Source organism: Indolivaga alginatilytica, from assembly GCF_003201355.1.
Taxonomy (GTDB): domain Bacteria; phylum Bacteroidota; class Bacteroidia; order Bacteroidales; family Dysgonomonadaceae; genus Dysgonomonas_A; species Dysgonomonas_A alginatilytica.
In genome coordinates this window covers 115344-173014 of record NZ_QICL01000004.1, presented here as the reverse complement: position 1 = coordinate 173014, position 57671 = coordinate 115344, and the positions used below count along the sequence as shown (strand labels likewise).

Here is a 57671-nt window from a genome sequence, read left to right as displayed (position 1 = left end):
AGTATTGTGTCATAAGATGAATTGTAGAGTCAGTTCATATTTGTAAAAATATTTAATATAAATGAGCGTTTAGCTCTGATTGCAACATTTAAAAGTCCAAAGATTTAATCACGTAACAAAATCAGAATAAACGTCTTTCTGCAAATAGCGGAGGGCGTTGATATATTCTTTTGCGTGGGGAATTGGACTTCCGAATGTTGCAAGGATAGTTAATGTTCCTCCGCTTTTTATTATTAACATTATTATTAACAACCTAGAATAGAGGATAAACAGGTCTAATTACTATTTGTATGGAAACAGGTAAACTTTCCGAAGGCACAATAAAAAAAGATGTTATTTTAAATAAACTACTAGAAATTAGAGTTTTAATTTTGCCAAAAATCTTAAAAGTTCCCGATTGTATTGGGCTGACTTTGGATGTAGTAATTGGCATATACCAAAATTACAGGTGCATTAGGACAGATAAAGATAACGAATATAAAGAATTGGAAATACCTTTATCTGAATCTACCCTGACATGTCGTTTTAAGAATAATATATGTACCGAGTCCTACCTATTTATGGACGGAAATTAATTATAGTTAAACAACCAATTCTCACTTATTTTAAATCTAATATTTTATCAGGAACACAACCAATTATTTATCAATCAATTGCTCTAAACCAGAGGTCTTTTACAGTTTACAATGTCTAAGCGATAACCTAAAGCAGAAATTGCTGTAAACAAGACCAGTTAGGGTGTCCTCTCTAACACTACGGAGGACACTCTTTCTAAAAAACCAACAAAATTAAATAAACTGTGATGGAGGAGAGGATTCTCCGGTAAGTTAACAATCAGAATTAATAATGAAAAGATTAAGCATTAAAACCTCGATTTTTCTCTATTTATTGCTCCAAATGCACTAAAACCATTCCCTAGAGAAAGTAAGAGGAAAAAAACACCTTACGGCTATATTCTCACATTATATTATTGTTAACCCATATACGGAGAGCGAGATAAGGGCAGCTTTAACGAGTCTGCCCTTCTCTTTTTTTATGTCCAGTTCAATGTAGAAACCACCATAAAATTGAAATCCCCGTCGTTCGGTGTCGAGTCGTCACCTGTGTACACCTCAAAATAAGTCGTCGTCTTGGCGGTCACATTCGCAAAACGCCCCATATATGAAGTTGTTTCACACGTTAAGAAAACTATATAATTATTTGCACTGGAGAATGGGGTCTGGAAAGTCAACTTATACCTACCTTCCGACACACGGGTAATACTCGAAATCGGGTCAGGAGTCGTCTGTTTGATTATCGTACCGCTTCTTACCATACCGATATTATACAGTTTCAGTCCGAACCCAGACTGATTATAGGAGTTCGTATTGAACCTATTCAAAATTATCCATCCGTAAAAGTTATTCCCTTCACCATAGCCGATCATATCCACCCCTTCGTATTTCTGTATAGTTAGTTCCGTTTTTTTGACCCCGTTCTCAAAAAAATACATACCATTCGGAGCAGATGCCGATATATTCCCAACAGGTGTTTTGCTCTCGAACTTTTCATTAATGATCGTTGCACGAAAACCATTATATTCCTTTGTAAATGGCACAACAAAAGCAATCGTCCAACCCAGTGTATCACCTGTTATCACTACATTGTTGTTGTCCTGCAAACCGTATGTCGAAAAAGTCGCACCACCGCCTGAATTTAGCCTGTATGTCCCGTTTTTAAACGGAGTCAGCAAACCACCTCTCAAAAATGCAGTTCCGTTTTTTCCGTCAAGGAACAAGTTAGGCACATTGTCTGTCTTGGCTATCGACTCGAACCTGTCCCCACTAACCGTAAAGCCCCCGAATTGTGCAGTCTGTGCTTTAATAGCTTCTGTAATAGCTGTACCTTTCATTATGATAGAACTACTTGCAAGTATTATTTTATTATCGGATATACTAAGTGCCGACCCCGCTATATGAGGTATATCTTCGGGTGCTGGCGACCATGCCGACGATTTTGTTCCTTCCTCGTATTGCAAGTTTGCCAGATAAAAAGTACCCGCCCCGCCCGAATAGAAACATACGCTGCCGCCACTCGTCCACGTACCCTGCGTTTCGAAACGCTGCCAAGCGGTAGTTACCGCAAAAGCCTTCGATCCTGTACCCCCTTCATGCGAAAAAGACACATTCATATTGGCTGCCGCTTTCATATACCCCGAAATAACATAGTTCTTGCCCGAAGTCCGCCTTGTAGCCGGATTTTGATATATCCCCTGACTACCCCCCGTAGCCACTATTTTCGTCACTTTCCCGAAAGTTGCATCGGCTTCGATAGTCCTAGTACCCCCATTTGTTCCCCAGCTTGTAAAGTCCGGGGAAACAACGAAATTCGAATTTAAAAGTAAATTCCTTCCCCCGATCTGTACCTTTCCCACTTCAAGGGTAATATTGTCTGCTGTCTGGTTTATCTTCGAAATCAGAGTCTCGCCCGTACCCAGTGAATTGATACCCGTTTTTGTAACAAGGTTCGTGATCGAGGTATCTGTTATTGTCTGTTGGGCTTTCGACACATATTCGTTGATAACCGCCCATGCCGAGCCGTTCCACCTGTAAGTAGTATAGCAACCGTTTGTCAGGCTGATTTTATACCACAAATCGCCTTCCTTATGCCCCACTTCGGGAACTGCGGGTGTGGCATCAGAGTAATAGGTGCGGTTTCTCAGTCCCGAAACAGCGTTATTATCATAGTCCCTTACATAATACGTCCTGCCAGCCGTCGATTCTTTATATGTCCCCTCGATTGCCGAGTCAAACAACGGAAACCAGTTTATGCCATCGGCAGAGGCTTCGGTTTTTGTTTTATAGTATGTCCTGCTGTCTAGGTTATAGTGCCATACTTTCACTTTCGATATTTCAGATACCGCACCTAAATCTACGACAACATATCTCAGCCCTTCTGCTACTGACACATAAGAAGCTGAGTCAGTACTACCGTTGGTTATGCGTGTATTGGTCGAATCCCCCGATACGGTCTTATTCAGTGCAACATTTGTTCCCGCCGTATTTAGAGCCATAATCTGCACCCAATGGTTGCCCGTGTTGGCGGTACTGCCGTTCAGCCAGTCCCGGATATAACGTATTTTCTTTACGGCTGTGTTTTGTGCGTTGGTGGCTGCCGTATCGTCTGTATATTTTGTGGTTGCTATCCAATCCGAATCAGTAAAAGACCCTGTAAGCCGTGTCACCGTGCTTTGCTTTATTTCACCCGTATATGTTATCCAAAGGTCATTCTTTGCGTAAGGTATAACGGGTCTGTCCGTCGTACCCGATGTCAGCGACTTATAAACAGCGTTCTTTCCGTCTACTTTTGTAACGGTCGATTCAATTTTAGTTCCCTGTTGTACGATGGTCGATTCAGCCGAAGTAACCCTGCCTTGTAAGGCTGTAAAATCCGTTTGGTTCGCTTTTGTAATAATCTTATCGTCCAGCACCTTGAATGAAGTATCGACAACCGAAGCGGTCTGAACCTGTAACAGATCATTAATACTCGGTTCTGTCCCATCGAGCCGATGCACCATCGGATTGAAAAAATATTGCAAATCCGTCGCATCGCTCGAATAGAACAAATACGACCTGAACCTTACCGCTTGGTTAGAAGCGTTGAATTTATAATCAGTTCCACTTGAAAACAAACGCCCTGCCATATCGTAAACTCCGCCTATTCCGCTATTAGTAGTTACAGCATACGGATGAATGATACCCACCATTAAAAACCATTCATTCGTTCTCAGAGTAGTACCAGACCAGAAGTAAGGATTCGTATTTGCCGTGCCGTTAAGGTTCACTACTTCATAACATCCGTGATAGGTAGTTCCTGATTTCACTTTTTTGACGAATACCGAGTAACGGTAAGCATATTTTGTATCCAGCAGAATGGGATTTGTAACCCAACCGCCGGCAGCGTTCCCGTCCAAATTGGGAATACATTTCCAGAGCATAGATTGTAAACCGAATGGATTTTTACCCATTTCACGAATGTTTTCATCGGTTGTACCGTTGTTTCCCCATCCTGCAATTGCTGAATTGCCGACAGTCCATGAATCTTTCCATTCAATATAATTGAGTGTCCCCGCATCGCCCTGATTACCCTTGTCGCCGCTAATCCTGACGGGTAACGTCCAGCTTGTAGGTGTAGTGGCTGGAGGTATAACCAAACCTGTTCGCATCCAAAGGTATTCGCCCGCCACTAAGGTAGGAGGACTCGAAGCCCACCCACTCGCAGGGGCTACCGCATCCGATGTGCTTTTCGCATATTGGTTTACCGTATATTGCCCGTCCTTTGCTGCTCTTTTAATCGTAAATTGTCCCTGTGCTATAAGAGCCATAGTATTATTTGTGTCAAGGTTATTTGTAAGTAATTAAAGCCCCCTCTCTTTTGGAGAGGGCTGGGGTGAGGTGGTTGGGAGAGGTGTTTATCCATTGAGTTCTACCCCGAAAACCGTCTGATAAGTAGAAAGCAGATCAGCTTCTGTTAAAGTAATTGAACGTCCCGTTTTATATCCACTCGTACCCCAAGTCGTATCAAGGACTCCACTTGCATTGTTACGGAAAAATCGGCATGTCTTACCTGTAAAGAAAGTATCAGCCATTTTAGTTGCCCCCTGATACACGTCTATTTTAGCGGTTATAGAAGCCCCTGTCGAAATACCGTTTCCAAGTGGAAAATCCATACGAATATCATACGGGTCACTCATATCTATAAATGAAATCGTGTCCGTTACTTCCTTGTTATAGGTCGAGCTTCCCGTGTCAGTGTCCTTTATTGTGCATTTGAATGTCGCATAATTTAGTACTGCACTATTGGGAATTGTGATCTTTCGTGTCGTGTAGCCTGCAACGTTATATGTAGCTGCGTTTGCCGAAGTTAATTCCACATAAGCCCCCGAAGTCTTGATAAACCAGCGATAAGTTACGTTTGTACTGTCGATCTCAGCACCCCGCCACATATCGCACTCAGCCGATAGCGAAGTGATGCTGCTGTTTTTGAAAATCACACCGTCAGCCGCCGTACATACGGCTATAATACTTGCCCCTGTGTTGGCAACTTTTGTAAAGGTCATAGTCGCCGAAACAGGCATTTCTGCCAAAGAAACGGGCTGAACGTAAATAGCGTTACACTCGATTACCAACTGATTCACTGAATCCATATTTTTATTGATCGTCAGGGCGTAGGGTGCGGTAGTCGCTGCGGTAGCCCCGAAAGTTGTAAGCGTAGTACTTCCGTTTATCTTCCATGTCGGGGCGGCTTTTAAACGTGCGATCTGTGTTCCTGTTTCCCCTGAAACTAAAAGGTCAGGTGTAATTTTTAAGTTCGTTGTCGCCCAATTGGGCGTATAAGTCGCTGGATCGGGCGTGTAGATTTGAGTAAGTGCCTGATTGGATTGTAACAGAAAGTTTAGTGTTTTCCCGTCAATCAATCGCCTGATAGTAAATTGTTGTTGTGCTAATACTGCCATGTGAGTTAGAATTTTGCTGTTAGTGTTTTGTTTTGTATTAAGTCAAGAAACGTGCATACGAATGTCGTGTCGCCGGATAAGTCCTGTTCTGTCAGGGTTACAGTATTCCCCGCATTCACATGAAGTTCGTTCCAAGTCGGGTCGTTCAACGTATTCTCAGAAATACGTTCCCATTTGAATTGGTGAATATCCATGTCAGGTGTTATATCCTCGTCCGATTCGAATACACGGACACTGATTGTTGCGTTATATGGTTGGCTCGGTCTGTAAAACTCGTAGCTCGGTGTAGCGAATTTCTCCAGACGCAGCGATTTGCCTTCTGCTACTTGCTTCTGCCAATACGCAGAACTAAGGGAAGGTATTTCAGTAGTCGTTTGTCCGTCGGGAACAATACAGAGCCATAATGCCCCGTTATACGATACACGGTCGTAGTAATAGCAGACCATTCCGTTAGACCATGTTCCCCGATCTGCTGGTACTCTTATGCTTTGGTTGCCGCTTTTTACCTCGAAAGTACCTGTAAACTTATTCCCCGAAGGTGTAATTGCAGTGACTTCTTTTCCTGTCAGATCGTAGCTGTTAATCCCTGCATACTGCTTGAAGCTCGGTGCATCGAAGCCGTAAGCCGAAATCAGGATAGCCGACTGCCTGTTTGCGTCGGTACGGTTTCCGAACTGTATCATTTCGTCGCCTTTTGTGGGTACACCAGATCCGTCAGCATCCGTTTTCGATAGTTTTAAATAGTCTGTTCCGATAGCCGTGACCCTTCGCCAGTAGTATTTAATATTCTGTCCGTTGAATCGTCGGCAGATTACTTGGTCGTTAAGGGCAAACTGATTAATAATAGTTCCTTCTGCTGTATCGAAATAGCATACAAAACCATCAGCCTGTGTTATCACATCCGAACATAACATATTTGCGAGAGATAACAATATCTGACCGCCGACGCTTTTTATATCTGCAATTGTCAGCCTGTTGAAAATTGTATCACGGCGTACCATTAAATTATCAATCTCGCCGTATGACTGCCCGTTGTTCGGGTTCTGCCACACACGAAAGCCGGAGCCGAATTGTCCCGAAGTAAAGGTTGAGTTCCCGAACTGATTGGAAACGACATCTTTTTTTGCCGTGACCGTATCGAATACCGTTAATTCCTTTTCCACCGATACGTTTTGAACAAATGTAATATTCCCTTCTGCTGTATCGTCAAATACACGGCTTAGGAAATACTTAGTGCCATAGGACGCAATCAGCGATTTTACTTGGTCTATTGTTATCCCTGTATTGTTCGAAGCCAGTTGAGAGATAGCGTTCTGCATTTTTTCGATTGCCCCTGTTACTCGTTCGTTGCTTAATGTCACTTCGTAAGTGGGAACTAACTTCGCACCCACTTCTATTTTTAAGGTCTGAATAATGACCGAAGCATCAATCTCTAGGTCGGTATCGTCAAAATTGAGTATATCGCCCTCTTTGATGCTCTCCCCGATAGCGGGGTTATTTGCCATAAAGATTTCGTCGATCTTCGGGGTATAAGTATATTTCGTTTCATCGTGTAGGGGCAGATAGTCTTTTGCTGCCATCTGTAATCGCTGAGCTGCCGCCTTTACATAGACATCAGGCATTTCAATACCGAGAATGACAAACTTATCCCCTGCGTTTACTTTATATAAGTTGTTCGGAAAAGCCGTTCCCCCTGCTATGGTGTCGTCCGTAAAACGTTTACAGGTTATTTTATAACGAGTAAACCCCTGAACCGTATCTTTGACTATGCCGTTATCCATCACATCGAATATACGTCCGGCACACATACCGCTTGTCATGCTTATCTGCATCGTGTCCGAAGTAGCAAATTTATATTGCTTGTTATTGTCTTTTTCGGACAGGTCGAAACCCAAATCTTTCAGGTAAATGGTAAACTCGGCGGGTATCTCTCCGCTTCCTTCTTCGGGCAGTTCGCCGCTATCGGTGGGATTATCGGCACTCAGGCACTCGTCTATATTTCCGTTATCCCCATTTTGGAGAGAGACATATATTCCTGCATCCGAAAGTTGCTGCTTTGTCATGCCCTCCAGTGACGGAAAGATGTCGGGCAGATCGTCCGAGCCATCGAAGTGAACAGAGCCTTCCCGCAAGCCGTATTCTGCCATTTTCGGGGAGTCGATAAATACCTTCGCAGGGTCAGCAATGGTATAAGGGAAAGAAGGCAGCATCAGATTAGGGATATATACCCCGTCAGAAATATAGGGCTGACCGTTCGCTTTTTTGATCTTGTTATAATATCGGTTGGGGATATTTCGGGTGTTTCCATAGGCTCTCAGGCGTGTAATAATCAGTGCATCCTCATTCGTTGTTTGCTGTATATCATACAACCCTTTCCCTTTTCCGTAGCCGAATACCTTACCCACCGCCATACCAGCCGTACCGATGGTGATAGTTCGGTTTCTGACAATAAAGTTTACCCCGAACTCCGAGCTTGCCAGTGCCACTGCATCCCAACAGTTTATTTTGCTGACATTGATAACCTTGTCTTTGGTAATAATATCATTTGATACGATCACGACCCATTGTTCCGCACCGCTATATACTCGGTTCAAATTTGCTTGTATGCGGTCTGCCAAGTCTTTTACATTGTTTGCATAGAAAGAAAAGTCGGGCAGACTTGTATAATGGATGCCGTTGTCCTGCAATACAACGTCCAGAAATTCAACCCGTGTCAGTTCGTCGGCAAGCGAGTTAAATTTGATATTGTCGTAAACGAAGGCAGAGCCGTATGTTCCTTTTCGGGCTTGTTTCTGTTTGGCTGGGATATAGTTCAGTGTAAACCTTTCTCCCCGATAGTCAAAATAATCTCCGATCTCGAAATAAACAGGGTACTCCGTTTCTATTTTAGCCGAAACGAAGCACTCGCCTAAGAAAGTCCCCTGATAGGTAAACTTATGTATCTCGGCTTTCTGTATTTTTCCGTCTTTCGAGTATAAGTGTAGCATTTTGTATTAAGGTTGTGTTTTAATCGCTTTGCGTCTTTCTTCCCCTCCTTTGGAGGGGTTAGGGGAGGCTTATGTCCGTAATAGGGTCGTTTACTTTCAACTTCACAGAGAACATAACTACATCGTCCTGCCCTTCACGGCGGTAAAACACATCTTCCGAGTAGCTGACATAGCGTACATCGGTACGCCCTATTTTTGTATAAGTGTCGTACATCCTGAATTTGCCACCCTCTGCCAGATAGCTCAGAAAGGCTTTGATTTTGGTATTGGCTGTTCCGTTCGTCCCGATAAAGACAAACTGACAATCAATCTCGTATGCTTTGTAGTAGGGGGTATTAGATAAATATTCATCGTCCCCGTGTTCATCCATCCAGTCACGGGAAGGCGGTTCTTTGATGTCGGGGAATACTTTAAAGGGGACACTTTTTATATAAATACCCCATTCCATACTGTCCCTTACAGGTGTATTACCCGCTATTTTCTGAAACAGACAAGGTTTATAGTTTTGTGCCATCGTTTGTGTGTAAATGCAAAAAGCCCGAAAAGGATTTCTCCAATTCGGGCTATGTGCCTCTGTATCGTTTACACAAATATAGCTATTTTTTAGGATGTGCCAAAATTGGGAATACCTTCATATTTCATCCCGATAGAATGCTTCGGATGGAATGAACAATTCCCACCCGATAAATCAATTTTTATATATTTTAGCAAAAAAATGGCATTTTTTTAGAAATTAACCCATCATATTTTACTGTTTTAACAAGACGGCTCTAAAAAAATCCGCATGTCGTTTTTTTAATTTCTTAACAATGTTTATATTAACGTTTTTAAAAGCTGTAAAATCTGTATGGGGCAAACAAACCTATAATTATAGTGTTTTATCATACTGTCATTGATACGAATCATTTTTACATATTTTAGCAAAAGGAACGCCATTTTTTTTAGAAATTAACCCATCATATTTTACTGTTTTTAATAAGACGGCTCTAAAAAAAATCTGTATGATAAGTATACTTACTATCTGGTATATATCTTAATATAAGTTATTTAGATTGCTATGGCTTTAACAAAAATCTATATAGGGCAGTAAAAGTATTGTTTTTTGCGTTATAGCGTGCTAGATTTGCAGGATTAAGAACTAAACTAAACCTAGCGTCCAAATTAATCTATTATTCCCACATTCAAAAATTGTATTATGAAAATTAAATGCTTTACCTTTTTCAGTTTACTATGTTCCATTGTATTTGTTTTTTCTTCCTGTTCCAATGCCGAAATAGAAGATATGGGTCTGGGCAATACAGGCGGTAGCGGTGATCCCAAAATAGAGTCATTGAAAAACGCAAATCAAGTAGTTAAAAACAGTAGCGACACACTAATTTCTAACCCGCAACCACAAGTGTTTTCTGCCGGTCTGGGAAATACGGGAGGAAGTGGCGACCCCAAAAGTCAATTTGTTGATACACCCAAAGAAAGTATAGCTACCGATCAGGATAGCGACAGTATCAAATAATCTGAATAGTAACAGTCTCTAAGGAGATATACCAACACCAATTTCTAAGCCTGTTTAATAACGGGTTTAGGGATTCCTGAGCATTAGAACCAAATTCTCACTTCTATGACAATATCATTACAAAAAAGCACCTTATTCCCAATCGTACTACTTTTTTTGTTTTCATGTACAGATAACCGTTCAGTGGACTTGCTAAAACAGGCTCAAAATGAGGCAGCAAACAATCCATCAAATGCCATTATTCTGCTCGATTCAATTAAAAGCCCCGAAAAAATGGGAAAAGGCAACTACATGCAATATGTAGTAACCCGTGTACAAGCAAGATACAATAACGATGAAGATATAACTGGCGACACTCTTGTATTTGAAGCTCAGAAATATTACAATGACATAAGTAATTTTGACAAAGCCGCAGTTGCTAACTTTTATGCGGGGACAGTATATCGTTCACAACACGTACCCGAAAAAGCTCTTAACTCATTTTTGCTCGCAACAGCGTATTCCCGTAAAGCCAAAAATACGATGCTGGCAGCCAAAAGCCTTCATTTCTTAGGAAATATATACTTGGAACAAGGCATTACCGATAGCTCCATTGTACATTTACACGATGCACTGAATCTATATAACAACGAATCCGAAACAGGTATAAGGCGATTACAGGTTATGTCAGCGTTAGGGCGTTCGTATGATCTGGCGAACAAGTTAGACAGTGCATATTACTTTTTCAACAAATCATTGGATTTGGCAAATGAAACGGACAATGCCGAGCATAAAGCCATACAAGCCTATAACTTAGGATATATCACTATGAGGATGAAGCAGTATGATAAATCAACCGTTTATCTGAGTAAGGCTTTAGAGCAAACAGCTAATACCAAAGATTCGCTCAAAATATATCTGAACCTCTCCTTATTGTATAACGAAAAAAGCAAACCCGATTCAGCTAAATATTATACAGACTTAATTAAAAACCAAGTCTCTGCAATTAAAGATAACTATTTACTTGAAAGTATTTACGGTTCATTATCCGATTATAACTCACAAATAGGCGATGTCAGCCAAGCCCTTTATTATAAAGGATTACAAATGGAAGCTAACCAAAAGATATTGGAGGAAAGAAGTACCGAAAAACTGTTCAACGCTGAAAACAAATATCAGTTGCAGATTCAGGAACAAGAACATAAAGCAGAAAGAAAATTCTTTGTATTACTGCAAGTCACAGTTTTTATCTTGATGCTGTTGGCAATTATGTTTTGCCGTAAAAGGAAATACAAAAAACTAAAAAAACTGGAAGAAAAAGTACATTCCTTAACGCAAGACCGATTATTCGAACACAGCATAGCAAGTAAAAGCTACCTTGAAAATGTGTATGAACACTTCATCATCGGGTGGTCTGACATAGAAACCAAAGTCAACCAAATATTATTGACAGGAAGGGAAGAAATAGACATAGAAATCTATATCGAAATCAAGGCAATGGTTGACGCATTGAAAAAGCAAACCAACGAACAATTATTGATCGTGGCTAAAGACTATCTTTCAAGTGACCTCTATCTCGGTAAAAAACTTTCGGGAGCGTTAACCGACACCGATCTTATAATATTGATGTTATGTCACCTTCAATATTCCGAAGAAGCCATTGCATTTATAATAGATAGCAAAGGAAATACATTTAATCTTACTGACATCAAATGGAATATTGAGCGAAAATTACATCAGGCGGGAATGAATGAATTTAATATAAAAGCTCTGTTATATCCTGAATAGATTTTTAAATTATTCTATTTAGATAGAATAATTTAAAAAAAAGTTTAATTCACAACCATATCTTTATATATTTGTTTGTGGAGTGTTTTTATATACTTCACAAACAATTTCTTCTAACACAATTAATAAAACACACTATGGCATTTAAAGCAATACTGAAAGTAGAAGGTGAAGAACGCACCTTATTAACTTATCACAATTACCTTTTTGACATGTGGGGTGTCGACTTTTCAAAAGTCACTAAAACATATCCAACACTATACGATTATATGGCGGTCGCCAAAGCCTCGCCCTATGCTTTCAGACGTTACGGCGAACCATTGGGCGGACTTTTCGACTTCACAATGGAATCGACCGACGACGACGATTTTTTCTATCACTGGTTCAAATCAAATCTAAAAGAGGGGCGTACATACCTAAATCATGGTGTGATAGAACTATACGACCACAAAGACGAATATATGCCTATGCGACGTATCGAGTTTTGGGATGCGTGGATAACTGAAATTTCGGAACATCATAGTGCATATTCTAACATACCTATGATACTAGCCTTCACAATCTCGCCTGCGACTATACGTGTCAATAAACAACTCGTGTTCCAAAAGAACTGGAAGCAGACCGATATAAACCAACAAGGAGGACAACCGCAGGAAAAAGCCGAACCCGCTATAAAGCGTATTTATTGGAAAGGACGGGAAAGAGGTATTGAGCGTAAAGATATAATGCTGAATCATTCGACTGATTTAGAAATTGAATTTAGCAAATTTACCGAAGGTGACAATGTAGAGTTTACCGTAAAACAAAACAAAGGCAGACGAATAAAAGGGCAAGCCAAAGAATTTACAATCAACGGTACGATTGAGGAAAACGGCACAATGACAATCCCGTACTTTAAAGTAGAATGTGACTTTAAAGCAGATAATCAGAATTTTGGTAATATCGAATTTTACTATAACGATAATAAAGTCGGAGAACTAAAAGAGAATTTCGGATGGACGTGGATTAAAGATGGTGGATTATTAAAAATATTCGCCAATATTGAATCTAAAGTAAACTATTTGGCAATGGGCTGTACCGAAGGTGATTACAAGGAAGCAGTAAACAACCAATTCAAACGAACACTTGAATTGTCTTCGGACGGGCTGGTAACAGGTAAGCTGTTCTTTGACGGGACATATACCAAAGAACCACCGCAAGTTGTCCCCAAACTTGACATTATCGAAGAAGCCAAAAAGGTAGAAGGATTTTTCACATTAGGAACTCAAACGACTGACGTTCATGCCAAAGTCGAATCAATGCCTATCGACGATTCCTTTTTAACCACAGACTTAGGAGAAAGCGGAGTACACGAATTACTCCATACATTACGTTTGCACCACCCTTTTGCCTTGACACAAGCGGAAGATACCAAACTGATTAATATAGGATGGGAACGCCTTATTACGGTTCAGGGAACAGACCCAAATATCGCCTACAATATTATGAATTATGATGTTAAAATAATTGATGGGAAGAAACTAAGCGATCTTTGGAAATTAAAACGTCCCGAATACATCACTAAAGGACAATTACAGTTTATATTCAATGAAATTGACAGGCAGCAAAAAGGAAAAGGGACAGTCCAAGACGTAGCCGAAGCCTCACACATCAGATCGGAATGGGACACATATTGGGATGAAGCAAATTTCCCCGGTAAAGAATTAGAGGAACAAATTAGACCTAAATGAATAAACCAAATGAAAAAACTTATATTGCTTCTATTTATAATAAACCTGTCATATTATGTCGGTTTCGCACAGAACAACTATTCCGAAAACAACGATAATGTAAAATGTTCTTGTTGCAAAGATTCATTATTAAATGAACCTGTGTTCCTGCAATCTGATACACCGCCCCGATTGCCCGATAATCAGGCTATCACTGACATAGTAATAAGGGATTTGAAAATTCCCCTAAGCCTAGTTGACGAAAACGGCGATTCTATTTATGTAAGACCTTTGACAATATATGCAATTATAGATTCCAAAGGGAATGTTGTTTGTTATGGAAAAGAAGAAAGGAGGAAAAAATCTAAGAATATCAATAAATGCGATGGCTATGTCAAATTGGTTCTGGCATCATTCTCGAAAGTTCAGCAATGGATTCCTGCCTCCCAAGACGGTATAAATATAGCCTACAAATTATACATTCCGTTTAACCCAAGATTTCGCAGATAAATTATTAAAATAAATTGAGAAACACTTTGTTATTTAAACAAATATTAATATATTTCGTGCGTATTACTCGTATAAAAAACACATAACAATCAGAGCATTATGAAAAAATTGTTATTTACCTTAATCTTTACGTTAATTCCCATTTATATTTTTTGTCAAACGGTGAATCCGTTTCAAAAATTAGGCTATGATCTATTGGTCGCCACTTCATCCAAAGGCGAATTTGAAGAATTTCACGACCAGACGGATATGGTTGAAATCGGTTCTGTATTGTTCGACACCAAGACGAAACAGATCGTAAAAGTTCTCGATGAAGGACAAACAACTATTGACATCCCTGCGGCTACGGCTGCGATGTCTATTGATCCTCATTGCGAGAGATATTACTGGATTTCACCCTATGCTTATGCCGCAAATAATCCAATTAAATTTATCGACCCAGACGGACGGGATATTTACCGTTTTGATGATAAGTCGGGACAATTTACTCTTGCTGTGCAAAATAACGATAAAACAGATCAGATTGGAAAATTCAAATATGATAAGAAAACCGACACTTATACCTTGCAAACAAATAAAAAGGGAGAAGCAAAAACCCGAATGGATGGTATTGAGAAAGGAATTTTGAAGGATGGCATTAATTTTAAAACTGAAAATAACCTCGTAGCAGTCGGTGGAGAAAATCAGGCTACATTGAGTGGTGTTCAAGATTTTATTATGAATTTTTCTGAAATGGTTGGTGTTGAGATAAGCGGATATGATCTTGCAAATAAAGGAACTGAAAACATTAGCAATGTTCATATCGGTAAATATGAAAACAATAAATATGATAAAGCATACAAAAATTATAATGGGCAAAGGGACTATCCTTCTGTAATGGGTAATCTTTATGAACATACTGATTGGCATACACACCCCTCACGAGCAGCCGTTAGCGATAAAACAAGACCTTCCGAACAGGACTTAAATGGTAAAAGCAATACTCAAAAGTATCATAAACAGGTGAAGAAGTTTACAATTCTTACACTAGGCTATTCACCAATAGAATATTAATTATGAATATTTTAAACTTAAAATTGATTTTTGGGTTGGCTATCCTTTTTATTTGCTGTGCTGCTATGCAAAATAGAGTTTATAATGACGATTTGCGTAATGAGGCAATTAGAATAGCTGTAAACGATTTTCTGGATAAATGCAGTTTGCAGAAAACAGACAGCGTTTTTTCAGTAAATATCTATATTGATAATGATGATATATTGGGAGTCAGTATTTCAAGCGTACATGAAAATAAAATCTATCCAAGTACGAAAGATAAAATTGGAGCAGAAACGAATATTTTTCCATCACATTATATAGAACGGAATAATAAATTAATATATTGGGGGGATTCCACTCAGATATTATCGAACGAAATAGTTAATGTACTGTCTAAATACAATCAAATAGATTCAACTTTTATAAATGATGAAAAGGCTTATCCTGAATTTGTCATAAATGAAAAAATTAGAGGGGCACATTATTATTTCTGTAAAAAAGACTTATCCCAATTTAAAAGAGTAGTTACCAATAAGGGAATGAACTCTTATGACCCTCCAAAATTGAAATGTAACAGCAAATAAATATGAAATATGTTACAACGAATTATACTTGTATTGATTATCAGCTTACTTGTAACTAATATCAATGCACAGCAGACCTATTATAAAGAAGCATTTACAGGAATTAACACCATGCTTTTCGATAATAGTCCACTTGATTTTCAAAAAGCAGTTTTCCTGACTGAAAATGCTTATTATGAAGGGGAACTGGATGAAAAGAAGTTTAAGGATAATATTCAATTATACACTTCTATCTGCAAAAGTTTAATGACTAATGGCAGTCTTGAATATACAGAGAGGGATAAAGAGGTCGCTATGGCTCAATGTGCCGTATTTCTTTTTATGACAGATACAGTTCGTATTTCGGTAGGTACTGATATTGTCGGTAGCATACCATTTTCTTATAACTATGAAGATTACGCAGGGCAAAAAGAATGGTCTAATATGTTTGTCTCTACGCTTTTTGATACTAATAAAGGCAATTGCCATTCATTACCCTATTTATATAAAATGATAATGGACAAACTAGGACAGGAATGCCACTTAGCCCTCGCCCCCAATCATATTTATATAAAAGCACAAAACAAAAAAGTAGGCTGGTACAATATAGAACTTACTTGCTCCGACTTTCCTACTGATGCGTGGTTAATGGCATCAGGCTATATCCATATAGACGCTATCAGGAACAAAGTTTATATGAAGGCTCTGACTGACAAAGAAGCCGTAGCCATGACCCTCTTGGATTTGGCACAAGGCTATCAGGCAAAATGCGGAATCGGTGACGGCAGCTTTATTATTAAATGCTGCGATACAGCCTTAGAACATTTCCCCAACTATATCAATGCCATGTTGCTTAAAGGAGAAATACTTACCGCACTCTATAAGCAAACGCCAGACAATAGTAGAATGGAAGAAATGAACACCCTATATGCTACCATACATCAACTCGGTTACAGAAAGATGCCGTCTAAAATGTATCAAAACTGGCTCGGCTCACTCAGTGCCGATAAATCCGACCAACGCATGAGATCGGTAGTTATAAAAAGATAAAGTGTAACAATTATGGTAAAAAAGAGAATCAGTATAGCCTATATCCTGTCTTTCTTTGTGCTACATCTTCTGGCACAAAGTTCTCCCGTTGTTATCCCTAGTCTGCCTGTTATTAAGCCCAATATACCTACAACACCTAACAACAACATATATAACCTATACCCGAACAGTCAAACAATCACACCTCAAAACTATCAACAGGATGCAGCCACAATTACAAACGTCCAACAAAGAAATGCAGCCATACAGCGTGAAGTATCAGAACACCAGCAAATGTTAGGCGAAATCCAACGGCAGACAGATATTCAAATGCTACTCAAAGGCGGTTTCCCCTCGCTGGCTCACAACGAAGGCACAGCAAACTATTACAATGCCTTTGACGAAATAAATAGTATGCTGAAAGGCGATACCCCGTTAAATATCGGACGAGCCATATTCCTGATCGAGAACGCCTACTACGACAATGCCATAGATTACAATGAATACCGAAGCTCTATAAAAAGCAGTGTCGATTTCTGTAATCAAATAATGGAAGATGAAAAACTGGACAAAAACGACAACCTTACCAAAAACATGATGTTATTCCGCTATATGTCCGATACATTGGAAACAAGAGATAAAACGACCAAAAAGAAACTATTCCATTACCCCGTAAAATACAACTTAGATGATTATGATTCACATATAAGTTTCGACAGCCATTTTGTAACCACCCTTATGCGTACAGGAAAAGGGCAATGTGAGTCCATGCCTTTATATTACTTAACCCTAGCCGAAGAAATGGGAGCAGAAGCCTATTGGTCTTTTTCCCCCAGACACTCTTTTGTCAAAATACAGGACGACAAGAATAATTGGTACAATGTAGAACTTACCTGTCAGGGAATACTTAGCGACACTCATTATATGAATAACGGTTTTATCAAAGCCGAAGCCATCCAGAACGGGTTATACCTTGAACCGATGGAAAAAAAGAAAGCCATCGCCGAACTTCTAACCCATCTGATGAGAGGCTATTATCAAAAATACGGCTATGATGATTTTATACTCAAATGTGCCGATATAGTGATGCAATACTCGCCTAACAGCGTCAGAGCATTGATGTTCAAAGCGGACTACGAAACACAGCTAACTCTTACACTGGCTCATTTACTGCAAGCTCCCAAGCCCGATATAATGAAAGAAATGTTGCCCGAAGCCTATACCCATTTCGAGCAAATGCAAGCCTTATATAAGCAGATGGATGATTTAGGTTACGAAGAACTACCGAATGACCTGTACGCCCGTTGGCTCGATCATATAGCTAAGGAGAAAGCTAAAGCGGATAAATTACCTTCGATATTTCTGAAAATCAGGAAGGAATAGCTTGTAATCAATCATATCAATGTAATAGTAAACTTAATATTTTAAGTATAAGCTAAAACTGCAATTTATAGCTAAAAGTTAAATGTATCATTAGTCTATTTGTTTATTATATATATTATGTTGAAAATTAAGATATTTCTTTCAATTTTAGGCGTTTTTATCAGTATTATTCCTGCTTTTATAAAAGAAGATAGCATTGTTAGAATAGTATTATTCACTTCGGGAATAATACTATGTATTCTTTCTGTCATTAGTATAATAAGGGAAGAATTTATTCAAAGAAAAAAAGAGATTGAGGATGAGAAATATAAAAACATGATTTTATTAAATGACCTCCATTTTGAACTTTACCTAGAAACTCCTACAACTTCGGGATATATTAATAAATATTTTGATCGTGAAAAAAATACGCTGTATTACGAAAAAAAAGAAAATCCACATTATGCGGAAACAAAAACATTTCCCAGCCAGATTTGGAGTATTCTGGAAATTTCAAACGGCAGTATCTTCATTCTATTTGAAAAAATTGGAGATCAATTTCTACATTTAAATATTACAGAAGAAGGATATACTAGATATAAGCTATCTGTAAATTATGAGCAGGTAAAAATCAGTTATACCAGAGGATATAAAGTAGCATCAATTCAAAATATTGAGGATTTAAAAAAGGCTTGGTTAAGAATCCCGCTTAATTTACCCTGTAATCTAGTGCATTGGAAATTAGTAAGTATTCTAAGAATAAAAGATAAATTATATGACGGAGAAGTAAAAGAGATTATAAACCAACAAAATAGAAATTTTGACATTCATTTCAAAATTTAACGAGTCGTTTTGTTGTAATGTTATAATTATCTATTTGTAGCTATTCCCTCACCAGCACATTACCGCTAATCGTAGCCATACCACCCTTTTTATATACAAAGCAACGTGAAGCCGATTCATTTTCCACAATGGCGTGTGCGTTATCGTAAACCCTTATAAATGCTTTGGCAAAATCCCTGACTATAATCTTTACTTTACTATTATGCCTCACATGAATATCACGGGACACGAAACCTGTAAGTATAATCGTACCCGAACACTCACCGTTTAGTATCGCAGTAGGAGGGTTAAGAACATCGACCTTCATATCGGTATAGACACCCTTTTGTATGGCGATCTCGCCGAAGTGTTGTTTTATAAACTCGTTTGAAGGGTAATTGTGCAGTATGCAAAAATCCAATCCTTTTATATACATTTCAACCAATTGTTCTTTGGTCGGGCTGCCCCATTCGTCAGTCCATCCGACACAAAGCCCAAATTTCATAGCTTCCTCTTTCAGCATTTCAGATACATTCATAATGTTTTGATTCGTAAATTTTCAATTAGCAGATGAGCAAATTAAAATTCATTTTCTAATTTGCTTATTTTCTCATTCAACCACATTCCAAGCCCTTCTCCACCATAATTAATACAGAGGGTAAAAAATTAAGAGAAAAATACTCGGACGGTCGTTTTCAGTCCGTTTTCAGGCGTTATAAGTCGCTGTTTCTCAGAATTTTCAGAGTTTTGGCACATACAGTCTCCACGCTGACCTTACTTTTTCGCTTTCGCTTCATGGTGTTGCCTGTTGTCGGCTTGTCTGACAGAGCAGGGCATTTAGTAAGGGTGTTGTCACTCGGTTTTGCCGCTAATTGAAGTAACGGCTCGTTCTAATTATCTCCCCAGAACTGATATAAGAGGGTGTCGTTTTGGAACTTTACAGTAAAAGCAGCCCTCACAGTTTCCCGATCAGGCTGCCTGAATCACATCAACAAAAACAAAATGTAAAGTCCCTCGACAAATATATAAATACACAAATCGGTACGGAATTTATCAACCTCATACTCTTGCACAATTCCCCGATTGTGGAAAACTAATTGATGTTGAACTTTACTCCGCTTCCGCTAGTACTTGCCCGACGCAAAAGAGAATTGGTATCTTCCGAAATTTCAACAAGTCGGTTTGTATTGGTAGCAATAGCGAGTGTGTTTATCTGAATACGCATAATATCGGCTTGCATCAGAGCGAAAGTGTCATTATTCCTTTCCGCATAAAGCATTATTCTTTCAACCATCGACTTTTGAAGTGACAAATCGGCTCGCATCGCATTGATGTAGGATGCCAACAGGTTCGCTGTATCTTCCGTGACAGCTTGAATCCCTTTCGACAAGGTATCACTGTCACTTACCTTTTCCTCTAAGTCAATCCCTGCTTGCTTGGCTGCTTCACAGAGATAATCCCAAGCACTTTGCCAATTACTCAGATTACCTTTGAGTTTAGTTAGTTCCTGAACCAAGCCGTTCATATCACTTTTACTCAGGTCGCCATCACCCAGAATACCCCCTTTACCGTCCGTACCGAACATATAAGTCCTTAACTGTTGCATCATCGGTTCAACATACTGTAACTGCAATACGTTTTTAAACACGTTCCGCATAATGTCGGCAACGGTATCGTCAAAGGCTTTTGCTGCATCCTCGCCCTTAGACCAAGCCTCAACAAGTGCGTCCGAAATATTCTTCGCCCAATCCTTTATCTTAATGCCAAACTGTTCCCCTGCCAAATCTTCATAGAAGTAACGGATCTGGTCTTTGATTTCGCTAATTTGGTTTTCGTAGTCTGCAACCGTGTTCCAGTCGGTTTTCTTCTTGTCTATCTCGTTTTGGCGTTGGCTTTGCAGTTCCTTTTTCTGCTTTTCAAGGTTTTGGACTTGCTGTTTTGCCTGACTGCTGCTTATCGCTCCAAGTTGGCGTTCCACCACACGTTGTAATTCGGAGTACTCATTTTTGAGGTACTTAACCTGTGTCTGCGATTTTTTAATGGCTTTATCCAGCTTTGCATCATGGTTTTTCGCAATAGCGGTTATACCGCCGATAATACCTTGTATTACCTGAATAGGATTCCCCGAAGCAATACCCATAGCCACATTAGAGACAGCCCCCACCATTTCCCCGATAAAGGCTGTCGCATCCGCAGCATCCTCATTCCCCAAAGCATCGAACATACCCGAAAGGCTACCGCCCACGTCCTGCACTATTGCGTTCAAATCCGCAGCCTTCGACCCCATAATGTCTAGGAAAGGCATTTGTTTCTCGTCGCTTGTCCCTTCGGCTACCTTATATTCGCTTGAAGGACGCAAAAGGCTGTCGAAAGGGTTTTCTTTCCGCATATCCTTCTGTACGGATGCGATTCGGGTGATTATCCGTTCATATTGCCTCAGATTGATAAGCACATCGCTTTTACTGCCATCCTGATTAGGCATATAGTAACCTTCCAGTTTTCCCCTTTCGTCATACTTTCCGTATTTCAGGCTACCATCTTCATTTTTTGTATTGGCAATTTGAGTAACGGTTTCTTTGGCATCCGATACCATTTTTTTCAAATGGCGGTAGCTAATGTCCGACAGTTCCCCGAAAAGCTGGCGGTAAAAGGGTGTTAGCTGCCACAGTTCTTCACGCAATTCCGCCACTGCATCGGCTTCGGCTTTGTCATAGGCGGCGACCGATCTGTTTATGACATCTTCCGATGCACCGCTTTTTCGTGCTTCTTCCCGTTTTGTTTCATATTGGTTATGGATAGATGTGATTTTTTCCTCAGTAGTGGCGTAATCGGCAATCATTTTCGACAGGTCGATTTTCAGGGCGAAATCCTGTTCCTGAATCGCATCCGAAATATCTTCGACCATTTTATGCACGGGTTCGGTCAAAGTTGCAGGGTCAACCTTCAGTAAGTCTTCGTAGATACCACCGCCCGACAATTCTTTCAATTTGTCCTTCATCATGTCGATGTGGTTCTTTATCGGCATGGACGAATCACCGAATACAAGCTCTGCGGCTTTGCCCTTATCCCCTGTGATTTCCGAAAGCTGCTTATAGGTGCTGTATTTCTCCTTATAGCGGGAAAGGAATTTCTCTATTTTGTCGATCTCTTTCTTTGCGTTTTCGGTAATATCCTTAAAGTCCAGAGCATTTAGTTCCTTGTTCAGCGATTCGACCAGAGACTTAGCCGCATCCGTCAGTTTCTTAGAGCCGAAATGCTTCTCGATCTCCTTTATCTTCCCTCTCAGATAATCCTTGTAGCCCTCTTTCGAAATATCGGTCTGCTTCACTTCTTTATATCCCTGAATAGACGAAATCTTACCGAAAGCGTCGGGCTTCGACATCACTGTTTGCAGTTCCTCGTATTGGCTCTTAGCTTCTTTGATAAGCTCTATTTTGTCTTTCAGCCCTTCGGTAAACCTGTCCTTTTTAGAACTGCCCCCTTTGGTTTTAATCCAGTCGCTTGTGTTCAAGCCTATCGCCTCGATCGCTTTGTTCAGGTTGTTGAGATCGTCCGTATCTTTTTTGTAACCGTTCAGCATTTGTTGTCTGGAGGGTGATACGTTCATAGGCGAAGGGAAAGCCATTGTTTTAAAGTCCAGCCCCATTTCCATCAGTATTGGTTTTTGGGCTTCGATACGCTCTTTTACCTCCTTGTACTTATCCTTTATATCCTTGACAACCTCGTTGAAGTTTGTTTCTGCGGTAATAGTCAGTGTATTACCCAGAATGTTTTTTAATTCTACCCGCCAGCCCTCATTGGCTTTTGCCAGTTCATCGTATTGCTTTTGTACATTTTCTGCCAGCTTGTATTGCCCGAAGTCTTTATATGCCGCTATCATTTCCAAGAGCATATTCTTGTGGTTTTCCAATTTGGCGGTATCAAATTCCCCTTTGTCCTTAAAAGGCTTCTTATCCAGTTCGGCATTTAGCTTCTCATACTTCTGCTGAATCTGCTCGATGCTGTTGGCATAATTGACGTTAGCCCCGTAACTTGCTTCTATTTCGTTGAAATAAGCCTTCTGTATTTCGGGAAGCATCGTAAATTCTTCGGCATAACTCTTTACACCCTTTATCATTCCGTCCAGTTGGGTAATATTATACAGGTCGGCAAAAGATGTTTTGACACTGTTCCCTTTTCCTGCTGCGGCGTAAGCCTTCGCCATAGAATCGGAGATCAGTTTTTCGACTTCTCTTTCCTGCCTGTACAGTTCGGGTGAATTGCGTATCGCTGCAAACATATCGGCTACGACCTTGTTTGCCTGATCTTTCGACAATACATATTGCCCGAAGCCCATAAGCGGTTTCTCAGTCAAAGACTCCATCGCAGATTTATAGGCTTTGGAAATATTCTCGCTCAGATTCGTTTCGAGCTTTTCAAGTGACTGCGAATATGCCTGAGCCTTTGCCTTTTCATAGATAGCTGCCGTTACATTTTTAAGTTTGGCTGCAATCTGGTCGTAGGTTTCCGATTCTTTTATGAGGTTGGGAAGGAACTCGCCGTATTTCTTATTGATCTCGTCTATAATGTCCCTGTATTCTTTCGAATATTTATTGGTATGTTTCAGGCGAATCAGAAGCAAGTCCATAGCTGCCACCGACGCATCGGCATCGCCTTTTACCTTTCCGGCTATATCTTTCAGGGCGTTTTCCAGTTCGTGTGCATTGTCGTATGCCGACTTTAAGGCATAGCCTAATGCAACGATAGCTGAAAGAGCCAGCCCGATTTTTGTAGCTTTACTCAGGTTGTTGAATTTGAGTGTCAGCAGGTCGATTACCGCACCCAGCTTGTTACCCTGAATAGCAGCACTCAGCATAAGCAGATTATAGGCTTTCTGAGCCGAAGCCAAGACCTGTACCCCTGTCGTTGCAACGATAACCGCAGCCTTGTATGCACCGTAAGTAATGATTATCCCTTTCAGAATATTCCAATACTTCTCCCAATTATTCATCAGGTTTACAAGCCCGTCCACACTGCCTTTCAGCAAATCGCTGTTTGCCGAACCGATACTGTCCAACATAATATCGAAGGAATCCCGTAAGTTGGAAATCTTACCCGCAAGCGATGTCGCCTGTATCTCTTGCATCTGGAAGAACATACCGCCCTCATTGGTTAAGTCCTGAAAGATTTCCTTTATCATGGTAAAAGGAACTTCCTTATTCGATATTTTGTCGAATATATCCCCCGCTGTAACCGTTTCCTCTCCGAGTTCCTTAAACTTCTTTATCAGCATATCCACAATGGGCAGTCCCGTTTCGGCGAGCTGCCGGAGTTCGGTTCCCTTCAGTATCGAGGATGCTCTTATTTGCCCAAAGGCAAGCACAATGCGGTTCATATCCACGCCCAACCCTGCCGACACGTCCGCAAGGCGTTTCATGGTATCATATAGCTCGTCCGCAGGAATCGAATATGCCGATAACTGTTTGGCATAGTCGGTCAATTGTTTAAAATTGAAAGGGGAATAAACAGCCAAATCTTTGATCTGTCCGAAAATACGGTCTGCCGCTTCTTTGTCTTGGAGCATGGCAGTCAGCGAGAGCCTTTGTTTCTCAAACTCCCCCGATACCATCGCCAGTTCTTTGACAAATGCCCCGACTTGGTATATAGAGAAATAAATACCCAACTGCCTCGATAAATCCGACAGCAGGATTCTTTGATTGAACATAGTCCTGTTTGTCAGACCCAAAGCTCCGTTTAGCGAATTTTGACCCTGCAATCCTATCATGGCAGCCCTTTGTCTGGCTGCTTCCGTGCGTTGTATCTCAGTTAATAACCGTTGTTGGGCTAACCTTTCGTTGTTGATACGGTCTTGTTCTATTCTGGCTAACTGTGCAGCACTTACTTGTTGCCTTCGGCGAACCGCTTCCGTGCGTTCCGTCTCGGTTCGGATGCGTTGTTCGGCAGCCAGCCTGTCGGCATCTACTCTCAGGCTTTGCAGGTTCAGGGCATTGGTTCGCTCGGTTGCCTGATTGACCCGTTGTTGTGAGATCAGCGAATTAGCGGCTACCCTGTCCCGTGTTTCCTGTAACCGCAAGTTCGATTGTTCAAGCCTGTTTCGTTGCTCGGTCAGCTTTACAATGTCATTCATTTGCTGACGGTTGGAGTTTTGCTTGCCTCCTACATTGAAAGACGATAGTAACTTTTGCAATTCTATTGCATCCTTTTTCCTGTCGTCCAGAATCTTCCGCAGTTCTTTATCGTCACCGCCGATACCGAAGCTCAGGTTTCCAATATTTGCCATGAAGTATTACGTGTTTGTGTTAAGGTCTGACAGTTTCATTTCCTGCCACTGTGTTTTTTTATGGCGTTCTCTCGCTTTTCGCAGCGATTCCTCGTTTAGCCGTATGCTTTCAGCATCAGCCTTCGTTTTGTTCTGCTTGTCCTTCGGTTCTTTGTCATAGACTACCCGTGACACGTCCAGAACCATCAGCTCATATTTGGCTACCGAGCCTTTGAAGCGGTACATAAATTCGGGAATCGTGATAAGCCCCCAAAACAGGGTAAGAGGGGCTAATATCCAAGCATGGTCTTTTCCTATGGCTGCCCTTGCTCCGACGAAAGTTCGTGTCGGAATCGCTCGGCTTCCTCCATCGTCATTGTCATGTTCGTTATCTTCATCCGAGCGACCAACGCAGAAGCTATGTACCAGCTTCCCGCAGGAACTTTTTTTTTAGAAAGCGATATGACAGGCTCTAGCTGGTCGAAAGCATACCCTTTGATGAAATAGAAGTATCGCCAATACAGCCAGTGGAAAAAGAAAATCTTTATACCGTTCAGGATGCACAGCGAAGCGGCTTTGGCTAGGAACTTCGAACGCTGCTCTATCACTTTTTCCGAATCCGTGTCCTCCGCTTTGATACCTTCCTTTAGTTCCAGCTTCGACAGTTTTTCAAGGGTGTAGCCCTTCATCCATCCGATAGCGATAACCTTGTTTGTTCGTGGAATAACCAGTTTGTCCTTGCCGTTTTCCTGAATCGAAAGCAATTCCTTTTCGTCTTGTATTCTAGGTTGTTTCATAGTTTTGTATTAAAAAAGGGAAGGAAATTTCCCTTCCCTTTTAGGTTTGTGTGTTGTGTATTTTCCTGATTAGCTATACCGCTTTGCGAAAGTCCCCCATTCGGGGGATTTAGGGGGTGTCATTTCTCGTAGAAAAGAACATCCCCCTTGCCGTCAGGATTCATTTTCGGTGTTGCTGTAAAGGCTACCGCAAAAGCGTTGGAAGAAGTCGAACTCCAATCGAAGTTTGCGATAAACTCACAGCGTGGAATGACGATTGCCATATCTCCGGCTGCGTTCGTGATCTTTACCATCGCATTGATAATCTTGTTTTCAAGGTCGATAGCGGTACTTTTCGTAAATCCTGTTATAGCCGGATTAGTAGCCGCATTTGTTTTGAAGAAGTATGCCAGAATTTCTTTGGCAATAGACGGAATACTCCCTGTGAGCGAGAACTCGCCCGCCTCATAAGTCGCTGCTATGGGTGCGGAAAACTGATCGACTTTGATTTCCGTTTTACTCGGTTGAGCTTGTGAGAAATTTACACTGTCCTTTACGGTAAAGATTTCGTCCGCAGTATCAAAGGTTGTTACTGCCAATGCTCCGACAGGTGCAAGTTGAATTTTTGAAATACCGACAAATACCTTGTCGAGTGCTGCTTTGGTTAAGGTTGCTGCCATGTGTTAAGTGTGTTTTATAAAGTTTTGATGTGTGTTGCGAATTGGATGGCTATGACATTGTAGCCATAGTCGTCATTTCCCAATGGAATTGTAACAGGGTAGATGTCGAATAAGTAGGTATTGTCCTGTATCGGAAATATGTCTGTCAGTTTGTTGTACATCAGGCTGAGTTTTGTCCCGTTCTTTTCTCCGTTCGACAGATTTTTTGCAAACAGTTCGATACGGCATGTACACCGCCCCAATGCCCCCCTGTCCGTTACTCTGGTTACTACCGATACCACTGCAAAATCGCTCATGTTCGCATCTACGTTCGGGCGTTGCCCTTTGAATACCTTCTGCGTTACAATCCCCGCTTTCACAGCGTTTGCCAGTACATCTTCTATTTTTTCTATATCGAAATTGCGGTTCATTTTCTGATAGGTTTGAAGCTCTTTATAAATGCGGTGATTGAATAATCGTAGCCGTCCGAGAGTACATTCAGTTTGCGTGTTTTTTCCAAGTATTCCGAGTATTCCGTTCCAGTGGTGAATACGATGGCGAATTGTCGGGTTGATTGATAGCCTTTTAAAAACTCCATCGAAGTGTTCGTTCCGTAGCCTGCGTCAGTCTGTACTTTAGCCCGAAAATACTTCCGTATATTTCCGTCGTAGTCCTCAAAATCGAACAGTTCCTCTCCTTTGATTAGCTTATTGCGTATCGGTGGCGGGTAGTGATTATTGAATCCCATTATTTCAAGGTTTCCCATGTAATAGATTCCGAAGGCAAGCGAGGTTATTGTGTTTCCCGTCAGGTTTCTGTATTTGGCTTGGTTAGGTAATACATCGCTAACCATCCTTATACCGAACTTCGTCATTTCAGGTACGATATAATAGTACATATCCTTATAAATATCGTTCTGTATATCCTCAAACTGCTTCTCTATACTTTTCATTGATAACTGATTACTGCTGACTGTTAACTGATTAATTATCCGTTTCCGTTTTCATTAAACCAGATGTTCGCCCCCAGATTAAAGATTTTCGATTCTTCGACCCTGCCTTTCTTCACTTCACCCGTGATCGAGTTGGTAAATTCCAGATAATCCCCTTTTTTGATAATGATGTTATGCTTTGGCAGTGCCAGCTTGTAATCGGCTTTGACAACCTCTACATCAATATCCCAGCCCCGTACCATGTCCCTCATACCACATTGTGACCCGAATACGGATTCAAATAGTTCCTCACCCGTTGCGGGGTCGATTACAGGCGTACCGTTCGTGTCGGTCTTTGCTCTGAATATCTTTACATAGTGGGGAAATCTCGGATTATCTACCATAGGTTTACAATCTTTATACTTGGGTTATATTTTCTATCCAGATATTTCTTATAGATCGACATGGCTAGATTTTCAAAGCGTTTCTTATCCGTTACCGAAATCGTTTTGTTCGCTTCTGTTTTCGACCATCCACCGTCTGCCTCTTTCGTCCCCGTGTATGAGGTCGGAGAGGTCGAAGCCCACATCAACAGGTCTGCATAAAGCAAATCCCTTTGTTTGGTCGATAATTCGGCTACATCCGTCCTTTTTTTTATCTCACGGTAAATTCTGATCGAGTTCAAAACCGATTCTGTAACATCAAAGCCGACCAACCCTTTCAGATAGTCCTCAATGCTGATATAGAATACAGCCGTTACCTCTGTAACCGTTACTGATATTGGGTTTTCAGATGTTGCGGTATTACCGATCAGGAAATGTTTGAAAGTCCAGTTTTCGTTCGGGATAGCGGTCAGAGTGGCAGAATTGGAATCTGCCACCTTTTCCACTTTTCCTTCACCGATTATGTCGATTGCTATTTCCATTTTCAGGCGATAGTCAAATACAACATGTACTGAGGTTTGTTAGGTACGACCAATGCCGTCAATTCCGATTCGATATATTGGGTGTTGGTTCTGGTATCGTACCATTGTTTTAAAATAGTGCGTCCACCGTCGTACCAAGCCAATCGAGCCGCAGGGTCGGGCATGGCGATAGGCTCTACCGCTTTGATCGAGCCGAGTTGTCCGTCTGGAACTAATACCCATACATCCGATTTGAATGAGCGTATTTGTTCTTTAATGACTTTGCCTTCCGCTTTGTCGAATTTCTCAACCGCTACAATATTGTCGATTACCTTAATCGGGCAACCGATTATACCTTCCAGTTTCGATTTCACAACCGATTCGTCCAGAACCGCACCCAAAGCTGCAATATTTGCGGCATCAGCCATCGGATGAATATTCAGTGCAATGGCAGTCCTTATTTTGGAATGTTCCATCGTCCTGCGGAATGTCAGGTAATCCACCTCGAAGTGCATAGCTGAAACCCCTTTGCGTTTCAGATCGTAGGTTTGTTTCTTCAAATCTTTGATCGGGTCGCTTGCCGTTCCTTCGACATTACTGTCGTCCGTGAACCAGCGTTTAGTGCCTGTCAGCGTCACATGGTTGGTTGTCGGAATCTTAGCCGAAAATGTAATGTTCTTGATACCCGCAGGGTTGTTGCTCGCATCCAGTACGAACGAGCCTGTCGATACCATCTGATCTCGCTGGTATGTCAAACCGTTGTAGTTACCGCCTATCAGTTTCGATGTGTGGTCGAAAACCAAATCCCTCATTTTTTGACTGAGGTTGGTTGAAAACTTCCCTGTCCTCTGGGCGAAAATCATTTCTTCACGAAGGATTTTCTCATTCAGTGCATAACCGTGTTTGGCACGGGGTATTGTACCGCTTGAAAGCTCGAAACCTTCATGGTGTTTATATACACTCGGTGAATCAATATCTACATAAGTAGGCATCGTGTTCAGTCCTAATTCTGCCTGAATCTGGTGGTACGTGAAGTCGATCTGTATGTCGGCATCCCACTCGAAACCGTCGGTCTTGCGTCCGTTATACAGGCTTGCCAAATAGGTATCTACAAATTCCTGATAGGATTCGTTAGCGAATCCATGTCGTATAAGGTCGTAATAGTTTGTGTCTCTAGGTGTCATAGGTTAGATTCCTTTTTGAAATTTGATTTGTGGCAAAACGGCTTTGATGCAATCGGGAATTGGTTGTATGCGATCTTCCATTATTTCGCCGTGAAATACACTGGCGAGGGTTGCGGCATAGTCGCCATCTTCAATCCAGACATCGTTTTCGGTTAACCCTGTTGGTACAGCAACTATTTTCGCCCCGTTATCCGCTTTATCGGCTTCAACCAGAATGTCGCCTATGGCTGCTGTGCCTAATTGACCTGTTGCAATAGTCAGTATGTAAATATTATTTACAGGGTCATGCTCTACATCCATAATCGTTGCTCCTTTACCTGTTCCACCGACAGTTGTGGGAGCTTTCATAATGTTCATGCCTACTTTCGGTACAGGATGGCTTTTGTGTGCATGCACTTTGATGTAGGTTTGAGTGTCTAATACTTTTTCAGCCAATTCGAAAGTCGGGACAATCTTTGCCTTTCCTCCCGCACCGTCAATGCTGACAAGCGAGCCGGAGCGTATCACCGTACCGACTGGAGGTAATTCGTCGAGCGTACCCCCGCTTCTTTCTTTCTGGCTAACAGTCAGCCATACAGGGTAAGCACCGCCGTATTTCTTTGACTTATTCCCATAAGTGTTAAATGTTCCCATGCTGTGAGTTTTGTGTTTGTGTTAGGTTATTTTATTCTGCCTGTTTCTTTTAAATGCTTCATGTAAGCATCTTTATCGCCTTTTTGTGAGCCTAGCGTTGAGTTACCGCCAAATGCAGGAACATACGTTTCACCGTAGAGGTCGGTGTATGCTTTGTCATACAGCGTTTTCCCTGCTTTGGCTAAATCTTCGGCTGTTAAGTCCTCTCGGATTTTTAACTGTGGAAGGATTAAGCCGATAACCGTTTCATTTGTAGAACCTTCTTTCTGCATCAGTTTTTTGACCTCCGTCAGTTTCTCGGTTTTAGCTTTTGCGGCTTTCTTTTCAGCTTCTACCTTCTCAAATCGTTGCAGGCGTGTTTCCAAATCCGTCAGCTTTTCATTATCGGCATGTTGTACTGATTTGTCTGGATTGTCAACTGTTGACTGCTCACTGTTAACTGCAACAGGTTTGTAGTTCTTTTTAAAGTCATTTACCCGTGTGGCGACTTCGTTATTCAATTGACCGTTAATCGACTTCAAAGCGATTGCATGTTTTCCCAGATAGTCGCCAATCTTATCTTCCTCGCTCGGAAGGTGCGGTATAACTGATTGTTCTAAATAGTCGTTCCAAGTTCTGTCTGACAAGCTGGTTTCTCCAACCAATCCCTTTAAGTCTGCGGAAAGTTTTTCTTTCTCCATGTGTGTTTTGTAATAGTTTGTGTTAATAAAAAAAGCCCGATGCACAGTTATTTGTTAACTGTATATCGGGCTTTATGCCTCTCATTATAGTATATGTTTGCGGAAGTAGACTTCCTTATGTCGTGCGGGAAATATCGAAAAACCTTGCTGGTGGAGAACAGCAAACGATATACCCGCAAATGCTCAATATGTATTAAACCTCTCCTGACCTGATTTTATGCACTAATTCAAGTATGTCGATTTCGTGTATCTTTTTGCATTTTGAGTATCTGCACTTAAACTGTAATTTATTGCCGACCACTTTAAAAAGAAGTACACCACAATGACATTCGAATCGTTTTCCGTCTGTTGTCTCATAGGAATTAATGAAATTGTCAGTTTGTGTTTGTGTGTATATTTCGTTTCCGTCCATCTAAGGTTAATTGTGATTACAAATATACAAACAATTGTATTAATATGCAAATATAGGACGATTTAGGATATATTATTGGATATATATACATAAATAGCTATATTTGTATGTATAAATATACAAATATAGAGGCAGTAAGCCCGATATTCTCTTTAGGGGGGAGTATCGGGCTTTTATTTTTAATACTTAGATGGAAAATATAACACAACTGGACTACATATTTCCCGAACCTGTCTACACTTTAGACTATATCAACCAGCTTCGGGAACTTGATTCACCCCTGAATATCATCGCTCAGAAAGGCAGTCAGGAACTATTCTTAATGTGCGAAGCCGACATCTGCATCTTTGGGGGCAAAAGGGGAGGCTCAAAAACTTATTCACTGTTATTGGAAGCCCTGCCCGACATCCGCAATGCGAATTTCTACGCTTCACTGCTCCGCAAGGAAAAGGATGATTCAAGGAAAACAGGCGGTATCGTCGATAAGTCAGACGGTATCTATTCCCAATATGGCATTTATAATAAGAGCCAGCAGGACATGACTTGGAATTTCCATTCAGGTGGTAAACTCAAATTCGACTACTATTCCGACACCTTCGAAGATTTCAAAAAACGCTTTCAGGGTCTTGAACTGTCCTTTGTCGGTGTGGATGAGATTACCCACATGCCTTATGAATACTTTAAATATCTGCTGACCTCAAATCGTAACGCCCACAATATTAAGAATAGATTCAGAGGTACGTGTAATCCCGACCCCGACTCATGGGTAGCCACTTTCATTGATTGGTGGATTGCAGAAGACGGAATCCCAATACCCGAACGTAATGGAGTACTTCGCTACTGCTTTATGTATGGGGACACCGTAAACGAGATTTATTGGGGTGATTCCAAACAGGAAGTCTACGAGCAAGCAAAAGAACGCATCGACAAGCTCTGGCGAAAAGAATACGAGCAGTTTGGCAACAAAGAAGATATGTTTATCAAGTCCGTCACCTTCATCGAAGGTAAACTCGAAGAAAATATTAAACTAATGAAGTCCGATCCCAATTACTTGGGAAACCTTGCCAATCAGTCAGACGAGCAAGTATCAAGAGATTTAGGCGGGAACTGGAAGTTTAAAACAGCAGGATTCGGATTGATAACGTTCGAGGACATGGAGAACTTCTTCGCAAACTCCTACCACAACGAAGGTTTACGCTGCGTCACCTGTGATGTGGCTTTCGAGGGTGGCGACAAGTGTGTGATGTGGTATTGGGAAGGCTACCATGCCCGTGATGTTCGGGTTATTTCGGTTGATGCAAAAAAGACCGTAGCCTATGCAAAAGATTTTTGCAAACTGCATGGTGTTTTGGAAGAAAACTTCTGTTACGATGTCAACGGTCTGGGACAAGTATTTAAAGGCTTTATGCCGAGAGCAAGACCGTTCAATAATAAAGAAATGCCTACCAATGGCGACAGGGCGATGTTCGAAAACCTCAAAGCAGAATGTGCCTACAAGTTCGTCCAACGCATGAAAGCACGGGGTTACAGTATAGAAGCCTCACTCCTGAAACAAAAATTCTCAGGCAAGAACTACAAAAATGTTTCACTCGAAAACATTCTGCTGAAAGAACGCAAAGCCGTAGCACAGGACGATACCGACCCCGATAAGAATTGGCGGCTAATCTCAAAAGTCGAAATGAAGAAAGTGATCGGACGCTCGCCCGACTTTATGGAATCCTTTTTCATGCGTGAATATTTCGAGGTAAAGAATCCCAAAGCTATAAGAAAAAATGTATGGATGCTATAAACACACACAATACTTAACACAAAATGAACTTAAAACACAAGATTGAATATTCAATCAGTCTGATAAAGAAAGCTGAAAAATTAGCATTAAAGTATGATTCGGAAGATGGTTTTTATTTGGCATTCTCTGGAGGTAAAGACTCGCAAGTAATTTATGAACTAGCAAAAATGGCAGGAGTAAAATTTCAGGCACACATGAATCTTACTTCGGTTGACCCGCCGCAGGTAATAAAGTTTGTTCGCAAATATTACCCTGACGTTATACTCCACCGACCCAAAGAAAGTATTTATAAACTCATACCTAAAAAGAAATGCTTACCAACACGAATAATCCGATGGTGCTGTGATTTACTCAAAGAGCAATCAGGTGCGGGTACGGTAACTATACTCGGCATTAGAAAAGCCGAGAGTGTAAGAAGGTCTAAAAGAAATGAACTGGAACTATCGGGTTATAAATACTCAGGATCATTCGACCAGTTTGTAATTCATAAGGAAACTGAGGTTTCATGTATCAAAGGGAAAGACAAAATCATGCTTTCTCCAATTCTTGAATGGAGTGATAAAGATGTATGGGATTTCCTCAAATTTAGAGGCTTGCCGCACTGTGAACTTTATGATATGGGATATACCAGAATCGGTTGCATTATGTGTCCCATGTCTAATAAAAAAGGAATAGCAAGAGATAGAAAAATGTTTCCGAAAGTAGAAAAAGCCTATAAACGAGCCATCGCCAATCTTGTAGAATCAAACCCATATTATGCTACAAAACTTAATAGAGATGTCGATTTGATATTTGAATGGTGGTGTTCAAAATTGAGTATGGACGAATTTAAAGCACGGAACATTCAACAACACAAAATAAAATTTGACTAACACACACACAAACAATACACAACCCCATGCCAATAACCTCAGACCAAATCTATAACCAACGGGAACGATTCTACCGCAACCTTCCCAATCGTGGCTTTCAATCGAAAAAACTATTCCGAAGGGAAGTCTATCAGGCAGAGTTCCTAGCAGAACTAGACCCTGACGGACATAAGATCAACGACCCTACATACTACGAAGATATAAAAAAAGAAATGCCTATCCTAGATGGGAACGGCGAACCCACAGGTAAAAAACGCCTAGTAGAAGTCCCCATCGAGAGAGTCGCAGTACCCTTACAGAAAGTCATACTCGAAAAACACCTCACACACCTTTGCGGCGACAAAATCAAATTCATACATCACAATCTCAACCCCTCAGATTCCGAAGCCGAAACCTTTATGAAGTTCAAGCAAGGCTGGGATAAACGGAATATGGAAACCGCCAAGTTCGATTTTTGCCAGTCGGTCAAAGCCTGTGGCGATGCCGCATTCTGTGCCTACATGGAAAACAAGCAGTTTGCGTATCGTGTTTTCTCATTTCTCAAAGGCGACGGATTACACCCTGTATTCGATGCCAAAGGCAAGCTCCGTCTGTTTGGTCGCAGCTTCACCGCCTACGACTTCGAGCGAAATGAGGACGTACCTTATATGGAAGTCTGGGACGGAAAATATTGCACATTGCTTTCTTATTCAACGGATTCCAAAGCAGGAAAATCAATTGTATGGGACACTAAGACTTTCCTCCCGACTTTATCAGACACTCCAGATACAGAAGGTTGGTTCGTCGTAGATGCACCCGTACCGCATGGCTTCACAACTATGCCAATCGTTTACCTTAAAAATGAAGATGGTGCATGTTGGTCTGCCGTTCAGGATTTGATCGACAAACTCGAACTTGCCCTGTCACAGCTATTCGAAAATAACAAAGCCTATGCCTTTCGTATAATGATAATTAAAGGCGATGTTGAGGTTCAAGGCACTTTGGCGGGACAAGCCAGAGCATTGTTATTCAATAATGAGGAAGGGGATGCAAAATTTATGGAGAGAGCAGATGCCAGTAGTTCCTTCGAACTCCAACTCAAAGAAACCCTCAAATATATACTGATGGGGAGCTTTACCGTACTACCCCCCGAAACACCCGCAGGAGATTTACCCGGCGTGACTATAAAGATTATGTATTCACCAGCCATAGAACAGGGATTAAACGATAAAAACTTTTACAATAAGTCGTTCGATACTATCATATCCCTTTTCAAAGAAGGCTATGCAATGGAAGAAGGCAATTCCGTTTCCGATTTCAAAAAACTAGACCTCAGAGGCGATATATCCATCTACGTTCACCAAAACGATAACGAGATTACCAATAACTTAGTTATGGGTGTAACATCGGGCTTTACTTCAAAAGAAACCGCATCCGAAGTATCGGTCTACTCAGCAGCAGACGAGCAGAACCGCCTCAAAAAGCAGAAGGAGCAGGAACAAAAAGACGAAAGGGAAGCACTCGCTATGCAGCAACCTTATGACGGTATGAATAAAACGAATACCCAACGTAAGATAGCAGCAGAATGAGGAAGGGACAAGCCGAAGCAATCAAGTATATGGAAAGAGTTATCGACCAGATGGCTCTTTCCGATGCCGACCTGAAAGCCATTATTCAGCGATACACAAGAAAGCTCATAGACCAAGCCTTTGTATATGCTTATTTGGGTAAATCTTTTCAATTCTCGGCAAATTCAGAACTGGACGAAAAAGTTTCATCTATAAATGACGAAATCAGAAAAGAGATATTCAATATCATTTATACAAGATGCAAATATGCAGACACACTTGCACACGAAAAGGAAGCGGAAGAAAAATCAGACAAGTTTCTGCTTTTGTTTCTAGGCTCTGTCATAGCAGGGCAGACCCTTCAAGAAAGGATAAACCGATACGTCTCAAATATGAGTTATGAAATCGAAGCCTATATCGCAGCAGGATTGGCAAAAGGCATGAGCCGGACACAGGTTCTCAGCGATTACCTTACTTGGTTCAAATCACCCTATAAATCCCCCTTACTCTTAGACGCATTTAGAAAACAGGGCTTTAAAGCAGAACGCATTTTAAGCAAAGGAATAACATTCGGTTCGGGAATATACATTTCATCCTTCGACAACCTTGTCCGTCTGGAGCAGCAGACTATTTTTCACGCTTATAATAATACACTCAATAGTATCTGGCTCACAAAACCCGAAATTATCGGTTGGTACACCATTCGGGGAAGTGCTTACCCCTGTACAATATGTGACGACAATGTAGGCGTATTTCATTCCAAAGACGAATTTTTCTCAGGCTACCATGTAAGATGTTGCTGTATTTTGATACCCGTTTACAATACAGATATAATTTAAAATACCGATATGAAACCCGTAAAAACAAAACTGATTACCTCCGATAAGAAGATAAAATATACCAACCACTTAGGTAGTTTCGTTTCCCAAGCCGAAGCCGAAAGGTACGCTGTTCTACTCGAAATGCAAGCCAAAGGGCTAATCTCCGACCTTCAAAGGCGGGTTTCATTTACATTGATCGAAGCGGTCAAAGTATATAAATACGAGCGTGTAGTATTGAAAACCAAAACGAAAACCCGAAAGAAGAAAGTGACAGCCGAAAGCCCTGTCACGTTTGAAGCTAACTTTACCTACCGTAATAAACACGGAAAGTTGAGGGTAGAAGTAGTCAGAACCGATAAGGAATACAAAGACCCCACCTATATCATTAAACGCAAACTCATGCGGTATTTACATAATATCGTTATAATAGAAAACAAACTTACGCTTATGCGTAATATTTAACATATTTACTATTGTTTTTTCATACGCTATTGCGTAAGTTTACAGAAAATTTTAAATATAATATTATGAAAAAGAATATGACGACAGATTTAGCAGTGAAAGAGTTGCACACAATTCTTCGGGAGAGAAGGGAAGAATTAGGAATGACACAAAAACAGTTAGCCGAAAAAATAGGAGTCAGGGAGGCAACAATCTCAGATTTTGAAACAGGTAAATCCACAGTCAACTCAAATATTATTAAGAATATATTAGGAGTTTTACTTGTATCAATATCTAAAACACCCAGTGAATTAGAACAAACAAACAAGGCTTTATGGGATGAATCCATAAATACCGCTAAAGTATTGGCAGATAAAGGATATGACAAGAAAACAGTTGAAAAAATGTCCTATGAGGAAATGTGTAGTATTACAGGCTTACCGTTTGTAAATAACCTAGATACAATAATCACAAACGAATATTATGATAATTATATTGAACGTATTGGAACTGCAACCGTTGATATTAGCCTGAAATTTAGCTACTTCAAAACAGTAGTACTTTTCAATTTAGTCTCATACTTAGTAAAGAAATAAGAAATTGCAAGTATTAAATGATTTCCATTATCTTCGCAGTAAATTAAAATATTAAAAATGGAAACTGATTGTAATTATAACTCGTTTACTGACACTAATGCTGAACTTTATATAAATGTTGTAGAATGTTTGCGGAAGTTGATTCGGGAAAGAGGTGTAAAATCTGAGTTTTGTGACGAAAATTGTTTAAAGATAAAAAATATATATCCTAAATTTGACGAAATAGTATTAGTAAAGAAAAATGACAACCTTATTTTAGTAAATCAGGATGCACAATGTTCTTTATCTTTTATCGAATTTGAAGATTTGTGCCGAATATCAGATGACCTTAGTAAGCTATGATCTCAAAACTTTCTCCGACAATACTCAGCCATCAACAAAGCATCAACAATCCCGTCATGCGGTAATGTTGCCCTTCCTGATTTTCTTAAATCCTCGTTCGGGAATAATCTTTTTGCCGCTATCAAAGAAGTAGCCTTAGTATCTATCGCCTTACCCGATTTATAAACAGGCGAAACCCCTTGCCACATTTCTTTCTGCCATACCTTCGGGGCTACTTTTGTGTAAGGTATTCCCATCCCCGCAAGCATTCCCTCCAGTATTCCCAGCGACCAGCCGAAGTTAAAAGTCGATTTCGCCGCCGCACCGAAAATCGCATGTACATCTTCAATGACTACATGAATGTTTTCGCAATCGTATTTCCTGAGTATATCACGTATTAGGGTCAAATCTATCTGATTCCCAACTGTCGGCATCACGGTTTTCTCTATTGGCTTTTCATCCCGAAAAACCACAAAAGCCCCATCCTTGCCGACATCAAAAGCGGCTCGTATTTTCAACGTATAGTTTGTGTTAAGTCTATATAAATATAGCTGTTTTTCTGTCAATATCCAAATTTGGATAACTGCCTTTTTTTTATTACATTTATATAGTAACCAAGCATTTGAATTGACGAATTATATAACATTACTAAGTAAAATTACACTATGAGTAACAAACCAAACAACTTTAAAAGTAAGAATGATAAATCAACGCAAATCGGCAACTTTATTATCAAATTTGAGAAGGGACAAAAACTACGGTCTGTTAAGATTACAACAGTAAATGGCAATTGGAGTATTAGCTTTCGTGAAGATAATCCGTTATTTATCTGGATTTCCAATGAGATTAAAACAGAAGAAGGTCAAAACATCCTACACTTGGAATTTGCGGCTTATTATGCAGTATGCAATGGTGTTCCCGATTCTATATTTATCGAAGAAATCATTCAGGCTTACAAATCATCTGTTGACCGAATAATGCAAGCTCAAAAGTCAATATCGGAAGAAGCAGACCAAGCCATTATCATGGAAGAAAAAGAAAAATACCAATCCAATAATTAATTACGACACATGACACTCGAAACACAATTCGCAGAAGGCGATAAAGTCTGGGTACTTAATGCCAAAACAGGAAATATCGTACAACGGGAAGTAGCCGGAGTAAGAACACAATCAATCAATAAAACGCAGAATACAATCTATTGCTTTGTCAAAGATTGGTGCTTACAAAAAGAGAACCCGACTTTAGAAGATTGCTTTTGGTTGCCGGAAGGTAAAGTATTTGATACCAAGACCCGATTAATACAGAGTTTTCAATAGTTTTCGGAATTACGAAAACTCTCTCTTGCTAAATTAGAAAAATAAGGTAAAGGACAATACATTTGTAATATCTCGCTAACCTGAGAACAAAATTGATTACTCAATTATCGTCGTGAGACGACAAAAAGGCACTGATTAATCAGTACCTTTCAACAGGGCAACATTCATAGGCATCCGTAATCAACTATGATGTTGTGCCAGAGGGGAACAGAAATGTTCCCCTTGTTTTATTTATATTGGATAATGATATTCAAAATCTTTTTTTGTTAATTCGTTTCTCTTTTTTAGTTCAAAGCCATATTTGTTTATTGTTGAGGTATTTAAAAATTTCACTCCTTTTTTTCCATCTACTGTAATTTCCGTAGAAGGCATAAAATTGAATAGTTTATTTTGCTCTTGAAAATCAAGAAACAATTTTATAAGCATCCCATTTTTAAAATCTAATTTCTTACCTAAAATAAACCCTACTAAGAATCTTTGTTGTTGCTTTCCATATTTCTCCAATTTGTTTTTTTCTTTTACTTTTTCAAAATATTTATCAGGATTTTTTCTTCTAGGGTTTTGATATATATATGTTGAATACTTTTCATTAGGCTCTACTACGAAAGATATTATAATATTATTTTCAGTATCATTATCTTCTTCATAATTCCATTGTTTAAATAATTCAAATACTTTTTTTGCGTAATTTTCGTCTCGGAAGCAAATAGAGAACGTTGCGGGAAGTGATTTGTCATAAGTGTCATCCTCATTAGTTGGTATTAGAAAAGCATTAGTAAGCCACTGCGTATTATCAATTGCAAAGTCAGGAAGTGGGGCAAAAACAACAGTTGTATATTCAAATATTGTTTTCTCAAATAACTTTTGCAATAAAAATAATGTTATAGCTAAAATTAAACTACAAATACAATTCTGAAATACTAATAATGAACTTAGAATTGTAATAATAATTATTGCCCAAATAGTGTATTTTATAATCTTCTCGAATCTTTCGTGTATTATTAATACAGGATAGTATTTTCTCCATTCAAATCGAACTAATGTACTTAATTCAACCTTAAAATCTTTACTTAGTCTAATTTTCATAATATTATTTTTAATTCAATGGTAACAACTATCAACCTGTATTATATAATATTGGGTTACAACATTATAAATACACAAACATCACATTCGACAAAACTACTACAAATATGTTAAATAATTCATTGTCCAGTAAATAAATTATTTATCAAAACTAGATTAGAAGTTTCAACCTATTACCACGATAAAACATGGCAGGATTGATATAATATATTCCATTTTGGTACGCATTAGCTAAGACGCAATGATTCTTTAGTTCCGAAATAGCCCTATAAATAGCAGCATTACTTTTGTAGCCTGTTTCCTTTTTTATCTTAGTGATATTTAGCGTTATCATATCATCATATCCCATGTGGTCTACTATATACCAGAGTATTCGGGTTGCCGCTACACTTAAATTAGGCAATACCTTTCGTCCTGCCGCATACATCTTTACAAATCGTTCCGAATCGTATTGCTTCTCTCTGATTACCGCATTAAAGCCCCGACCTTTTACCTCTCCAGTATCATCGTCCACCATCGAAACAATATTCCCTCTGGAACAAATAGCAGTCCTAGTTCCAGTCTTTATGTCTTGTAGCTTCTCAATAAATGGGTTATCCTCATTAAACTCTCTAATACTCATACCCTAATAATTGTATGCACGTTTTGTAGACAATATATGCTCGATTCGTGCATATTATAATTGATTACATTTCTGTATATCAACAAATTAATACTTCATACTATATATATCTTATAAAGAGAATATTTCAATAGATTCGCTCGGATAACCATAAAACAAGTAATGAAGCGATGTAAACAACCGAAATCACAATTATCGTTATTTTATTGACTATCCGCACTATCATAATTTATCTATGTTTTTAACACTCCGATCACAAAAAACAAACAGGTAAAAATCCCCCCCAATACTACCAAAAAAATACCCAAAAAATTTATCTGCAATGAATTGGGTTTTCTGCTCATTTTTCTAGGGGGTGGGGTGTACCCTTTTTGCTCGCTTCGGGTTGGTCTGCTCCCTGTCCTTTAGGCTCTTTCGTTGGGTTCGCTTATATGTATAAGCATACTTAACCACTGTGTCAATTAGTTATGTTTGCTGTTTTGCCTTCTGCTCCTTTGCTGCCTTATATAGTGAGCAAACGTTACATCTAAGCGGTAAATAATAGCGTATTGTATTATCGTCCGTCTGTTCCTTCTCCTTCTTCCACCCCTCCAGATCGCTAATCTTTAGCAATATTTCAGCCTTCAATTTTACATCATTTGTGTTGTCTGCAAGTTTATTTAATTCTGAAATTGTTTCCCCCTTCGTGCGGTTTGATTCTGTGGGGTTGTTTTCCGTGTCCGCTTCTGTTTCGTTCCCTTCGTTTTGGGTAGTACTGTATCTGTGCTGATCGGTTGCAAATAGTTCTTTTTTCCTATCCTCTATATAGTATTTGCATTTGTCCGTATTAATCCAATTCCTAGCTTGTGTATAGACACTTTGGCGGTTGGCTTGTGCTTCTCTCGGTCTGCTCTGCTCGTAAGCAATAACAACCTTTTGGGAAGCTGGGAACTTACTTACAATATAAGCGTCTAAACAAAAACGCTCTAAATTAGAAAGTTTCTCAATTTCGTTTTGTCGCTCCTGTGCGGTCTTAGGTATCTTGTATTTCATTGTATTAAGGTATTAACGCAAATAGCCCTAAACGCTGCCTTATAGCAATGTTCAGGGCTTTATGCCTCTTTAAGTTATAAACAAATATAATCATTTATTTAGGGGCTTGCAAATAGTATTAATGTCTCTATAATAGGGGTATTTGCATTCTCTTATATGCCTGTATATTTTTAAGTTAAGCCTGACTATTGCATATTGTTAAAAATGCAACAATTGTTACATTTTTCCATCAAATTTGTTGGTAGTTTAAAACCTATTTTGTATCTTTACTACTGTAATAATAAGGGAGTTATAGCGATAATTCAATAAAAAAAAGTCCGTTTTGCAGATACATATAACGTTTAAAAATCTGCCAAGTTGAGCCACTTGCCAAGCTCGTTAAATGAATTACAATATATCTCTTATTATCTAGTATCTCGGCTTTATCTGTTTACCGAGAAAAGAGGCAAATGAACAGAGAAAATCGGATTGAGCCGATTATCCCTATGTCGGTTAGTGTTCTTTGACGTATTGAAATTAGACACCCATTCTAAGGGGGTCTGGCGAAAGGGAGAATCGACCTGAATAGTAGCCAAAATATTAGAATAATCGGACGCATCGCAAGCGGTAAGCGTGTTATATGGGTTGCAATCCATTCCGATGAAAAACAAAACACGCACCTAACACAAATATTTATAAAAAACAATATGCAGCACTAAAACTCACTTGTGTAAGCCTGTTTGTTCTGGTTTGTTGAATGAACAACCGAACTACTAAAATAGCGACAAAACGACTTTTAAAATGCTTGCATCCCTTTTGTTATTGGGTTAACACTAGGGAGCTAATTCTAACTAAAAAAAGATAGGGTTGCTAAAGTTTGGCGACCTCACAACCCTATCGAAAGTATAAACTTTCAATTACGGGAAAACAAAAGTCCCCGCCGTAATCGGGGCAAATTTATGAAAAATTTTGCAATCTATAAAACTTCTCAACTTCAAACGTTAACAGATAACGTTTTCCAATTAGCCAAAAACAACCCTTCTGGCTTTACTTTCAATCTAAATAGTTTACAATTTATTACATCCGGCTATGTTGCAGCCTACAAAGCAACACAGAACAACTTTGGAATATTAGGGCTACAAAATGCCATAAATTACGCTTTATCAGTTGGCACAAATATTATCGGTGGTTGGTATAATTCCGCAAATGATATGTTCTATTTTGATGCCGTAAATGTGTTTCAAAATCTGGACGAAGCCGCAAGTTTCGGAATAGAAAACGAACAAATTTCGATTTTTGACCTCAACGAAAACAAAGAAATACAGCTTTCTTAATTGTCTAATATTCAAAACATAAAGCCATGTCAGCACCTAATTTCTGTAAATACGAAGCAACAAAATATTATGCTATCGGCATGAGTACCAACGAAAGCGAAATATTTGATTCATGGTATTTTGACGAAATAAAAGAGAATATCGTTACAGAGCTTGAAAATTTGACCGAAAAAGCAACCTATTACACTTTAGATAGTGATAATGTAAATCATAAAATGAGCCGTTATTATGGCGGCTCATATATCCATAGTTTAGCACTAAATAAAACGTTTGGAGACGTGACTATAAATGTAGTCTGCCACATAATAATATCAAATGGACGCTATGAAGGTGCAACACTGGACTATATAACAGATATACAGATAGACGGCTACTCATTTGATAATTATAAAGATTTTCTAAAACATTTCGACTATACGGATTTAGATTATTATTCTAAAATGCCTGTGGGTATGCAGAAAATACAATCAAAGAATATAGAAAAATTTGTTCGTTCTGCTACTCCTGAACTAACCGAACAAGTTGAACAAATTTTATCAGAATATTGTCAACTCGCACTCATTAAAACGGCTCAATTTTCCAACGGTGAAGCGATCTACGAAAAAGCAAGTTAAACAACTTTATTACCTCCGACAATGAAAACAGAAGATTTTAACAAAGCAGTTCAGATACTTACAACGAACAATCAAATAAAAGTATCTTTTAATACACCTATAACAGATAATTATAGTAGTGTGTATAAAATATTGATACATGAAAGTAATGCAGCCGTAATAAATGAACTAATAAAAAACGGCTATTCATTATCTATGTGTCCTAAAGGTTTATCAGTCAAAAAATATTAATACTATGATAGTATCATTCAACTATATCAGAGAATGTCTGAATATCACTAAAAAACTGGCTGCAATTGGTTTTCACGCTGGCGACTGTTCCGAAGATATAAAACGAATCAGCGAATTACCCGAAATAAAACGGCAACTAAAGAAAATTGACCCCGAACAACTAAAGAACGAACTCTATGATTATGGAGCTTGGGACGACAAAGAACTAAACAGCCATGATGAAAATATACAGCGTATTCTTTGGATTGCTTGCGGTGACATTGTAGATGGTAAATAACAAAAACTCCGACAAATGAAAAAATTTGAAATATCCTTTCCATATACGGTAGATTATCCAAACAATGTGACCGTACAGAAAAATGCAACCGAAATAGTGGACGCTGAAAATGAAAACGTAGCATTTTGCAACGCTCGAAACAATGTCGCACAAAGAGAAGAAATCGTATTTAAAGCCGTTTGCATCATGTTACCACCAATAAGCAAAGCGACAATCAAAGAAACCTCACAGGCTGCAATAAATGCAGAATTAGAAAATATATTCAATGATGAACAATTTAAAAACATAATCAAATGAGTACCAAAATAGATAAAATGATAGTAGATGAAATTGAAAGAATCTACAACGAAGATGAAGAATTTAAAAACGAATTTGATAAACTGTTCCCACCTAAAAAGGTTACAATCCTACTCGCATCTTCTCCAACTTTGGACGGTATAAAAATATGTCTCGAACAATATTTTTATAGTGAAAAAGAACTAAAAGAAATAAGCCCTACCGAATGGCAAGTCTTAGGAACGAAAAGCAATTTCAGAGTAATAAAAAAAGGGAAAAGATTTCGTTTTGAAGCAATAAACAACTAATAAAGAAGGGTGCGTACCTCCGACAAAAGATTCACGCACCCTAAACATTAACTAACCTCCGACAAAAGAAATCAATTAACAAAACAAAGATATGAAACATTTCAGTAACATAACCTCATTAGAGGACTTAAAAAGCCAATATAAAAAACTTGCACTGGCGAACCATCCCGACAAAGGGGGCAAAACAGAAACCATGCAAGAAATAAACAACGAATACGATATACTTTTCTCGATCTGGAAAAGTAAATTGAGCGTGAAAACCAACGAAACCGCACAAAGCACCCGTAGCGAATTTTACACGGCGTGGGGATGGAAGGGTGACAACTACAATTCAAATTTAAGGACTAAGGACATAGCAAAAATTGTCCGTGAATATTTAAAAGAAAAATATCCGACCTATAAATTTTCAATAACTGCACCCGACTACAACAGCCTCGATATAGCATTATTGGAAGCACCGCAGGACGTTATTGTATATGACAATTTAGACGATTGCCAAAAGAAATATTACAATGAAAATACCCTCAATTTCGATGTCAATTACTACCATATCAGCAAAGACGACAGACTGACCGAGCTATGCAGGGAGATATTACAAGATGCTTTCGATTTCGCCCAAACATACAACTTTAATGATAGTGATGCACAAATCGACTATTTCCATACAAATTTCTATAATGGAATGTCAATCGGTAAATGGGATAAACCTTTTAAAGTTGTTGAAAAACAAGCAAGAATAAAAGCCGAACGACCACAAAAGCCAACCGAACAACCCGAACAAAAAGCCATACCCGAAAATCTGGATATACAAATTATTGACTATTCCGAAAAAGCCTTTGCACTGATAGGAGAAACCAAACCTATCAAAGAACAATTGGGAAACTTGGGAGGAAAATTCAACAAGCACCTCAAATGTGGCGAAGGGTGGATATTCTCTAAAAAGAAGCATAAAGAATCTATTAATAAACTATTGAAAATTAAAATAGCATGAAAAATACAGATGAACGTACCTCCGTAACAATCGAACTGAACAACCAACTCGAAATAGTACAGATAGACCACGATTATAAATTTCAATGTTCCGACAAACAAGCTGCATCCGTTATAGGTTGCTGTTTTTATATCGAAGGAAAGGGATATTTAGCCTACGAAAACGATAATACACCCTATACCCCCAGAGGCGGTTATGATGCCTTAAAAAGCATCCTGAACGATGGTGGCTTTCTCCATTACGAAGGAATAAAATTTATCAACCCTATCCACGAAAGAGGCGTACAACGAATAACCTGTTTCGATTAACACCCGACCCGAACGGCGAAGCATAAAAACCTTCGCTGTAATTATTTACATAATAAATTAAAAAAATATGAATGCAATATTTGTCAATACCCAAGACGGTATTATAAAAGCAGACGTAATATATAACCCTTTTTGGAAAAAGTTTCAGTTATATATAGACGGCTCATTATACGGAGAATATAACGAAGAAGAAATAGCTATTGAAGATAGAGACAAAAGTTTTTCGGAAGAAAATATCATCAAACCCGACTGTACACTGCTAATCAGCACCGAAAGCCCATTATCCAACCAATGCAAAGCAATCGCAGGCGATAGTTATAATACAGGCGATTTTGAGGACTTGTACAAAACAACCCTTATCAAACACCGAAAAACAGGCTTAGTTATCCGAACCATTTCTAAAAGTGAAATAAGAGAACATTTAGCCGACTATCCGAAAAAAGAAAACAAATAATTAAACCTGAAAGAATAATCATAGACAAAACGGACGATTTAAAATTGCTACCCGTAGAGATCGCTTGCCGTTCAACCGTCTGGATATTCTTATATAATACCTCCGACAAAATGAAAAAGATAATAGAACGTAATATGTCTCTTGAACAGACCTACACATTAATGGATAAATTTTATATCCCCATACTCGAAAGTTTAGGGCATTGTTGTCAAAATTGCTTCAAACCGCTTGCAAACATTGCAATCGTAAAAGGAGAAAAGGATAATAAAACATATAGCATCGGTTTCGATTGTTTAGAGACGTTTCTTTTGAATAATGCACTCTTAGAAGGGAAAAGTATTGCCGAATTTGAAAAAGCTAAAAAGAGCCTTCCAAAAGTTAAAAATCTATTGCACTACTATTCCGAACAAATCAAACAACTTCAAAGAGTATCATCCATGACATTTGAAATTATATCTTCTGGCAGATGGATAGAAACATATTTTTATTCAGGAGAAAAAATCATCTGGAACGATAGCGAAAAAATAAAACCCGATTTCGACATCGAAATGCTTATCCATTCCCTACGGGCAAAGCATCAAACTATTTCATTTCAAAATATTACTAAATAATCATATAAAAACCTCCGACAAAATGAAAGAAATTAGAGATTTAAAAGACCTAGCAGTAAGAGCTTGCAGTGGCATTTATTCAAACCCAGAGGCAACCGCAGAACGAAATATAAACGATTACTCGAACGACCTCAAAAATCTACTGTCAAAAATCTACTGTCACAAATCCCTACCGAATACCATGATTGGGTAACAACTAAATACATTTCACTATATCGTGCATGGCTCGGTTCACAGACACCCATTTATTCATCGTTTATTTCGGGTGCATCAAACTTCCCTGTCCGAAGAATGGAAAAATTGAATCGTTGGGCTGACAATCATTATAAAAGGTTTTCAGAATGGCGTGAGAATATTACCCAAAGAGTAAAACGATGGGAGAAAAAGAAAAACTACTCCCTTAGTTCAGAGATCGAAGAACAGGAAGAAAAATTGTCCGAGCTAAAAGAATGGCAAGAGACAATGAAAGCCATAAACAAAGTTGTTCGTAACAAAAAACTAACAGAGGAAGAAGTTTCTGACGAATTGACAAACTTCGGTATTTCAAAAGCAACTGCTTATATACTTCTCAATCCGACATATTCTTATGAGAAAAAAGGGTTTCAGACATGGCAATTATCTAATAACAATGCCAAAATCAAAAATACAGAAGCCCGAATCGCCGAACTGCAAAAACGCCTCGATGCCGAAGGGAAAGAAAACGAATCCTATACCATCAACGGGGTAACAGTCGAAAAAGACATTGCCGAAAATCGGATAAAATTGTTTTTCCCCTCAAAACCTGACGAGAAAATGAGAACAGCCCTCAAAAGTAGCGGTTTCCGATGGTCGCCCAACAACGAATGTTGGCAAGCCTACCCCTCCGCAGAATGGAAAATAAAAGATTTATTAACCAATTATTCAGTATAGACAATGAAAAATCTAACCTACAAACAATACCTGACGGAATCCGAAAAATTCCGTCAGGCAGTAATCAACTATATCCAAAGTAAGGATTATGAAGTTGAATACAAAGAATTGAGTTACCAAATACTTGATGCAATCGACCAGAATAGCAAGTCAGACAAAGAGTTGAGAACCGAAGCATATAAATACTTCATTTGCCAAGCAGATTACAAGACAATTAAGCTCAGGGAAATTTGCAAAATGGCAGGGTACGACTATTGGAACACTCGCAACATGAACAAACTGGACGTATCGAACGCAATTGACACCATCGACACAGCACATCTTTATTTTGGAGGCGAAAAAGCAATGCAAAGTTTTACCCTTCAAAAGCTGACTAGATATGTAGTTCAAGATAATAATATCGTTTTTGAAGGTGGTTACACTGTAATAAATCCCCGTCATTTTGTAGAAGAAAAACTCCAAAAAGATGGCTACAACTTAACTATGACACAATTATACCGTGTCAATTTTCAAGATAATCAGATTTGCACCACATGGGAAAGTGCAGACCTCGAACCCGTAACAGTCGATATTCTGGCACTAGAACTCAATTTTCAGTATGTAGCCATCATTGCCGATTTTGGTACAGAAATAATGTCAATTGCCATTGACTTACAGAACGGGGAAATCACGCAAACACCTGTATATCAAAATTACGAATGGATTAAAGAAGCTACTACTGCACAACTGGAAGCCATTTGTGAAGCAGTAGCAGCAAAATTTGAGGACAGTAAAAACGAATTTAGGGAAGCGAAAAATCAACTAAAAAAATGAATCATGTATAAACAGAAAATTAAAATATTCACTCACAACGAAGTAGAGAAACTTGAAAATAGTGTAAACGAATGGCTTACTGATAATACAACAGACGGACGATGTGTTATTATGAAAATTCTACAATCTGAATCTACTAAAGGCTGGACTTTAACAATCTATTATAACGAAGCCGAGAAATAAAACAATTTAATAATCCCCGACCAGAATTATGGAAACAAAAACATTCAACGAGCGATACAACGAACTATTTGAACAAGTAGAAAACCGACTGGAGAAACTTACCAACTGGATAGGCGAACCGTCAGAATATGTGAGCGAGCCATGTTTGAAAATCAAATCCGACACTTCAATTTATGATGAAATATGTTATCTGCACGGAAAGTTATTATTAATCGACCAAAACGGATTGCAATATGATTTATCAGTTATGGACTTTGAAACCCTTTGTCAAATAACAGACAAACTATCTTATATCAATCCGTATGCAAGGGATGCAAAAAAACGCCCTTTACGCCACTTAGCGGAAAGCAATATAGACTTATCCCCCTTTGCTAATTTCAGTGCAACGGGAAGCCCCGAAGGAATGAAAAAACAATTTTACGGCAAAGGTGCATTACTGGTACAATTCGGGAACTATATCTATAACGTAACGTCCGAACCCGAAATCTATTTTGAACATTCGCAAGAATCCGACCAAGACTATTAATCTGAAACATAAAACCTCCGACCAAATGGAAAATATTCAAATACAAGTTAATCTCAAATACGAGACAGCCTACTTTCCGAGTAGTAAACATAAACTACAAAGAACCAAAGTAGAACAGGAAACCATTACTGTAAACCTCCAAAAGCTAGAATACAGTGAGGTACAAATTGCTTTCAAAGTAAAAAAGTATAATTGCAGGGAAACCTACTTCTACCACAACGGACAACTATGGAGAAAGATAAAGCAGAGTGAAAGAAATTGTGGTAAATCAGGTTTAAATCCTATGAAGGCACTGATAAAGGAAGTTCGTAATGCAGCCGAAAACCTCCCATATTGGACTGGCAACCGAATCATACGAGAAGGCGACGAAGTACACACCAAAGAATGTCAGTTACGAAACTTTCAAGAAAAGCCCAACAACTACCTCATTATCGGCAAACACACCTACACCACAGTAGGCGAACCCCGATATGTAGTAAATACCTTCGGATTAGGTCACAATCACGGTGGTACAGCGATGTTTGTCGAAAATTGGTATAACTCTAATATCTCGAACACTTCATATTTCCCTGCCGACAAAAGGAAAGAAGCGATCCAATACGGTAAAATGGTAGCCAAAAGGAGAGGCGACACCGAATATGTAAGAGCTATCGGCAAATGCTGCGATATAAAGATATTTATGCCCGAATTAGTTACCTGTGATCCACTAAACCAACACGGCGAAGGAGACAAATTTATAAATCGCATGAACAGCCTTATTGATGTCTCTGGTTCAGTGTTAGAAGCAGGATTGTTGGTAATTACAGCAACAAATAAGGAATTAAACAAATTATAATTTTTTCAACCAAATTTATTAATTAAAACCTCCGACAAAATGACTGATAATGAAGCAAAAAGAATTGTGTCCGACCTTTTGACTGAAAGAGGCGACACAGAGATAACAGTACATGAAATAATAATGATGGATTCCGATGCAATTCAAGCCAAAACATCATACGTCTGGTATCTCAACGGTTGGCGTAAAGAAGTATCTTATACCGAAACATGGATAACCAAAGACGGTAACTGTAAATGGTGCATCTTATTATAAGCAGCCGAGTAAATCAATCAAAAATCAAATTAAACCTCCGACAAATGAAAAAAATATCAATCAAAGCAGTTATAAATAGCGACAATTGGATAATTACAAAGATTATTCGAGGCTACAATGGTGTAATACGAATAAATGCAAAAACACGATTCTATATAGCCGACAGTAACAATTTATTTTGTGAATGGTGTTCTGAAAAATATGCAGATGCCCTTTGTAAAGCAAAATACGGAAAAAAAGCATCTGAATTAAACGCATTTCGGTATAACTAAAAACAAATAATATGAAAATAACAGAATTTATTGATAAATTAATAGCTACAACTCTGCGTGGCGATAGGTATAAAAATAGACTCAGAGTTACTAAGGAATTAATAATAAAATTTAATAAAAACCTAAAAGTTTCTGATTTTACCGAACATACCACTGAGAATTTTGTCGAATTTCTTAGGCAACATCCAAAAAAATACCGTCCAAATACTATCAGATGTAAGTTTCAAATACTTCAAACTATACTAAATAAAGCAAGTCGTGAATTTAAAATTGATTCTGGCTACCAGTCGATTATTGTAAAGGGGGAAGCTCCTGAGACGATTGCTCTTTCTGAAAAAGAGATAAAAGCCATAATTGACGTGAAAAGATTATCTCCTAAAGCGGAAGTCGTAAGAGACTATTTTGTCTTAATGTGCTATACTGGACTTCGTTTTAGCGATACAATCAATCTTAGAAGCCCTAATATAATAGGTACTAATATAGTGGTTCGAACCCAGAAAACAAATTATATAGTTGAAATACCAATACATCCAGTTGTAAGAAACATATTAGAAAAATACAAATATAAGCTACCTCAAAGTCCGTCACAACAATCATTTGGGTTAACATTACGAAGGATATGTTTAAAAGCTAATTTAACAAAGCCAATTACAGTAGAAAAAACAAGAGGGGAAAGATTATATAAACGTGTATATTCTTTGTATGAACTAATTACTCCCCATACTGGGAGGCGAACTTTTGCAACAAACCTATATTTTGCTTCTCAACCTGAGAATATTCCATTGTATAGGATAATGCTTCTTACAGGACATACAACACAAGAATCATTTTTTAAGTATATAAGAATACAAAAGAGTGATAATGCAAGGTTTATGTCTGATAAATCTTTTTTTAAACCTAGACCCCAAAATTGAATTAATATGAATTATCAAGTCGATCTTAAAGATGCCGAGCAAGCCGACCGATTAACAATTATTATCGGATGTCGGCAATATTTTATTTACGAACAAAACGGAAAACTGCATATCGTTGTCGATTCCAAAGATCGTATGCAAATTGAACCTTGTTCCAACAATAGTATAGATTTGATTTAACAACCTTCTAATTATATCACTAGAATATGGCATGCAATCATCATAGAAATAATTGTATGCCATTTCATTATTAACGACTTTTCGTAAAAACCAATGACTTTTCGTAAAAACCAAGACTATGAATAAAAATGAACTTACTTTTGAACAGGCATGGAAATATCTTAAACACAATTGGAGTTTAGGATTTTTCAATATAAGTAAAATAGCACTACGAATTGAAATAGACCGTAGTACCTTAAACTGTGCGTTGAATGAATCGGTAGATAAATCAACAGGTAAACTTGTCGAAATATCCGACAAACATCATCAGAAGATTATCGACTTTGTAAAATCCATTCAGTTTGACACTTTAGTAAAAAATTGATTAAAAACATAAAGCCATGAACCTAAATATAAAATTCACAACCGCATTTCAGAAAAAGTACTTTAGGGAAAGATACGTTCTCGACCATCTGAAAAGCTACAACAATAATACAGAAGTCGATTGGAACGACCTTACAAAACTATTTCTGATCGAATTTGTCGAATACCTGTTAGACGAAGTATCGCAAAACTCGGCTAGAACCTATTGTGCCCATATCAAAGCTATCCTGAATAAATACAGTGAGGCAATAAATTTGCCTTGTCAGGATTTTGCCGATATACTTACACTTAAAAAAGTAGGAGTAATCAACACATACCTTACATTAGATGAAATTCAGTTGCTTATAAATTATAAGCCCGAAAATGAAATCGAGCATACAATACGCAATCAGTTTCTATTATCCTGCCTTACAGGTATGCGTTATTCCGATGTAATACATTTGAATAGCACCAATATAGTTAATTCCGAGATAATATATTTCGCACAAAAAACGAAAAATGTTGTACACACTATTAGTTGCCCCGTTACAGAACAACTTATTAATGAAGAAATGAACTTCAAATACGCACAAAAGACTTTTAACAAAGTTATTAAGCAGATTTGCGAAAAAGCAGGAATAAATAGTGAAGTAAAGATCGTCAGGGCAGGAAAAGTCGAAACAGGAGCCAAATATAAATTTATCTCCAGCCACGATGCCCGCCGTTCCTTTGCGACTACCAACTATGAAATCACTTTGGATATTGTTTTGGTCTGTTCATTAATGGGACATAAAGACATCAAAACGACACAGACCTATATTTGCCGCTACCAAAACAATACTAAAGAAGTCAAATCCACATACGGAAAACTCCATTTAGCAGTATAGGTAAACCGATTTTGACGAGAATAAAACTCGAATATATCTAATTTTAATAAAACGAAATTTTATGGGAACTAAAAAACAAAATGCAACAACAGGTAATCAAGCGTTTGATAACGTTATTGAAAGCGTACAACTCTTGCACGAATACATTTACGCTGTGGATGATGAAACTACTTTTGCATTAGTTCTGGGAGGTGCTATAAACGAAGAAGATGTTATGCAAGGCATTTCTGTAAATGTCGGTAACTTTCAAAATCCTCAGATATTTGATACCGCAGTCAAAGTACTTACGAACGCAATGAGGGAAAATGATTTAATCTCACGACTTATAATACAAGCCTTTGAAAATTACAGGAACAAGGGCAATGTAAAGGTTGTCAAACTATCTGTCGATTCACCTCTCGAAGCCTTAATAGTTTTAAAAAGCCTCATAGAAAATGGAGGTAAAGTGCCTGATTTAGACCAGTTACCACCCGAACTAGCAAAAGTGATTTCCCAAAAAATTCCCGACCTCGCCGAGCTTCTTTCTTCCAAAATACCTAGTTTTGAGGAAATGTTAGAAGAAAGTGAACCTTGCGATAACCCTCTTTGTCCTGTATGTGCCTTTAAACGTAATAAAGGTATGTATAACTAAAATTCCCAGTCAGATTTAAAACAAAAAAGGAGAGCGTTTTCGGCTCTCCTTCTTACAATTCATTATTTTATGCTGCTTCTTCCTTAATTACTGACTTTTCTTCCTCTTTATTCTTACCACCTTTCTTTTTCTTTCCTTTATCCACTTTCGGATTAAAAATTACATCTAAAACCTGATTATTCAATTCATCAATAGGTGAGTAGTCTACATCTATATACTTCCAAGCTAATTTCTTGTCGGGAGCATGAACCAAACAAAAGTCAATCAATTCATCCGATGCTTTACAGTAATTCTTGGCAACAGTAGCCCAAGAGTGACGCAAAGTATTAGTCGTCATTTTTTTTATACCTTCATCATCGCAAATCTGCTTCAAACCCTTATTTACATTTTCATAGAATCCTTTAGGTGTACTATATCTTTGTTTAAAGTTAAACAGATAACCATTCTTACCTTTATACTTTTCAAATAAATACAAAATCTCTGGTCTGACAGTTACCTCCGTATATGCCTTATCTTCTCTTACTGTTCTTGTTTTATGCCTGTTATAACGTAATTTACCGCCCTCGAATCTCCAGTCCTCCATGTCATATAAATCTATTGTATTTATACCGACCATATAAATCATTAGTTTAGCAACATCCTGAGCTATTTCGTCTCTTTCTCCCTTTGGATTGGCTGAAAACAATTTCCTTATACTATCTGTATCGGTAGCCTTCTTATGCGGAGTATCACATTTTGGAATTTCTAATTTGTAAAATGGGTTATTCGCAATAAAAATTACATTATCCTCGTAATCGTTGTACTTATCACGTCCTGCGTCAAATATTGCCTTCATGTTGGAAGGGTATTTCTGCTTTGCCCTTGCTGTTTCCATAAGGGTTTCAATCCATTTTCCTAAATCTTTCTTCTTTATATCCTGAAAAGCCAGATTAGTGTCGGTAAAAAACTTCTTGAATGACTTGATCGCATCTTCGTACCCTTCGGCGGTCTTATCCCTACCTTTCCCTCTTAAATTCTTAACAAATTCATCGCAGTACGGATAAAACAGAACTTTGTCATTACTGCTGATAAACTCCATCACTTGCTTTACCGTCCAGTTATCCGTGTCCTTCAAATTCAGTTTATCCAAAAACTCTTTAATTCTGATAGAGCATTTTGCTCTCACGATCTGGTCGGTAATTTCTCCACCCTTTAGATGTCCGTCATGCACATACATATCCGTCTTGATATAATCAATCTTACGGTTGTGTGTTACCCGAATGTAAACTGCATACATTCCGTCACCTCTTCTTTTTCTGACTACTTCTTTAAATGTCGCCATAATCTTTGTTTAAAAATTTACAATTAAAAATTATTTGTAAACCCCTAAATCAAGTGTAAACTATTTGTAAACATTTCAACTCAACCCGTGTAAGAATAGCTTAGAAAACCGTGTTTTTCTATGTCAATCCCAAATATAGGCACATAAAAAAAGCGACTACTTTAATCGTAATCGCTTGAAAATCAATGTTTTATAAGGCGGTATGGACGGGACTCGAACCCGCGACCCCCTGCGTGACAGGCAGGTATTCTAACCAACTGAACTACCACACCATTATTAAAAATACTCTTTAGGAGTAGCATTTTCTCCCAAATGCATTGCAAAAGTAGTGTAGTTTTCTGTAACCTCCAAGAGTTAGAAGAAGTTTTTTTAAACTATTTTTAATCACTATTGATTATGAGAAGATTACAGGAGGTGTTAGAGGTAAAGAATCAGTGTTGTCACAAGTAATTTGAGTAGAATAACCAATAAATATAGATGAAATAATAGTAAAAATTCATTGATTGATTAAGCTACCAAAAGTTAGTCTTAAAGAGGATTTCAAGTGATTTGTTTGAACCAGTGTTTGAACCAAGACTTAAATAATTAAGTCATGAGTACAACAGTAAATGTAGTATGTTATAAAAACAAAAAACTTTCAAATGGAGAAAGTCCCCTTATGCTAAGAATCTGTATGAATAGAAAGTCTAAGTATAAAAGCTTAGGAATCTCTGTTAATCCACAATTTTGGGATTTTGATAAAAATAGACCAAAATCAAATTGTCCTAACAAAGATTTAATATTGAAAATCATATTAGATAAGGAAGCTGAATATCAGAAAAGAATATTAGAACTAAAATCAGAAGATCAGGAATTTACAGCATCTACACTCATTGCACCTAAATCAAAACATATAATCAAAACTGTAGGAGAGTTCTACAAAGAGCTAGTAACTGAATTTGAACAATCTGGAAGAATAGGTAATTCAAGGATCTACAAAGACTCTCTAAGGTCTATAGAGATGTTTACCAACAACAAACTGGATATTCCATTTTCTCATATTGATTTGGATTTCCTAAAAGGCTATGAGAAATATTTAAGACAGAGAGGTTGTGTAGATACAAGCATGAGTATGTTCTTTAGAACTCTCAGGAGTGTTTACAACAAGGCTATAGAGGCTAAACATGCCAAGAAAGCAACTTATCCCTTTGATGAGTTCAAAGTCTCAAAATTCAGCATCAAAACAGAGAAAAGGGCTATATCCAAAGACAATATCAAAATAATAATGAATTTGGATTTAACAAAAGAAGGAGAATATATGCAGTTTGCCCAAGATATATTTATATTCAGTTATTTCTGTAGTGGAATCAATTTCTCAGATATTGCTAATCTGAAACAGAACAATATTGTTGAGGGTAGGCTTATTTATGTAAGACAGAAAACAGGTAAGAAAATCAATATTCCTCTATGTGAAGAAGCAAATGCTATACTTCAAAAGTATTCTTCTGAGAGTTTAACAAGTGGGTTTCTCTTCCCTATTCTCAATCAAGCCATTCACAATACTGAAATGCAGAAATATAATAGGAGGAAAAAAGTATTACTCAAAGTCAACAGGTCATTAAAAGAGATTGCTAAAATAACAGGGATTAATGCAAATCTGACTACCTATGTGAGTAGGCACAGCTATGCTACTATCCTAAAGAACTCTGGTGTCAATATAGCTTTGATTGGGGAAACTTTAGGTCACTCAGATTTAAAAACTACTCAAATATACCTAAACAGCTTTGAGAATGAACAGATTGATGAGGCAATGAAGAATTTGTTGTAGAATAAAGTCTCTCTAAACAATATCTAGTATTTACAATTTTCATACTTTAGGGGTTTATTCCTAACTAAACAAACCCCTAATCTATGGAGAATAACCAATACAATACTTCCTATGATGTATTAGAGACTGAAATATTTGAGAAACCTATTGATTATGTAAAGCTTACAGAATCAGACTTTTTTGGTTTAGAATTTTCAAAAGAACCAATAGATATTCCATCTGGAAAATACTTGACAGATGTAATAAAACCGAATTTCTATAATGATAAGGTATCTAACACAGTTGTCATAAGTTCCTCTGTTGGTCAAGGCAAAAGCACTTTTGCTATTCAAGTTGCAAAAAATTATATTTTACCTAAATTTCCAAGACCTGATGCTCCTGTATATACAGTTATTTTTGCTGTACCTTACAAATCTCTGATCAATCAGTACATCTCTTTAATACAAAAAGAGATAAACCATATTAAGATTCCCGATTATAACAATTTAGTTGAAATTCCTTATAAAGAACGAGGTATCAATAGTGAGAAAGCAAGTAGCCCCAATAATATAAACTATGGCAAAAGGTCTAGAATACATGTAATGACTATAAATTGTCTTCTGGGAAATCCGGGAGATGATGCTATGGAACAAAGTTCAATTAAAAGTAAGTATCTTGAAGGAATTATAGATTATGCAAAAGATAAGGGTAGAAAAATCATTTTGATATTTGATGAGATTCATGCAGGAATACAAAACTTTA

At 38.5% G+C, this 57671-nt stretch carries 65 protein-coding genes and 1 tRNA gene (1 of these 66 only partly in view); 43 read left to right on the top strand and 23 right to left on the bottom strand.

Annotated features, from left to right (window positions below):
* Positions 1-290 precede the first annotated feature (290 nt).
* Positions 291-575, top strand: coding sequence for a hypothetical protein (locus CLV62_RS05840; protein ID WP_110309843.1), 285 nt, complete (start codon positions 291-293; stop codon positions 573-575).
* A gap of 458 nt (positions 576-1033) precedes the next feature.
* Here the strand turns inward: CLV62_RS05840 and CLV62_RS05835 are convergent, their stop codons facing one another.
* From CLV62_RS05835 to CLV62_RS05820, 4 genes are all read right to left on the bottom strand, one after another.
* A complete protein-coding gene (locus tag CLV62_RS05835; RefSeq protein ID WP_110309842.1) occupies positions 1034-4363 on the bottom strand; it encodes a hypothetical protein in 3330 nt (1109 codons plus the stop codon).
* Between the two features lie 87 nt (positions 4364-4450).
* The gene (locus CLV62_RS05830; protein ID WP_110309841.1) at positions 4451-5494 is read right to left on the bottom strand and encodes a hypothetical protein; all 1044 of its coding nucleotides are present in this window, start codon (positions 5492-5494) and stop codon (positions 4451-4453) included.
* 5 nt (positions 5495-5499) lie between these two features.
* Positions 5500-8481, bottom strand: a complete 2982-nt coding sequence (locus CLV62_RS05825; protein WP_110309840.1) for a hypothetical protein — start codon at positions 8479-8481, stop codon at positions 5500-5502.
* 58 nt (positions 8482-8539) lie between these two features.
* Positions 8540-8995: a hypothetical protein gene (locus tag CLV62_RS05820; protein ID WP_110309839.1), complete on the bottom strand. Its 456-nt coding sequence runs from the start codon at positions 8993-8995 to the stop codon at positions 8540-8542.
* Positions 8996-9676: 681 nt separating this feature from the next.
* Between CLV62_RS05820 and CLV62_RS05815 the strand changes: the two genes are divergently transcribed.
* The 9 genes from CLV62_RS05815 to CLV62_RS05775 all read left to right on the top strand — a co-directional run bounded on the left by CLV62_RS05815 (position 9677) and on the right by CLV62_RS05775 (position 18809).
* Complete coding sequence (locus CLV62_RS05815; protein WP_110309838.1) at positions 9677-9991, top strand: hypothetical protein; 315 nt, start codon at positions 9677-9679, stop codon at positions 9989-9991.
* A 105-nt stretch (positions 9992-10096) separates the two neighbouring features.
* Entirely contained in the window at positions 10097-11758 is a 1662-nt protein-coding gene (locus tag CLV62_RS05810) for a tetratricopeptide repeat protein (protein ID WP_110309837.1), read from the top strand.
* A 137-nt stretch (positions 11759-11895) separates the two neighbouring features.
* Complete coding sequence (gene tssD / locus CLV62_RS05805; RefSeq protein WP_110309836.1) at positions 11896-13488, top strand: type VI secretion system tube protein TssD; 1593 nt, start codon at positions 11896-11898, stop codon at positions 13486-13488.
* A 9-nt stretch (positions 13489-13497) separates the two neighbouring features.
* On the top strand, positions 13498-13977 hold the full coding sequence (locus CLV62_RS05800) for a hypothetical protein (protein WP_110309835.1): 480 nt from the start codon (positions 13498-13500) through the stop codon (positions 13975-13977).
* Between the two features lie 99 nt (positions 13978-14076).
* On the top strand, positions 14077-15030 hold the full coding sequence (locus CLV62_RS05795; protein WP_110309834.1) for an RHS repeat-associated core domain-containing protein: 954 nt from the start codon (positions 14077-14079) through the stop codon (positions 15028-15030).
* Between the two features lie 2 nt (positions 15031-15032).
* Positions 15033-15596, top strand: coding sequence for a hypothetical protein (locus tag CLV62_RS05790; protein ID WP_110309833.1), 564 nt, complete (start codon positions 15033-15035; stop codon positions 15594-15596).
* 9 nt (positions 15597-15605) lie between these two features.
* Entirely contained in the window at positions 15606-16625 is a 1020-nt protein-coding gene (locus CLV62_RS05785; protein WP_110309832.1) for a hypothetical protein, read from the top strand.
* A 12-nt stretch (positions 16626-16637) separates the two neighbouring features.
* Complete coding sequence (locus tag CLV62_RS05780; protein WP_110309831.1) at positions 16638-17987, top strand: hypothetical protein; 1350 nt, start codon at positions 16638-16640, stop codon at positions 17985-17987.
* 117 nt (positions 17988-18104) lie between these two features.
* The gene (locus CLV62_RS05775; protein WP_110309830.1) at positions 18105-18809 is read left to right on the top strand and encodes a hypothetical protein; all 705 of its coding nucleotides are present in this window, start codon (positions 18105-18107) and stop codon (positions 18807-18809) included.
* 40 nt (positions 18810-18849) lie between these two features.
* Here CLV62_RS05775 and CLV62_RS05770 read toward each other — a convergent pair whose 3' ends face one another.
* From CLV62_RS05770 to CLV62_RS05715, 12 genes are all read right to left on the bottom strand, one after another.
* On the bottom strand, positions 18850-19326 hold the full coding sequence (locus CLV62_RS05770) for a hypothetical protein (protein ID WP_110309829.1): 477 nt from the start codon (positions 19324-19326) through the stop codon (positions 18850-18852).
* A 555-nt stretch (positions 19327-19881) separates the two neighbouring features.
* Entirely contained in the window at positions 19882-25068 is a 5187-nt protein-coding gene (locus CLV62_RS05765) for a tape measure protein (protein ID WP_110309828.1), read from the bottom strand.
* 6 nt (positions 25069-25074) lie between these two features.
* Complete coding sequence (locus CLV62_RS05760) at positions 25075-25254, bottom strand: hypothetical protein (protein WP_146212707.1); 180 nt, start codon at positions 25252-25254, stop codon at positions 25075-25077.
* Positions 25255-25361: 107 nt separating this feature from the next.
* The gene (locus CLV62_RS05755; RefSeq protein ID WP_110309826.1) at positions 25362-25844 is read right to left on the bottom strand and encodes a hypothetical protein; all 483 of its coding nucleotides are present in this window, start codon (positions 25842-25844) and stop codon (positions 25362-25364) included.
* 119 nt (positions 25845-25963) lie between these two features.
* Positions 25964-26503 (bottom strand): hypothetical protein, encoded by a 540-nt coding sequence (locus CLV62_RS05750; RefSeq protein ID WP_110309825.1) that lies wholly within the window; start codon positions 26501-26503, stop codon positions 25964-25966.
* A gap of 14 nt (positions 26504-26517) precedes the next feature.
* Entirely contained in the window at positions 26518-26913 is a 396-nt protein-coding gene (locus CLV62_RS05745) for a hypothetical protein (RefSeq protein WP_110309824.1), read from the bottom strand.
* On the bottom strand, positions 26910-27434 hold the full coding sequence (locus tag CLV62_RS05740) for a hypothetical protein (protein WP_110309823.1): 525 nt from the start codon (positions 27432-27434) through the stop codon (positions 26910-26912). The genes CLV62_RS05745 and CLV62_RS05740 overlap by 4 nt, the downstream gene beginning before the upstream one ends.
* Before the next feature lie 35 nt (positions 27435-27469).
* On the bottom strand, positions 27470-27817 hold the full coding sequence (locus tag CLV62_RS05735; RefSeq protein ID WP_110309822.1) for a hypothetical protein: 348 nt from the start codon (positions 27815-27817) through the stop codon (positions 27470-27472).
* A complete protein-coding gene (locus CLV62_RS05730) occupies positions 27811-28338 on the bottom strand; it encodes a hypothetical protein (protein ID WP_110309821.1) in 528 nt (175 codons plus the stop codon). The genes CLV62_RS05735 and CLV62_RS05730 overlap by 7 nt, the downstream gene beginning before the upstream one ends.
* Before the next feature lie 2 nt (positions 28339-28340).
* A complete protein-coding gene (locus CLV62_RS05725; protein ID WP_110309820.1) occupies positions 28341-29501 on the bottom strand; it encodes a major capsid protein in 1161 nt (386 codons plus the stop codon).
* A gap of 3 nt (positions 29502-29504) precedes the next feature.
* Positions 29505-30134 (bottom strand): hypothetical protein, encoded by a 630-nt coding sequence (locus tag CLV62_RS05720; protein ID WP_110309819.1) that lies wholly within the window; start codon positions 30132-30134, stop codon positions 29505-29507.
* 26 nt (positions 30135-30160) lie between these two features.
* On the bottom strand, positions 30161-30859 hold the full coding sequence (locus tag CLV62_RS05715) for a hypothetical protein (protein WP_146212706.1): 699 nt from the start codon (positions 30857-30859) through the stop codon (positions 30161-30163).
* A gap of 557 nt (positions 30860-31416) precedes the next feature.
* On the opposite strand from CLV62_RS05715, the gene CLV62_RS05710 reads away from it, so the two are divergent.
* The 7 genes from CLV62_RS05710 (at position 31417) to CLV62_RS05680 (ending at position 37634) form a co-directional block, all read left to right on the top strand.
* The gene (locus CLV62_RS05710) at positions 31417-33015 is read left to right on the top strand and encodes a terminase large subunit domain-containing protein (protein ID WP_110309817.1); all 1599 of its coding nucleotides are present in this window, start codon (positions 31417-31419) and stop codon (positions 33013-33015) included.
* Between the two features lie 23 nt (positions 33016-33038).
* On the top strand, positions 33039-33887 hold the full coding sequence (locus CLV62_RS05705) for a phosphoadenosine phosphosulfate reductase family protein (protein ID WP_110309816.1): 849 nt from the start codon (positions 33039-33041) through the stop codon (positions 33885-33887).
* 26 nt (positions 33888-33913) lie between these two features.
* Complete coding sequence (locus CLV62_RS05700; RefSeq protein ID WP_110309815.1) at positions 33914-35455, top strand: phage portal protein; 1542 nt, start codon at positions 33914-33916, stop codon at positions 35453-35455.
* A complete protein-coding gene (locus tag CLV62_RS05695) occupies positions 35452-36273 on the top strand; it encodes a hypothetical protein (RefSeq protein WP_110309814.1) in 822 nt (273 codons plus the stop codon). The genes CLV62_RS05700 and CLV62_RS05695 overlap by 4 nt, the downstream gene beginning before the upstream one ends.
* A 9-nt stretch (positions 36274-36282) precedes the next feature.
* Positions 36283-36717 carry a hypothetical protein gene (locus tag CLV62_RS05690; RefSeq protein ID WP_110309813.1) on the top strand — a complete coding sequence of 145 codons (435 nt, stop codon included), beginning with the start codon at positions 36283-36285 and terminating at the stop codon, positions 36715-36717.
* 65 nt (positions 36718-36782) lie between these two features.
* A complete protein-coding gene (locus CLV62_RS05685) occupies positions 36783-37292 on the top strand; it encodes a helix-turn-helix domain-containing protein (RefSeq protein WP_110309812.1) in 510 nt (169 codons plus the stop codon).
* A 57-nt stretch (positions 37293-37349) separates the two neighbouring features.
* The gene (locus CLV62_RS05680) at positions 37350-37634 is read left to right on the top strand and encodes a hypothetical protein (RefSeq protein ID WP_110309811.1); all 285 of its coding nucleotides are present in this window, start codon (positions 37350-37352) and stop codon (positions 37632-37634) included.
* Between the two features lie 2 nt (positions 37635-37636).
* Here CLV62_RS05680 and CLV62_RS05675 read toward each other — a convergent pair whose 3' ends face one another.
* Positions 37637-38131: a RuvC family protein gene (locus CLV62_RS05675; protein ID WP_110309810.1), complete on the bottom strand. Its 495-nt coding sequence runs from the start codon at positions 38129-38131 to the stop codon at positions 37637-37639.
* 147 nt (positions 38132-38278) lie between these two features.
* Between CLV62_RS05675 and CLV62_RS05670 the strand changes: the two genes are divergently transcribed.
* Both CLV62_RS05670 and CLV62_RS05665 read left to right on the top strand, forming a co-directional pair.
* Positions 38279-38674, top strand: a complete 396-nt coding sequence (locus CLV62_RS05670; protein ID WP_110309809.1) for a hypothetical protein — start codon at positions 38279-38281, stop codon at positions 38672-38674.
* Positions 38675-38683: 9 nt separating this feature from the next.
* Entirely contained in the window at positions 38684-38932 is a 249-nt protein-coding gene (locus CLV62_RS05665; protein ID WP_110309808.1) for a hypothetical protein, read from the top strand.
* A gap of 231 nt (positions 38933-39163) precedes the next feature.
* Here CLV62_RS05665 and CLV62_RS05660 read toward each other — a convergent pair whose 3' ends face one another.
* From CLV62_RS05660 to CLV62_RS21475, 4 genes are all read right to left on the bottom strand, one after another.
* On the bottom strand, positions 39164-40018 hold the full coding sequence (locus tag CLV62_RS05660) for a hypothetical protein (RefSeq protein WP_110309807.1): 855 nt from the start codon (positions 40016-40018) through the stop codon (positions 39164-39166).
* Between the two features lie 151 nt (positions 40019-40169).
* Positions 40170-40640, bottom strand: coding sequence for a replication/maintenance protein RepL (locus CLV62_RS05655; protein ID WP_110309806.1), 471 nt, complete (start codon positions 40638-40640; stop codon positions 40170-40172).
* A 465-nt stretch (positions 40641-41105) separates the two neighbouring features.
* The gene (locus tag CLV62_RS05650; RefSeq protein WP_110309805.1) at positions 41106-41672 is read right to left on the bottom strand and encodes a hypothetical protein; all 567 of its coding nucleotides are present in this window, start codon (positions 41670-41672) and stop codon (positions 41106-41108) included.
* Between the two features lie 422 nt (positions 41673-42094).
* Positions 42095-42307: a hypothetical protein gene (locus CLV62_RS21475; protein WP_146212705.1), complete on the bottom strand. Its 213-nt coding sequence runs from the start codon at positions 42305-42307 to the stop codon at positions 42095-42097.
* A 303-nt stretch (positions 42308-42610) separates the two neighbouring features.
* Here CLV62_RS21475 and CLV62_RS05645 point away from each other — a divergent pair, with 303 nt between their 5' ends.
* The 22 genes from CLV62_RS05645 (at position 42611) to CLV62_RS05545 (ending at position 53802) form a co-directional block, all read left to right on the top strand.
* Positions 42611-42985, top strand: coding sequence for a hypothetical protein (locus CLV62_RS05645; protein ID WP_110309804.1), 375 nt, complete (start codon positions 42611-42613; stop codon positions 42983-42985).
* Between the two features lie 26 nt (positions 42986-43011).
* Complete coding sequence (locus tag CLV62_RS05640) at positions 43012-43599, top strand: hypothetical protein (RefSeq protein ID WP_110309803.1); 588 nt, start codon at positions 43012-43014, stop codon at positions 43597-43599.
* Between the two features lie 21 nt (positions 43600-43620).
* Positions 43621-43830 (top strand): hypothetical protein, encoded by a 210-nt coding sequence (locus tag CLV62_RS05635; protein ID WP_110309802.1) that lies wholly within the window; start codon positions 43621-43623, stop codon positions 43828-43830.
* Positions 43831-43834: 4 nt separating this feature from the next.
* Positions 43835-44107 (top strand): hypothetical protein, encoded by a 273-nt coding sequence (locus CLV62_RS05630; RefSeq protein ID WP_110309801.1) that lies wholly within the window; start codon positions 43835-43837, stop codon positions 44105-44107.
* A 15-nt stretch (positions 44108-44122) separates the two neighbouring features.
* Positions 44123-44404, top strand: a complete 282-nt coding sequence (locus CLV62_RS05625) for a hypothetical protein (RefSeq protein ID WP_110309800.1) — start codon at positions 44123-44125, stop codon at positions 44402-44404.
* Positions 44401-44691 carry a hypothetical protein gene (locus CLV62_RS05620; protein WP_110309799.1) on the top strand — a complete coding sequence of 97 codons (291 nt, stop codon included), beginning with the start codon at positions 44401-44403 and terminating at the stop codon, positions 44689-44691. Before CLV62_RS05625 ends, CLV62_RS05620 begins: the two co-directional genes overlap by 4 nt.
* A 91-nt stretch (positions 44692-44782) precedes the next feature.
* Positions 44783-45682: an LPD29 domain-containing protein gene (locus CLV62_RS05615; protein WP_110309798.1), complete on the top strand. Its 900-nt coding sequence runs from the start codon at positions 44783-44785 to the stop codon at positions 45680-45682.
* Positions 45679-45990, top strand: coding sequence for a hypothetical protein (locus CLV62_RS05610; protein ID WP_110309797.1), 312 nt, complete (start codon positions 45679-45681; stop codon positions 45988-45990). The genes CLV62_RS05615 and CLV62_RS05610 overlap by 4 nt, the downstream gene beginning before the upstream one ends.
* Positions 45991-46057: 67 nt before the next feature.
* On the top strand, positions 46058-46444 hold the full coding sequence (locus CLV62_RS05605) for a hypothetical protein (RefSeq protein ID WP_110309796.1): 387 nt from the start codon (positions 46058-46060) through the stop codon (positions 46442-46444).
* A 110-nt stretch (positions 46445-46554) separates the two neighbouring features.
* Complete coding sequence (locus CLV62_RS05600; RefSeq protein ID WP_110309795.1) at positions 46555-47055, top strand: hypothetical protein; 501 nt, start codon at positions 46555-46557, stop codon at positions 47053-47055.
* A 63-nt stretch (positions 47056-47118) separates the two neighbouring features.
* Positions 47119-47964 carry a hypothetical protein gene (locus CLV62_RS05595; RefSeq protein ID WP_110309794.1) on the top strand — a complete coding sequence of 282 codons (846 nt, stop codon included), beginning with the start codon at positions 47119-47121 and terminating at the stop codon, positions 47962-47964.
* Between the two features lie 3 nt (positions 47965-47967).
* On the top strand, positions 47968-48777 hold the full coding sequence (locus tag CLV62_RS05590) for a hypothetical protein (RefSeq protein ID WP_110309793.1): 810 nt from the start codon (positions 47968-47970) through the stop codon (positions 48775-48777).
* Between the two features lie 3 nt (positions 48778-48780).
* A complete protein-coding gene (locus CLV62_RS05585) occupies positions 48781-48960 on the top strand; it encodes a hypothetical protein (RefSeq protein WP_110309792.1) in 180 nt (59 codons plus the stop codon).
* Positions 48961-49207: 247 nt separating this feature from the next.
* Positions 49208-49486, top strand: a complete 279-nt coding sequence (locus CLV62_RS22340) for a hypothetical protein (RefSeq protein ID WP_394337192.1) — start codon at positions 49208-49210, stop codon at positions 49484-49486.
* 25 nt (positions 49487-49511) lie between these two features.
* Positions 49512-50321, top strand: coding sequence for a hypothetical protein (locus CLV62_RS05575; RefSeq protein ID WP_110309790.1), 810 nt, complete (start codon positions 49512-49514; stop codon positions 50319-50321).
* A 39-nt stretch (positions 50322-50360) separates the two neighbouring features.
* Positions 50361-50576: a hypothetical protein gene (locus tag CLV62_RS05570; protein ID WP_110309789.1), complete on the top strand. Its 216-nt coding sequence runs from the start codon at positions 50361-50363 to the stop codon at positions 50574-50576.
* Between the two features lie 44 nt (positions 50577-50620).
* Entirely contained in the window at positions 50621-50848 is a 228-nt protein-coding gene (locus CLV62_RS05565) for a hypothetical protein (protein WP_146212704.1), read from the top strand.
* An 11-nt stretch (positions 50849-50859) separates the two neighbouring features.
* Positions 50860-51762, top strand: coding sequence for a tyrosine-type recombinase/integrase (locus CLV62_RS05560; protein WP_110309787.1), 903 nt, complete (start codon positions 50860-50862; stop codon positions 51760-51762).
* A 6-nt stretch (positions 51763-51768) separates the two neighbouring features.
* A complete protein-coding gene (locus tag CLV62_RS21665; RefSeq protein ID WP_170120019.1) occupies positions 51769-51942 on the top strand; it encodes a hypothetical protein in 174 nt (57 codons plus the stop codon).
* A 118-nt stretch (positions 51943-52060) separates the two neighbouring features.
* Positions 52061-52306 carry a hypothetical protein gene (locus CLV62_RS05555; protein ID WP_110309786.1) on the top strand — a complete coding sequence of 82 codons (246 nt, stop codon included), beginning with the start codon at positions 52061-52063 and terminating at the stop codon, positions 52304-52306.
* Between the two features lie 16 nt (positions 52307-52322).
* Positions 52323-53171, top strand: coding sequence for a tyrosine-type recombinase/integrase (locus CLV62_RS05550; protein ID WP_110309785.1), 849 nt, complete (start codon positions 52323-52325; stop codon positions 53169-53171).
* Between the two features lie 61 nt (positions 53172-53232).
* The gene (locus tag CLV62_RS05545; protein WP_110309784.1) at positions 53233-53802 is read left to right on the top strand and encodes a hypothetical protein; all 570 of its coding nucleotides are present in this window, start codon (positions 53233-53235) and stop codon (positions 53800-53802) included.
* 67 nt (positions 53803-53869) lie between these two features.
* On the opposite strand, the gene CLV62_RS05540 is transcribed toward CLV62_RS05545, so the two are convergent.
* Both CLV62_RS05540 and CLV62_RS05535 read right to left on the bottom strand, forming a co-directional pair.
* Positions 53870-55123 carry a tyrosine-type recombinase/integrase gene (locus CLV62_RS05540; RefSeq protein WP_110309783.1) on the bottom strand — a complete coding sequence of 418 codons (1254 nt, stop codon included), beginning with the start codon at positions 55121-55123 and terminating at the stop codon, positions 53870-53872.
* Between the two features lie 198 nt (positions 55124-55321).
* Positions 55322-55395, bottom strand: a tRNA-Asp gene (locus tag CLV62_RS05535).
* A gap of 320 nt (positions 55396-55715) precedes the next feature.
* On the opposite strand from CLV62_RS05535, the gene CLV62_RS05530 reads away from it, so the two are divergent.
* Together CLV62_RS05530 and CLV62_RS05525 are read left to right on the top strand one after the other, a co-directional pair.
* Positions 55716-56930, top strand: coding sequence for a site-specific integrase (locus CLV62_RS05530; RefSeq protein ID WP_110309782.1), 1215 nt, complete (start codon positions 55716-55718; stop codon positions 56928-56930).
* An 83-nt stretch (positions 56931-57013) separates the two neighbouring features.
* A protein-coding gene (locus tag CLV62_RS05525) for a DEAD/DEAH box helicase family protein (RefSeq protein ID WP_110309781.1) crosses the window boundary here: on the top strand, positions 57014-57671 show its 5' portion. 2093 nt of this gene lie beyond the right edge of the window; the window shows 658 of its 2751 coding nt (coding positions 1-658); its start codon is at positions 57014-57016; its stop codon lies off the right edge, out of view.

Bases quoted from the DNA above. Each gene is read 5' to 3' on its own strand.
- CLV62_RS05615 (WP_110309798.1), top strand. From the start codon at position 44,783: ATGAAACATTTCAGTAACATAACCTCATTAGAGGACTTAAAAAGCCAA.
- CLV62_RS05545 (WP_110309784.1), top strand. From the start codon at position 53,233: ATGGGAACTAAAAAACAAAATGCAACAACAGGTAATCAAGCGTTTGAT.
- CLV62_RS05840 (WP_110309843.1), top strand. From the start codon at position 291: ATGGAAACAGGTAAACTTTCCGAAGGCACAATAAAAAAAGATGTTATT.
- CLV62_RS05825 (WP_110309840.1), bottom strand. From the start codon at position 8,481: ATGCTACACTTATACTCGAAAGACGGAAAAATACAGAAAGCCGAGATA.
- CLV62_RS05530 (WP_110309782.1), top strand. From the start codon at position 55,716: ATGAGTACAACAGTAAATGTAGTATGTTATAAAAACAAAAAACTTTCA.
- CLV62_RS05585 (WP_110309792.1), top strand. From the start codon at position 48,781: ATGTATAAACAGAAAATTAAAATATTCACTCACAACGAAGTAGAGAAA.
- CLV62_RS05835 (WP_110309842.1), bottom strand. From the start codon at position 4,363: ATGGCTCTTATAGCACAGGGACAATTTACGATTAAAAGAGCAGCAAAG.
- CLV62_RS05575 (WP_110309790.1), top strand. From the start codon at position 49,512: ATGGAAAATATTCAAATACAAGTTAATCTCAAATACGAGACAGCCTAC.
- tssD (WP_110309836.1), top strand. From the start codon at position 11,896: ATGGCATTTAAAGCAATACTGAAAGTAGAAGGTGAAGAACGCACCTTA.
- CLV62_RS05655 (WP_110309806.1), bottom strand. From the start codon at position 40,640: ATGAGTATTAGAGAGTTTAATGAGGATAACCCATTTATTGAGAAGCTA.
- CLV62_RS05685 (WP_110309812.1), top strand. From the start codon at position 36,783: ATGAAAAAGAATATGACGACAGATTTAGCAGTGAAAGAGTTGCACACA.
- CLV62_RS05695 (WP_110309814.1), top strand. From the start codon at position 35,452: ATGAGGAAGGGACAAGCCGAAGCAATCAAGTATATGGAAAGAGTTATC.
- CLV62_RS05605 (WP_110309796.1), top strand. From the start codon at position 46,058: ATGAATGCAATATTTGTCAATACCCAAGACGGTATTATAAAAGCAGAC.
- CLV62_RS05555 (WP_110309786.1), top strand. From the start codon at position 52,061: ATGAATAAAAATGAACTTACTTTTGAACAGGCATGGAAATATCTTAAA.
- CLV62_RS05680 (WP_110309811.1), top strand. From the start codon at position 37,350: ATGGAAACTGATTGTAATTATAACTCGTTTACTGACACTAATGCTGAA.
- CLV62_RS05645 (WP_110309804.1), top strand. From the start codon at position 42,611: ATGAAAAATTTTGCAATCTATAAAACTTCTCAACTTCAAACGTTAACA.
- CLV62_RS21665 (WP_170120019.1), top strand. From the start codon at position 51,769: ATGAATTATCAAGTCGATCTTAAAGATGCCGAGCAAGCCGACCGATTA.
- CLV62_RS21475 (WP_146212705.1), bottom strand. From the start codon at position 42,307: ATGGATTGCAACCCATATAACACGCTTACCGCTTGCGATGCGTCCGAT.
- CLV62_RS05760 (WP_146212707.1), bottom strand. From the start codon at position 25,254: ATGGTTCTGGACGTGTCACGGGTAGTCTATGACAAAGAACCGAAGGAC.
- CLV62_RS05670 (WP_110309809.1), top strand. From the start codon at position 38,279: ATGAGTAACAAACCAAACAACTTTAAAAGTAAGAATGATAAATCAACG.
- CLV62_RS05565 (WP_146212704.1), top strand. From the start codon at position 50,621: ATGAAAAAAATATCAATCAAAGCAGTTATAAATAGCGACAATTGGATA.
- CLV62_RS05560 (WP_110309787.1), top strand. From the start codon at position 50,860: ATGAAAATAACAGAATTTATTGATAAATTAATAGCTACAACTCTGCGT.
- CLV62_RS05755 (WP_110309826.1), bottom strand. From the start codon at position 25,844: ATGAAACAACCTAGAATACAAGACGAAAAGGAATTGCTTTCGATTCAG.
- CLV62_RS05750 (WP_110309825.1), bottom strand. From the start codon at position 26,503: ATGGCAGCAACCTTAACCAAAGCAGCACTCGACAAGGTATTTGTCGGT.
- CLV62_RS05590 (WP_110309793.1), top strand. From the start codon at position 47,968: ATGAAAAATCTAACCTACAAACAATACCTGACGGAATCCGAAAAATTC.
- CLV62_RS05710 (WP_110309817.1), top strand. From the start codon at position 31,417: ATGGAAAATATAACACAACTGGACTACATATTTCCCGAACCTGTCTAC.
- CLV62_RS05625 (WP_110309800.1), top strand. From the start codon at position 44,123: ATGAAAAAATTTGAAATATCCTTTCCATATACGGTAGATTATCCAAAC.
- CLV62_RS05650 (WP_110309805.1), bottom strand. From the start codon at position 41,672: ATGAAATACAAGATACCTAAGACCGCACAGGAGCGACAAAACGAAATT.
- CLV62_RS05780 (WP_110309831.1), top strand. From the start codon at position 16,638: ATGGTAAAAAAGAGAATCAGTATAGCCTATATCCTGTCTTTCTTTGTG.
- CLV62_RS05820 (WP_110309839.1), bottom strand. From the start codon at position 8,995: ATGGCACAAAACTATAAACCTTGTCTGTTTCAGAAAATAGCGGGTAAT.
- CLV62_RS05600 (WP_110309795.1), top strand. From the start codon at position 46,555: ATGAAAAAGATAATAGAACGTAATATGTCTCTTGAACAGACCTACACA.
- CLV62_RS05550 (WP_110309785.1), top strand. From the start codon at position 52,323: ATGAACCTAAATATAAAATTCACAACCGCATTTCAGAAAAAGTACTTT.
- CLV62_RS05725 (WP_110309820.1), bottom strand. From the start codon at position 29,501: ATGACACCTAGAGACACAAACTATTACGACCTTATACGACATGGATTC.
- CLV62_RS05665 (WP_110309808.1), top strand. From the start codon at position 38,684: ATGACACTCGAAACACAATTCGCAGAAGGCGATAAAGTCTGGGTACTT.
- CLV62_RS05610 (WP_110309797.1), top strand. From the start codon at position 45,679: ATGAAAAATACAGATGAACGTACCTCCGTAACAATCGAACTGAACAAC.
- CLV62_RS05720 (WP_110309819.1), bottom strand. From the start codon at position 30,134: ATGGGAACATTTAACACTTATGGGAATAAGTCAAAGAAATACGGCGGT.
- CLV62_RS05540 (WP_110309783.1), bottom strand. From the start codon at position 55,123: ATGGCGACATTTAAAGAAGTAGTCAGAAAAAGAAGAGGTGACGGAATG.
- CLV62_RS05735 (WP_110309822.1), bottom strand. From the start codon at position 27,817: ATGGTAGATAATCCGAGATTTCCCCACTATGTAAAGATATTCAGAGCA.
- CLV62_RS05795 (WP_110309834.1), top strand. From the start codon at position 14,077: ATGAAAAAATTGTTATTTACCTTAATCTTTACGTTAATTCCCATTTAT.
- CLV62_RS05830 (WP_110309841.1), bottom strand. From the start codon at position 5,494: ATGGCAGTATTAGCACAACAACAATTTACTATCAGGCGATTGATTGAC.
- CLV62_RS05705 (WP_110309816.1), top strand. From the start codon at position 33,039: ATGAACTTAAAACACAAGATTGAATATTCAATCAGTCTGATAAAGAAA.
- CLV62_RS05775 (WP_110309830.1), top strand. From the start codon at position 18,105: ATGTTGAAAATTAAGATATTTCTTTCAATTTTAGGCGTTTTTATCAGT.
- CLV62_RS05740 (WP_110309823.1), bottom strand. From the start codon at position 27,434: ATGAAAAGTATAGAGAAGCAGTTTGAGGATATACAGAACGATATTTAT.
- CLV62_RS22340 (WP_394337192.1), top strand. From the start codon at position 49,208: ATGGACTTTGAAACCCTTTGTCAAATAACAGACAAACTATCTTATATC.
- CLV62_RS05745 (WP_110309824.1), bottom strand. From the start codon at position 26,913: ATGAACCGCAATTTCGATATAGAAAAAATAGAAGATGTACTGGCAAAC.
- CLV62_RS05635 (WP_110309802.1), top strand. From the start codon at position 43,621: ATGAAAACAGAAGATTTTAACAAAGCAGTTCAGATACTTACAACGAAC.
- CLV62_RS05660 (WP_110309807.1), bottom strand. From the start codon at position 40,018: ATGAAAATTAGACTAAGTAAAGATTTTAAGGTTGAATTAAGTACATTA.
- CLV62_RS05770 (WP_110309829.1), bottom strand. From the start codon at position 19,326: ATGAATGTATCTGAAATGCTGAAAGAGGAAGCTATGAAATTTGGGCTT.
- CLV62_RS05700 (WP_110309815.1), top strand. From the start codon at position 33,914: ATGCCAATAACCTCAGACCAAATCTATAACCAACGGGAACGATTCTAC.
- CLV62_RS05810 (WP_110309837.1), top strand. From the start codon at position 10,097: ATGACAATATCATTACAAAAAAGCACCTTATTCCCAATCGTACTACTT.
- CLV62_RS05640 (WP_110309803.1), top strand. From the start codon at position 43,012: ATGTCAGCACCTAATTTCTGTAAATACGAAGCAACAAAATATTATGCT.
- CLV62_RS05790 (WP_110309833.1), top strand. From the start codon at position 15,033: ATGAATATTTTAAACTTAAAATTGATTTTTGGGTTGGCTATCCTTTTT.
- CLV62_RS05800 (WP_110309835.1), top strand. From the start codon at position 13,498: ATGAAAAAACTTATATTGCTTCTATTTATAATAAACCTGTCATATTAT.
- CLV62_RS05815 (WP_110309838.1), top strand. From the start codon at position 9,677: ATGAAAATTAAATGCTTTACCTTTTTCAGTTTACTATGTTCCATTGTA.
- CLV62_RS05785 (WP_110309832.1), top strand. From the start codon at position 15,606: ATGTTACAACGAATTATACTTGTATTGATTATCAGCTTACTTGTAACT.
- CLV62_RS05620 (WP_110309799.1), top strand. From the start codon at position 44,401: ATGAGTACCAAAATAGATAAAATGATAGTAGATGAAATTGAAAGAATC.
- CLV62_RS05570 (WP_110309789.1), top strand. From the start codon at position 50,361: ATGACTGATAATGAAGCAAAAAGAATTGTGTCCGACCTTTTGACTGAA.
- CLV62_RS05730 (WP_110309821.1), bottom strand. From the start codon at position 28,338: ATGGAAATAGCAATCGACATAATCGGTGAAGGAAAAGTGGAAAAGGTG.
- CLV62_RS05690 (WP_110309813.1), top strand. From the start codon at position 36,283: ATGAAACCCGTAAAAACAAAACTGATTACCTCCGATAAGAAGATAAAA.
- CLV62_RS05630 (WP_110309801.1), top strand. From the start codon at position 43,835: ATGATAGTATCATTCAACTATATCAGAGAATGTCTGAATATCACTAAA.
- CLV62_RS05765 (WP_110309828.1), bottom strand. From the start codon at position 25,068: ATGGCAAATATTGGAAACCTGAGCTTCGGTATCGGCGGTGACGATAAA.